At 30.4% G+C, this 47,546-nt stretch carries 43 protein-coding genes and 1 pseudogene; 16 read left to right on the forward strand and 28 right to left on the reverse strand.

The genetic code is table 11. The annotated features are described in order from the left end of the window. Both ACFDSN_RS02500 and ACFDSN_RS02505 read right to left on the reverse strand, forming a co-directional pair. Window positions 1–519: SDR family NAD(P)-dependent oxidoreductase (locus tag ACFDSN_RS02500; RefSeq protein ID WP_375238249.1), on the reverse strand; the 519-nt coding region annotated here is incomplete at its 3' end. A gap of 127 nt (window positions 520–646) precedes the next feature. Further along, window positions 647–1,801, reverse strand: coding sequence for a DegT/DnrJ/EryC1/StrS family aminotransferase (locus ACFDSN_RS02505; RefSeq protein WP_375238250.1), 1,155 nt, complete (start codon window positions 1,799–1,801; stop codon window positions 647–649). A gap of 79 nt (window positions 1,802–1,880) precedes the next feature. Between ACFDSN_RS02505 and ACFDSN_RS02510 the strand changes: the two genes are divergently transcribed. From ACFDSN_RS02510 to rpe, 4 genes are all read left to right on the forward strand, one after another. Beyond that, complete coding sequence (locus ACFDSN_RS02510) at window positions 1,881–3,116, forward strand: 3-deoxy-D-manno-octulosonic acid transferase (RefSeq protein WP_375238251.1); 1,236 nt, start codon at window positions 1,881–1,883, stop codon at window positions 3,114–3,116. A gap of 73 nt (window positions 3,117–3,189) precedes the next feature. Beyond that, entirely contained in the window at window positions 3,190–3,606 is a 417-nt protein-coding gene (locus ACFDSN_RS02515) for a hypothetical protein (protein ID WP_375238252.1), read from the forward strand. 148 nt (window positions 3,607–3,754) lie between these two features. Then, a complete protein-coding gene (locus ACFDSN_RS02520) occupies window positions 3,755–4,618 on the forward strand; it encodes an RNA polymerase sigma factor RpoD/SigA (protein WP_375238253.1) in 864 nt (287 codons plus the stop codon). 90 nt (window positions 4,619–4,708) lie between these two features. Continuing rightward, window positions 4,709–5,371: a ribulose-phosphate 3-epimerase gene (rpe, locus tag ACFDSN_RS02525; protein WP_375238254.1), complete on the forward strand. Its 663-nt coding sequence runs from the start codon at window positions 4,709–4,711 to the stop codon at window positions 5,369–5,371. On the opposite strand, the gene ACFDSN_RS02530 is transcribed toward rpe, so the two are convergent. From ACFDSN_RS02530 to mraZ, 15 genes are all read right to left on the reverse strand, one after another. Continuing rightward, window positions 5,368–6,210 (reverse strand): zinc-dependent peptidase, encoded by an 843-nt coding sequence (locus ACFDSN_RS02530; RefSeq protein WP_375238255.1) that lies wholly within the window; start codon window positions 6,208–6,210, stop codon window positions 5,368–5,370. The two genes, rpe and ACFDSN_RS02530, sit on opposite strands and share 4 nt — an antisense overlap. An 83-nt stretch (window positions 6,211–6,293) precedes the next feature. Next, window positions 6,294–6,743: a GatB/YqeY domain-containing protein gene (locus ACFDSN_RS02535; RefSeq protein WP_375238256.1), complete on the reverse strand. Its 450-nt coding sequence runs from the start codon at window positions 6,741–6,743 to the stop codon at window positions 6,294–6,296. 92 nt (window positions 6,744–6,835) lie between these two features. Next, window positions 6,836–8,863 (reverse strand): cell division protein FtsZ, encoded by a 2,028-nt coding sequence (ftsZ, locus tag ACFDSN_RS02540; protein WP_375238257.1) that lies wholly within the window; start codon window positions 8,861–8,863, stop codon window positions 6,836–6,838. Window positions 8,864–8,937: 74 nt separating this feature from the next. Beyond that, the gene (gene ftsA, locus ACFDSN_RS02545; protein ID WP_375238258.1) at window positions 8,938–10,308 is read right to left on the reverse strand and encodes a cell division protein FtsA; all 1,371 of its coding nucleotides are present in this window, start codon (window positions 10,306–10,308) and stop codon (window positions 8,938–8,940) included. 3 nt (window positions 10,309–10,311) lie between these two features. Next, on the reverse strand, window positions 10,312–10,986 hold the full coding sequence (locus ACFDSN_RS02550; RefSeq protein ID WP_375238259.1) for a cell division protein FtsQ/DivIB: 675 nt from the start codon (window positions 10,984–10,986) through the stop codon (window positions 10,312–10,314). A 37-nt stretch (window positions 10,987–11,023) separates the two neighbouring features. Beyond that, window positions 11,024–12,397: a UDP-N-acetylmuramate--L-alanine ligase gene (gene murC / locus ACFDSN_RS02555; protein WP_375238260.1), complete on the reverse strand. Its 1,374-nt coding sequence runs from the start codon at window positions 12,395–12,397 to the stop codon at window positions 11,024–11,026. Continuing rightward, window positions 12,398–13,501 (reverse strand): undecaprenyldiphospho-muramoylpentapeptide beta-N-acetylglucosaminyltransferase, encoded by a 1,104-nt coding sequence (gene murG, locus ACFDSN_RS02560; protein ID WP_375238261.1) that lies wholly within the window; start codon window positions 13,499–13,501, stop codon window positions 12,398–12,400. Continuing rightward, window positions 13,501–14,712, reverse strand: coding sequence for an FtsW/RodA/SpoVE family cell cycle protein (locus tag ACFDSN_RS02565; protein WP_375238262.1), 1,212 nt, complete (start codon window positions 14,710–14,712; stop codon window positions 13,501–13,503). The genes murG and ACFDSN_RS02565 overlap by 1 nt, the downstream gene beginning before the upstream one ends. A 39-nt stretch (window positions 14,713–14,751) precedes the next feature. Next, the gene (gene murD / locus ACFDSN_RS02570) at window positions 14,752–16,089 is read right to left on the reverse strand and encodes a UDP-N-acetylmuramoyl-L-alanine--D-glutamate ligase (protein WP_375238263.1); all 1,338 of its coding nucleotides are present in this window, start codon (window positions 16,087–16,089) and stop codon (window positions 14,752–14,754) included. A 7-nt stretch (window positions 16,090–16,096) separates the two neighbouring features. Continuing rightward, on the reverse strand, window positions 16,097–17,329 hold the full coding sequence (gene mraY, locus ACFDSN_RS02575; protein WP_375238264.1) for a phospho-N-acetylmuramoyl-pentapeptide-transferase: 1,233 nt from the start codon (window positions 17,327–17,329) through the stop codon (window positions 16,097–16,099). 8 nt (window positions 17,330–17,337) lie between these two features. Then, window positions 17,338–18,801: a UDP-N-acetylmuramoyl-L-alanyl-D-glutamate--2,6-diaminopimelate ligase gene (locus ACFDSN_RS02580; protein ID WP_375238265.1), complete on the reverse strand. Its 1,464-nt coding sequence runs from the start codon at window positions 18,799–18,801 to the stop codon at window positions 17,338–17,340. Next, a complete protein-coding gene (locus tag ACFDSN_RS02585; protein WP_375238290.1) occupies window positions 18,801–20,753 on the reverse strand; it encodes a penicillin-binding protein in 1,953 nt (650 codons plus the stop codon). Before ACFDSN_RS02585 ends, ACFDSN_RS02580 begins: the two co-directional genes overlap by 1 nt. Before the next feature lie 55 nt (window positions 20,754–20,808). After that, complete coding sequence (locus tag ACFDSN_RS02590; protein ID WP_375238266.1) at window positions 20,809–21,132, reverse strand: FtsL-like putative cell division protein; 324 nt, start codon at window positions 21,130–21,132, stop codon at window positions 20,809–20,811. Further along, a complete protein-coding gene (gene rsmH, locus ACFDSN_RS02595) occupies window positions 21,132–22,037 on the reverse strand; it encodes a 16S rRNA (cytosine(1402)-N(4))-methyltransferase RsmH (RefSeq protein WP_375238267.1) in 906 nt (301 codons plus the stop codon). The genes ACFDSN_RS02590 and rsmH overlap by 1 nt, the downstream gene beginning before the upstream one ends. Beyond that, entirely contained in the window at window positions 22,015–22,485 is a 471-nt protein-coding gene (mraZ, locus tag ACFDSN_RS02600; protein WP_375238268.1) for a division/cell wall cluster transcriptional repressor MraZ, read from the reverse strand. Before mraZ ends, rsmH begins: the two co-directional genes overlap by 23 nt. Before the next feature lie 221 nt (window positions 22,486–22,706). On the opposite strand from mraZ, the gene ACFDSN_RS02605 reads away from it, so the two are divergent. After that, entirely contained in the window at window positions 22,707–23,471 is a 765-nt protein-coding gene (locus tag ACFDSN_RS02605) for an alpha/beta fold hydrolase (protein ID WP_375238269.1), read from the forward strand. Window positions 23,472–23,483: 12 nt separating this feature from the next. Then, complete coding sequence (gene yihA, locus ACFDSN_RS02610) at window positions 23,484–24,104, forward strand: ribosome biogenesis GTP-binding protein YihA/YsxC (protein ID WP_375238270.1); 621 nt, start codon at window positions 23,484–23,486, stop codon at window positions 24,102–24,104. A 9-nt stretch (window positions 24,105–24,113) separates the two neighbouring features. On the opposite strand, the gene ACFDSN_RS02615 is transcribed toward yihA, so the two are convergent. The 3 genes from ACFDSN_RS02615 to ACFDSN_RS02625 all read right to left on the reverse strand — a co-directional run bounded on the left by ACFDSN_RS02615 (window position 24,114) and on the right by ACFDSN_RS02625 (window position 28,003). Then, complete coding sequence (locus ACFDSN_RS02615) at window positions 24,114–24,635, reverse strand: hypothetical protein (protein ID WP_375238271.1); 522 nt, start codon at window positions 24,633–24,635, stop codon at window positions 24,114–24,116. Window positions 24,636–24,671: 36 nt separating this feature from the next. After that, window positions 24,672–25,763 carry an ABC transporter permease gene (locus ACFDSN_RS02620; protein ID WP_375238272.1) on the reverse strand — a complete coding sequence of 364 codons (1,092 nt, stop codon included), beginning with the start codon at window positions 25,761–25,763 and terminating at the stop codon, window positions 24,672–24,674. 89 nt (window positions 25,764–25,852) lie between these two features. Continuing rightward, a complete protein-coding gene (locus ACFDSN_RS02625) occupies window positions 25,853–28,003 on the reverse strand; it encodes a carboxy terminal-processing peptidase (RefSeq protein ID WP_375238291.1) in 2,151 nt (716 codons plus the stop codon). A gap of 149 nt (window positions 28,004–28,152) precedes the next feature. Between ACFDSN_RS02625 and surE the strand changes: the two genes are divergently transcribed. The 5 genes from surE to ACFDSN_RS02650 are packed head-to-tail and all read left to right on the forward strand — an operon-like array spanning window position 28,153 to window position 32,896. Next, window positions 28,153–28,932, forward strand: a complete 780-nt coding sequence (gene surE, locus ACFDSN_RS02630; RefSeq protein WP_375238273.1) for a 5'/3'-nucleotidase SurE — start codon at window positions 28,153–28,155, stop codon at window positions 28,930–28,932. Beyond that, complete coding sequence (locus tag ACFDSN_RS02635; RefSeq protein ID WP_375238274.1) at window positions 28,922–29,203, forward strand: hypothetical protein; 282 nt, start codon at window positions 28,922–28,924, stop codon at window positions 29,201–29,203. Before surE ends, ACFDSN_RS02635 begins: the two co-directional genes overlap by 11 nt. Window positions 29,204–29,207: 4 nt before the next feature. Next, window positions 29,208–30,323 carry a lipid-A-disaccharide synthase gene (gene lpxB / locus ACFDSN_RS02640; protein WP_375238275.1) on the forward strand — a complete coding sequence of 372 codons (1,116 nt, stop codon included), beginning with the start codon at window positions 29,208–29,210 and terminating at the stop codon, window positions 30,321–30,323. Beyond that, complete coding sequence (locus ACFDSN_RS02645) at window positions 30,324–30,857, forward strand: C40 family peptidase (RefSeq protein WP_375238276.1); 534 nt, start codon at window positions 30,324–30,326, stop codon at window positions 30,855–30,857. 17 nt (window positions 30,858–30,874) lie between these two features. After that, on the forward strand, window positions 30,875–32,896 hold the full coding sequence (locus tag ACFDSN_RS02650) for a ComEC/Rec2 family competence protein (RefSeq protein WP_375238277.1): 2,022 nt from the start codon (window positions 30,875–30,877) through the stop codon (window positions 32,894–32,896). Between the two features lie 5 nt (window positions 32,897–32,901). Here the strand turns inward: ACFDSN_RS02650 and ACFDSN_RS02655 are convergent, their stop codons facing one another. The 3 genes from ACFDSN_RS02655 to ACFDSN_RS02665 form a co-directional block, all read right to left on the reverse strand. Continuing rightward, entirely contained in the window at window positions 32,902–33,447 is a 546-nt protein-coding gene (locus tag ACFDSN_RS02655; protein ID WP_375238278.1) for a thioredoxin family protein, read from the reverse strand. Between the two features lie 113 nt (window positions 33,448–33,560). Further along, on the reverse strand, window positions 33,561–35,150 hold the full coding sequence (locus ACFDSN_RS02660) for a peptide MFS transporter (RefSeq protein WP_375238279.1): 1,590 nt from the start codon (window positions 35,148–35,150) through the stop codon (window positions 33,561–33,563). A gap of 27 nt (window positions 35,151–35,177) precedes the next feature. Next, window positions 35,178–37,367 carry a S9 family peptidase gene (locus tag ACFDSN_RS02665; RefSeq protein ID WP_375238280.1) on the reverse strand — a complete coding sequence of 730 codons (2,190 nt, stop codon included), beginning with the start codon at window positions 37,365–37,367 and terminating at the stop codon, window positions 35,178–35,180. A gap of 178 nt (window positions 37,368–37,545) precedes the next feature. Between ACFDSN_RS02665 and ACFDSN_RS02670 the strand changes: the two genes are divergently transcribed. Both ACFDSN_RS02670 and ACFDSN_RS02675 read left to right on the forward strand, forming a co-directional pair. Beyond that, entirely contained in the window at window positions 37,546–38,841 is a 1,296-nt protein-coding gene (locus ACFDSN_RS02670; protein WP_375238281.1) for a hydroxymethylglutaryl-CoA reductase, degradative, read from the forward strand. A 24-nt stretch (window positions 38,842–38,865) separates the two neighbouring features. Further along, window positions 38,866–39,777: a GYDIA family GHMP kinase gene (locus ACFDSN_RS02675; protein ID WP_375238282.1), complete on the forward strand. Its 912-nt coding sequence runs from the start codon at window positions 38,866–38,868 to the stop codon at window positions 39,775–39,777. Window positions 39,778–39,788: 11 nt separating this feature from the next. On the opposite strand, the gene ACFDSN_RS02680 is transcribed toward ACFDSN_RS02675, so the two are convergent. The 4 genes from ACFDSN_RS02680 to ACFDSN_RS02695 form a co-directional block, all read right to left on the reverse strand. Then, window positions 39,789–40,307, reverse strand: a complete 519-nt coding sequence (locus ACFDSN_RS02680) for a gamma carbonic anhydrase family protein (protein WP_375238283.1) — start codon at window positions 40,305–40,307, stop codon at window positions 39,789–39,791. A 41-nt stretch (window positions 40,308–40,348) separates the two neighbouring features. Next, window positions 40,349–41,083, reverse strand: coding sequence for a LytR/AlgR family response regulator transcription factor (locus ACFDSN_RS02685; protein ID WP_375238284.1), 735 nt, complete (start codon window positions 41,081–41,083; stop codon window positions 40,349–40,351). Beyond that, window positions 41,080–41,505 carry a hypothetical protein gene (locus ACFDSN_RS02690; RefSeq protein WP_375238285.1) on the reverse strand — a complete coding sequence of 142 codons (426 nt, stop codon included), beginning with the start codon at window positions 41,503–41,505 and terminating at the stop codon, window positions 41,080–41,082. The genes ACFDSN_RS02685 and ACFDSN_RS02690 overlap by 4 nt, the downstream gene beginning before the upstream one ends. A 79-nt stretch (window positions 41,506–41,584) precedes the next feature. Further along, window positions 41,585–43,729: a histidine kinase gene (locus tag ACFDSN_RS02695; RefSeq protein WP_375238286.1), complete on the reverse strand. Its 2,145-nt coding sequence runs from the start codon at window positions 43,727–43,729 to the stop codon at window positions 41,585–41,587. A 205-nt stretch (window positions 43,730–43,934) separates the two neighbouring features. On the opposite strand from ACFDSN_RS02695, the gene ACFDSN_RS02700 reads away from it, so the two are divergent. Then, a complete protein-coding gene (locus tag ACFDSN_RS02700) occupies window positions 43,935–44,966 on the forward strand; it encodes an SIMPL domain-containing protein (RefSeq protein ID WP_375238287.1) in 1,032 nt (343 codons plus the stop codon). A gap of 47 nt (window positions 44,967–45,013) precedes the next feature. On the opposite strand, the gene ACFDSN_RS02705 is transcribed toward ACFDSN_RS02700, so the two are convergent. Continuing rightward, window positions 45,014–46,027, reverse strand: coding sequence for a type IX secretion system membrane protein PorP/SprF (locus ACFDSN_RS02705; protein WP_375238288.1), 1,014 nt, complete (start codon window positions 46,025–46,027; stop codon window positions 45,014–45,016). Window positions 46,028–46,234: 207 nt separating this feature from the next. Here ACFDSN_RS02705 and ACFDSN_RS02710 point away from each other — a divergent pair, with 207 nt between their 5' ends. Together ACFDSN_RS02710 and ACFDSN_RS02715 are read left to right on the forward strand one after the other, a co-directional pair. Beyond that, window positions 46,235–47,137, forward strand: coding sequence for a NifU family protein (locus ACFDSN_RS02710; RefSeq protein ID WP_375238289.1), 903 nt, complete (start codon window positions 46,235–46,237; stop codon window positions 47,135–47,137). Window positions 47,138–47,179: 42 nt separating this feature from the next. Further along, window positions 47,180–47,380, forward strand: a pseudogene (locus tag ACFDSN_RS02715) (dodecin family protein). Window positions 47,381–47,546: the final 166 nt, after the last annotated feature.

Consider the following 47,546-nt stretch of genomic DNA (forward strand, 5'->3'; position numbering starts at 1 on the left):
AGCTTTAAATTTGTTAGATGATCTATAAAAGTCTTCTATTATTTCTTCACCAATTTGCTTGGTATTTCCATAAGGCGATTCTGCTTTTAAAACTGGTGCGGATTCTGTAATGGGTTGCTGCTTAGACTCGCCATAAACAGTACAAGACGAACTAAAAATAAAATTAGACAAATTATAGGTCTTTATATTTTGAAGTAAATTAACTAATGAAAACAAGTTGTTTTCGTAGTACATTAAAGGATTCTTTACACTTTCTCCTACGGCTTTAAAAGCTGCAAAATGTATAACGCCATCTAAATCCTGATTTTCTTTAAAAAATTGATTAACTACTTCTCTATCTGATAAATCTATATTATGAAATTCTGGTTTTACATTAGTAATAGCTTCTATTCCATCTAAAACAGATAATCTTGTATTAGATAAGTTATCTATAACAATTACGTTATAACCCTTGTTTTGAAGCTCTACAACTGTATGAGATCCAATATAACCTAATCCGCCTGTAACTAAAATTTTCATAATTATGTTGAAATGCGTTAAGGGTTGAAATGGCATCCTTTTTTTGTTGCACTTATGCAAAAAAAGATATAATGGAAGACCTGACCAAAAGCCTATTTTTTTCTAGGCTTTTGGTAACGCCATAAAATTATCTATTAATAAATTCCTTAACTGTATCTGTAATAAACTTAATTTGATCGTCTTCTAATTCCGTATGCATTGGTAAAGAAATAACTTCTTTTACAAGTTGATTAGTTACAGTGAAATCTGCTTCATTGTAACGCGCATCTTTATATGCTTTTTGTGAATGTAATGGAATTGGATAATAAACCCCACAAGGAATATTATTAGCATTTAAATGCTGTACTAAAGCGTCTCTATCTACTCCTGAAACTTTTAACGTATATTGATGAAATACGTGACAATCACATACATCGCAAATACCATCACAACCATTTACGGTTTTAGGTGTGGTGATTTTAGTTTCGTTTTTAAACGCTTCGTTATATTTACTTGCTGCTTTTCTACGTGCTTTATTATAACCATCTAAAAGCGGTAATTTAGTATTTAAAACCGCTGCCTGAATAGAATCTAAACGTGAATTTACGCCAACAACATCATGATGATAACGTTCGTACATTCCATGATTTACAATTCCTCTAATAGTATGCGCCAAATCATCATCGTTAGTAAAAATAGCGCCTCCATCTCCATAACAACCTAGATTTTTAGAAGGAAAAAACGATGTAGATGCAACATGGCCAATGGTACCTGCTTTAGCTTTTGTTCCGTCTTTATATGTGTAAGTAGCACCTATTGCTTGAGCATTATCTTCTATTACAAATAAATTATGCTCTTTTGCTATTTCCATTACCGCTTCCATATTTGCATATTGTCCAAATAAATGCACAGGAACTATAGCTTTTGTTTTTGGTGTAATGGCTTTTTTAATAGCTTCTATATTAATATTAAAATCGTCTGGATTAACATCTACCAAAACTGGTGTTAAGTTTAATAGTGCAATAACTTCTACAGTTGCAGCAAAAGTAAAATCGGCAGTAATAACTTCATCACCTGGTTTTAGACCTAAACCCATCATAGCTACTTGTAAAGCATCTGTTCCATTTGCGCACGGAATTACGTGTTTTACACCTAAATAATTCTCTAGATTCTTTTGAAAATCTTTAACCAATGGTCCATTTATGTAACTTGTAGTATCTAAAACTGCTTGAATTTGAGTATTTACAGTTTCTTTTATTTTATTATACTGACCTTTAAGGTCTACCATTTGAATTTTCTTCATAGAAACAAATTTACAAAATTTCGTGTTGTTAAAACAACGAAAAAAAGTTTAAAGATTGGTATTTTAGCTTAAATATTTTATGATGCGTTTTATTTATAATATTTTCCTGTTTAAAGCTTCTATAATTATTCGCTTTTTGAGCCTTTTTAATTCTAAAATTAAAAAAGGTGTCATTGGCAGGTCAGAAACGTTTAATAAAATTCATCAAAATTTAAATTCATCTGACAAAACCATATGGTTTCATTGTGCTTCTTTAGGTGAATACGAACAAGGCCTACCTGTTTTTGAAGCTATTAGATTACATTACCCCAAACATAAAATAATATTAAGTTTTTTTTCGCCGTCTGGTTATGAAATTCGTAAAAACACTAAAATTGCTGATGTTGTTGTCTACCTATCTTTAGACACTTCTAAAAACGCAAAGCAATTTATTAACATATTAAAACCTGAATTATCCATATTTGTTAAATATGATATTTGGCCAAATTATTTAAACGAATTAAATAAATTAAATTTAAAAGCTGTATTAATTTCTGCAGCTTTTAGACCAAATCAAATTTACTTTAAATGGTATGGTGGACTGTTCACAAAAGCATTAAAATCTTTCGATTATATATTTACTCAAAATAACATTAGTAAAAAATTACTTTCTAGTATCAATTATAATAATGTAACAGTTTCTGGAGACACGCGTTTTGATCGCGTAAATAATCAACTAAAAACTGATAATACTTTAAGTTTTATTGAAGAATTTAAAGATAATAAAACAACAATAGTTTTTGGAAGTTCTTGGGAAGAAGATGAAAACGTATTTATCGATTTTATAAACAACTCTAATACTAGTACGAAATTTATAATAGCGCCTCACGAAATAAAAGATGAAACGATTAAAAGACTTCAAAATAACATAAAAAAAGACATCGTATTATTTAGCAATAAAGAGCACAAAAACTTAACTAACCATAAAGTCTTCATAATCGATACTATAGGCTTATTAAGTAAGATATATCGCTATGCAGATATTGCTTATGTTGGCGGAGCAATTGGCAAGACTGGCTTACATAACATCTTAGAACCTGCCACATTTGGAGTTCCGGTTTTATTTGGGAATAATCATAAAAAATTTCCTGAAGCAAAAGCATTAATCGATTTTGGTGGTGGATTCGAAATCTCCTCAAAAAAATCCTTTAACACAGTAATAACTTCTCTTACAGAGGACAAAATACTATTTACAAATAGCTCTAAAGCCAGTAAAGCATTCATAGCATCACAATTAGGTGCTAAACAGGCTATTACCGAATATTTATTCAAATAAATATTTGTTAAAATTGTTAAAATGCATTTTTTGTTGTTTATTTATGCTTTAAATTAATCAAACTACACAAAAAATGAAAAAAGTAATCTTATCTGGTGCATTATTGTTAGCAATGTGTGCATCAATTACATCTTGTAAAGAAGTTAAAGAAAATGCAGAAGCTGCTGGTGATGCTGTTGAAAATGCTGCTGACGCAACTGGTGATGCCGTAAACGATGCTGCTGATGCCGCTGGAGATGCTGTTGATGGTGCTATAGACGCTGCTGGTGACGCTGCTGATGCAACTGGCGATGCTATTGATGGAGCTATAGATGCTGCTGGAGATGCTGCTGATGCGACTGGTGACGCTATTGAAAATGCTACAGACAAAGCTGGAGACATGGTAGATGATGCTGTAGATGCAACAAAAGATGCTGCAAACAAAGTAGCAGAAGATGCTGCTGATAAAGCTGATGAAGCTGCAGATAAATTAAAAGCAAAAATAAACTAATTAAAATAGTTTATTCACACTTACCTAAAAGCTATTCTTAACTGAACAGCTTTTTTTTATGAAAAAAAATAAAATTTTTTGTAACATTTTAAAAAATCTCACGTATAATTATGCAGAAGACCTATTAATTTAAAGCCCAAACTTTTAAATGAGACAACTTAAAATTACCAAACAGGTAACCAATAGAGAGACCGCATCTTTAGATAAATATTTACAAGAAATAGGAAAAGTAGATCTTATTACTGCAGACGAAGAGGTAGAATTAGCCCAACGTATTAAAGCAGGAGATCAAATTGCCTTAGAAAAATTAACTAAAGCTAATTTACGTTTCGTAGTTTCTGTTGCAAAACAATATCAAAATCAAGGATTAACATTACCAGATTTAATAAACGAAGGTAATTTAGGACTTATTAAAGCGGCTCAACGTTTTGATGAAACTCGTGGTTTTAAATTTATATCATATGCTGTATGGTGGATTAGACAATCTATACTACAGGCATTGGCAGAACAATCTCGTATTGTACGTTTACCTCTAAACAAAATTGGTTCTATTAATAAAATTAATAAAACTTTTGCACATTTAGAGCAAGCACATGAACGTCCGCCAAGTGCAGAAGAAATAGCAAAGGAATTAGATATGACTATTAACGATGTTAAGGAGTCAATGAAAAATTCTGGAAGACATGTAAGTATGGATGCACCTTTAGTTGAAGGTGAAGATTCTAACTTATATGATGTTTTAAATTCTGGTGAATCTCCAAATCCAGATAGAGAATTATTACATGAATCTCTACGTACAGAAATTGAACGTGCTTTAGAAACTTTAACGCCTCGTGAAGCAGATGTTATTCGACTTTACTTTGGTTTAGGAAACCAACATCCAATGACTCTTGAAGAAATTGGAGAAACTTTTGACTTAACACGTGAACGTGTAAGACAAATTAAAGAAAAAGCAATTAGAAGATTAAAACATACGTCTAGAAGTAAAATTTTAAAAACGTATTTAGGATAATCTTATCTTAAATAAATAATTTTGAAACCCTTAGTTAACACTAAGGGTTTTTATTTTTAATATATTTGTGAAACTTAAAAACACAGCACTATGTCTTCAAATTTAATTGCACCATCTATGCTTGCAGCAGACTTTGGTAATTTACAACGTGATACCGAAATGGTTAATAATAGCGATGCTGATTGGTTTCACATTGACGTTATGGATGGTCATTTTGTTCCAAACATTTCTTATGGAATGCCAGTAATTCAAGCCATAAAAAAGCACGCTACAAAACCATTAGATGTTCATTTAATGATTGAAAAACCAGAGCGTTATATTGAAGAATTTGCAAGAGTTGGTGCAGATATTATTACAGTTCATTACGAATCTACAGTTCATTTACACCGAACATTAAGGCAAATTAAAGATGCAGGTTGTAAAGCTGGTATTGTTTTAAACTTAACAACTCCAATATCTGTTTTAGAAGACATTTTACCAGAATGTTATATGGTTTTATTAATGTCTATTAACCCAGGTTTTGGTGGACAAAAATTTGAAGAAATCACTTATAACCGAGTTAAGAAATTACGTAAAATGATAAACAAACAAGGCTTAGATACCTTAATCGAAATTGATGGTGGCGTTACAGATAAGAATATTGAGAAACTTGTAGAAGCAGGAGCAAATGTTTTTGTTGCTGGAAGCCACGTTTTTAAAAGTAAGCAGCAAATAGAAACAATTTCTACTTTAAAAAAATTAGCAAATAATTAATATTTTGCAAAATTAAACTTTAAAAGCTGTTTTACTTTCTCATAAAGGTTAGGGAAATGGCTTTTAAAATCTTCAGGTGTCTCTATAAAGTTTTCAATTAAAACTGCCAAAAACTCAAATTGGTTAGTAAACGCATAATCTCTAAAATATTTTGAAGCTATTAACTCTTTTCTTAAAGCTTCATTTTTACTTAAAAAAAGAGTTAAATCATTAAAACTCTTTTTAAAAATCTTAGAACTATAATCGTTTTGACTTAAACTATTAAAATGTATTGCATGTGTAAACTCATGTATTCCCAAGTTTAAATTATCGTTATCAATATCGTAACCTGACACAAAATCTTCCCAAGAAAACACAATAGCTTTTAAACTAGGGTTAAATTCCCCTTTATGATGATCATCATTAATAGTTGAATAAAACACTTTTGGATAAATAATAACACGCTCTAAAGCTTTAATTATATAATTTTTCATTCCAAAGGTAAGCATCACCGCTGTAGCTGAAATCAATAATTTTACTTCTTGTGTTATTTGAAAATCTTGACGAGCTATAAATTCTTTTTTATTCAAAACAACTGTCACACGATGCTCAAAAAAGCGTTGTCGCTTGGGAACTAAATTCTTGTAAAATTTAAAATTAGCTAACAAATACGCTTTATCTGCTTGAGGTAGAGTTTTTTTAAAAGGATAAAAATGAACTATTATAGATTTATTAAACAACCTATAGTAAAGCCTTTGAGAAAGCTTATACATTAAAAACAAAAAAACAAGAAATAGAAAAACATTAAAAAATAAATAAAATGTTTTATTCTCTATCACCAATAATTGGATACTATTCATAGTAAAAATATAGAAATTTATTACACAAAACGAAAGGCAAAAAATAAGACTTATAATAGTCTAATAAATTTCTTTACTTTTAATTAAGATAATTTAGTTTTAACAATATTTGAGATTGTTTTTCCATCTGCCTTACCTGCTAATTCCACACTTACTAAGCCCATAACCTTCCCCATATCTTTCATTCCTTGAGCTCCAATTTTTGCAATAATAGTTCCAACTATGTTTGCTACATCATCTTCAGACATTGCTTCTGGCAGAAACTGAGAAATTACTTTTGCCTCTGCTAATTCTGGTTCTGCTAAATCTTCTCTTCCTTGTTCTAAGTAAACAGCTGCACTATCCTTACGTTGTTTTACTTGTTTCTGAAGTATTTTTAATTCTTGCCCTTCGGTTAATTCTTCTTTCGCTCCACTTTCTGTTTGAGCCAATAAAATTGCAGACTTAACAGCTCTTAATGCTGTTAACGCAACTTTATCTTTATTTTTCATAGCAGTTTTTAATGCTGCCATAATATCTTGTGATAAACTCATTTTATTTGTTTTATTTAATTGCTAATATAAAAAAATAAAACCCAAGATAGAACACATCTATTTTGGGTTTTAGAACATTTCTGTAAACTACACTAATCTACGTTATCGTGTAAAAAAGAGTTATTACTTCTTAACTGAATATCATCATTATCATCTGTACCAAGCATTGTTTTTGATACATTGTTATCTGACGAATGCTGACCTTCTTCTATATTTAAACCTTGACGCTTATAAGCAGGAATTTTTTCTATATCGTCAATTTTTGAATTATTAAATTTATAATTAAATAATTTCATTTTTTGACGACGTTCTTCTGCTCTACTTTTTAATAATTCAGAAATTGGTGTATGTAAAGGATCTATATTTTCTTCAACAATTTCATTTTCAGTTTCTGAAACTAATGCACCAACAACTGTCTTTGTTTCAAAAAGAACTTCCTCTTCTAGATCACCAACTTCATCGACACTATTTATTAAAGACTCTTTAGTTTCATAATTATCTAAAGCGTAACGGATTTCTCCTGAATCAGTTGTTTCTGTTACTGGAATAATTTCTATTTCGTCCTTAACTTCTATTTGCTCTTCATCTTCTGTTAATTGATGAATAACAGGCTGAATTACTTGATTTTCTACAATTTCCTCAACAACATCAACTGTTTCTTCTAAATTAACTTCTGTTTTTACTTCCTCAAACTCCAAATCATTACTAAAAGGCAAATCAAAAGATAAAGTTATTTGCTGTTCTTCATCATCTTCAATTTCATTTACAACAATATCTTCTTGAGTTGAAGTAATAACAAAATCATTCAAATCTTCAGCATTAATAGAAACGTCTTCGTATACAACATCTATATTCTTAATTAATTCCGAAGTTGGAATCATCTCCAATTCTGCTTCTTCTTTAATTTCAGCTTGAGGTTGAACCGAGGTCTTAGAAGATACATTCACAATATCAAAATCCTCATCTAAATCTAATGTATGCTTTATAACTACTTCTGATTTTTTCTCAACAAAGACTGGTGTTTCAGAAACTACTGGAGCTTCTGGTTTTATAACTTCAATTTTAGGGGTTTCGTTTTTACCGTCTAAAGAATGTACAACTTTTTTAGTTTCTGTATTAGTAATTTCGTTTTGTTGTTCTACATCAAAACCTGTAGCAACAATAGTTACAGAAATAGATTCCCCTAAACCGTCTTCTTCTCCAACTCCCATAATAATGTTTGCACCATTACCTGCTTCATCTTGAATATGATCATTAATTTCTCCTATTTCATCAATAGTAATTTCCGAAGAACCTGAAACGATTAGCAACAATACGTTTTTAGCTCCTGTTATCTTATTATCATTTAACAATGGTGAATCTAATGCTTTTGTAATAGCTTCTAACGCTCTATTTGGCCCATCTGAAGTTGCAGATCCCATAATAGCAGTTCCACTATTACTTAGAACAGTTTTAGCATCCCGTAAATCAATATTTTGAGTGTAGTGATGTGTTATAACTTCAGCAATACCTCTAGATGCTGTAGCTAAAACCTCATCGGCTTTAGAGAATCCAGCTTTAAAACCTAAATTACCATAAACTTCTCGCAAATTATTATTGTTTATAACAATTAAGGAATCTACTTCTTTACGCAATTTCTCAATTCCTATTTGTGCTTGTTCATTACGCATTTTACCTTCAAACTTAAATGGAATAGTAACAATACCAACAGTTAAGATATCCATATCTTTAGCCATTTTGGCTATTACCGGCGCAGCACCAGTTCCTGTTCCTCCACCCATTCCTGCTGTGATAAACACCATTTTTGTATTGGCATCTAACATACGTTTTATCTCTTCGTAACTTTCAACAGCAGATTGTTCTCCAACAGTTGGGTTTGCTCCTGCTCCCAACCCTTCTGTTAGGTGAACACCTAATTGTATTTTATTAGGTACACCACTGTTTTGTAAAGCTTGAGAATCTGTATTACATATTACAAAATCTACACCTTTTATTCCTTGTTGAAACATATGGTTAATAGCGTTGCTTCCTCCGCCACCAACACCTATAACTTTAATTACATTTGATTGGTTTTTTGGCAAATCAAATGAAATACTTTCGAATTCGTTGTTGCTGCTCATAAATTCTAATTTCTTTGTTTTCTCTTGTACTTTTAACTATAAACTTTAATATTATTAAGAAGAAATATTCTTAATTACTCTGCGTTATCTAAAAAATCTTTTATTCTTGATGTGAAATTTTCTATAAACGAACGTCTCTCTTTTTTGGGAGTAGTTGGATTTACTTCAATTTCTTGCTCTTCTTCAAGTTGGTTTTCTGAAACTGCTTCTGTAAAATCTGGTGTTTCATTTACTACTTGAGTACTTTGATCAACATCTTCTTCTAAAGCTTCGACTCGTTTACGTTCTTGACGCTCTAAACCATCCATAACCAATCCTACTGCAGTTGCAAATAATGGACTAGTTACAGCATCATCACTATCTCCTGCCAAATGTTCATTTGGATAACCAATTCTCGTATCCATTCCGGTTATATACTCTACTAATTGTTTTAAATGTTTTAACTGACTTCCGCCACCTGTTAAAACAATTCCAGCTATTAATATTTTCTTTTGTTCTTCGTGTCCATAATTTTTTATTTCCACATAAACTTGTTCAATAATTTCCACTACTCTAGCGTGAATTATTTTTGATAAGTTCTTTAAAGTGATTTCTTTTGGATCTCTACCTCTTAAACCTGGTATAGAAACAATTTCATTTTCCTTATTCTCTCCTGGCCAAGCACTACCGAATTTAACCTTTAATAATTCTGCTTGCTTTTCTATTATAGAACAACCTTCTTTTATATCTTCTGTGATTACGTTTCCTCCAAAAGGAATAACAGCTGTGTGACGAATAATACCATCTTTAAAAATAGCTAAATCTGTTGTTCCTCCACCTATATCAATTAATGCAACTCCAGCCTCTCTTTCCTCTTGGCTTAACACTGCATTTGCAGATGCTAATGGTTCTAATGTAATTCCTTCTAATTCAATATCTGCTGTTTGTACACAACGTGCTATATTTCTAATAGAAGTTACTTGACCAACGACAACATGGAAATTAGCCTCTAAGCGACCGCCATACATTCCTATAGGTTCAGTTATTTCTGCTTGCCCATCTATTTTATATTCTTGAGGTAAAACATGAATAATTTCCTCTCCAGGTAACATTACTAATTTATGCACCTGATTAATCAAACGATCAATGTCATCTTCATTTATAACCGTTTCTGCATTAGAACGCGTTATATAATCACTATGCTGTAAACTTCTAATATGTTGTCCGGCAATACCTACAGTAACGCCATCAATTTTTTCAGAGGCTGCAACTTCTGCCTCTTGAATTGCTAATTGAATAGATTGAATTGTCTGTGTTATATTATTTACAACACCACGATGCACACCTAAACTTTTCGACTTACCAATACCTAAAATCTCAACCTTACCATAATCGTTTTTACGACCAATCATAGCCACAATTTTTGTGGTTCCTATGTCTAATCCTACTGAAATATTTTGTTCCATAACTTAAAATTTGGTACAAACAACTTGGTTATCAAATTGCAAATTCACTACTTTATATTTACTTAAAACATTATCATTATTAGCCTTAATAAAAAATGCTTTTAGGTTATTTATTTTTTTCTCTAATTGATTTAAAGTTCCAAGCTGTACTACAAAAGCAGCAGATCTTAACTTTAACTCTATTGTTTTATCATCATTTTGATGAATCTCTACAACTTGTTTCTTTAAAAAGTCATCACTTTTAATATAATTTGCAATAGCAAATACTGTTTGCAAATCAGTTTTAACAACTTTCCCTGTAACTAAAGGCACACGTTCTGTATAATTATTAGATAAAGGCATAAATTCACCATTACTATCTATATAAAACTGTGTTGTACCAAAAACACGTGCTACTGGTTGTTTTTGTTCAACTTTTGCACTTAATTGCCCGAGCACATTAACGTAAACCTCTGCCTTTGAAACCATTGGGTTCTTTGTTAAAGACAACTCTAAACCATTCAAATCTAAAACTTCTTTTGTTACGTTTTGAACACTGCCTTGACTTTGTATTAACAAGTTACTAACAGCTTGAGAGGTGATAAATAGATTAGTATTTGAACCAACAAAAGAAATTTCTGGAACACCAACCTCTCTTTTATTATTTTTTGAAGACGAAAAAGACCAGATTGTTATCAAAAAAATAAACAATCCTGAAAACCTTAAAAATGTATAATTAATCCTCATTAAGCAAAGCTCCTTTTATTGATTTAACTTCTACTCCAATATCTCCTGCACCCAAAGTCAAAATTACTTTAGCTTTTGAGGCTTTTATCTCTTTAATTAAATTTTCTTTTTGAACTAATTTTTTATTCTTATTCTTAATTTTATCAAGCAACCATTTTGAGGTTACACCATTAATAGGCAACTCTCGTGCGGGATAAATATCTAACAACAAAACTTCATCAAAATGTGATAAACTCTCTGCGAATTCTTCGACAAAATCTTGCGTTCTTGAAAATAAATGTGGCTGAAAAGCTACCAAAACCTCTTTATCAGGATACATTTCTCTAACCGCTTGATGCACTGCATTTATCTCTTCTGGATGATGCGCATAATCATCTACGTAAACCAAATCATCTGATTTAATTTGATAAGAAAATCGTCTTTGAACGCCTTTAAAGTTAATTAGTGCAAGTTTAAGTTTATCAACACTACAACCATGCTCTAAAGCCATCGCTAAAGCGACTAATGCATTAGATAAATTATGTCTTCCTGGAAAACTAAAACTAAACCCTTTATGTGTTTCTTTTGGCGTTTTTACATCAAAGAAGTAACTATTATCTTTTATAGCAATATTATTGGCGCAATAGTCAGAATCGTCTTCTATACCATATGTCAAACCTTCAATTGGCAAACCATTTTTAACAAATAATTTCCCATTTGGTTTTATCTTTTTGGTAAAATCTAGAAAAGATTGGTGTAACGCTTCTTTACTTCCATATATATCTAAATGATCTGCATCCATAGACGTAATACAAGCTAAATCTGGTGATAATGTCAAAAATGACCTGTCAAATTCATCAGCCTCTATAACACTTACCTTATCGCCATTCAAAATTAAATTAGAATTATAATTCTCACTAATTCCACCTAAAAAAGCAGTCATTTCTACATTACAAAAACGCAACAAATGACCTAGAATTGTGGATGTCGTTGTTTTACCGTGTGTTCCCGCAACCGCTAAACTATAAGTATTTTCTGTAATTATTCCCAACACCTCAGAACGTTTCATAATTGTATATGGGCTATTTTTAAAATACGCCATTTCTCGGCTATTTTTTGGAATTGCAGGCGTATAAACAATTAATGTACTATCGTAATTTAAAAAAGACATTGGAACATTTGAAACAGAATCTTCATAATGGATTTTAATTCCTAGATCTTCTAATTCTGATGTTAGCTTTGTTTTTGTTTTATCGTATCCCGCAACAATCTTTCCGTTGGCGTGAAAATAACGCGCCAAAGCACTCATACCTATTCCTCCAATTCCTAAGAAATAAATATTAGACCATATAATTTGACTTGTATGTGATTGCTTTTGACTCATTTACTTTAAAAGTTTTTCAACTTCGTTTACAATATCTTTTGTAGCATTTACTAATGCTAATTCTTTTATATTTCTACTTAACAACTGCTGTTTTTCTTCTGAATTAATCAACTCAGAAAACTGTACTTCAAATCGATTATCTAATTCTTTTTGAGAGATAAGAATTGCGGCATTTTTAGTTGAAACAGCCTCCGCATTTTTAGTTTGATGATCTTCCGCTACATAAGGCGATGGAACAAAAACTACTGGCTTACCAACAATACACAATTCTGAGACCGAACTTGCTCCAGCTCTAGAAATTATAATATCAGCAGCAGCATAAGCCAAATCCATTCGATTTAAAAAAGTATGCACTTGCACATCTTCTACTTTACTATATTTTTCAAAACGTTCTTGATATAATTTACCGCACTGCCAAACCACCTGAATATTATTAGATTTAAAATAATCTAATTCTTTTTCTATCAACTCATTTATAGCTTTAGCGCCTAAACTTCCACCAAGTACTAACACTGTTTTTTTATCTTTTTTTAAATTAAAAAACTTTTTAGCTTCATTAACTTTAGAACTAATATCTAATAAATCTTGCCTTACTGGATTTCCTGTAAGTTGAATTTTATTTTTTGGAAAAAAACGTTCTAATCCAGAATAAGCAACACAAATTCTATTCGCTCGTTTTCCTAATAATTTATTTGTAATTCCAGGATACGAATTTTGCTCTTGTATTAAAGTGGGCACGGATTTCAAATTAGCCATTTGCAATAATGGTCCGCTTGCAAATCCACCAGTACCAATAGCAACATCTGGCTTAAACTTTAAAATAATTTTATATGCATTATACAAGCTACTTATTAACTTAAATGGAAACATTAAATTCTTAACACTTAAACTACGTTGCAAACCAGAAATCCAAAGTCCTTTTATAGCGTATCCTGCTTGAGGTACTTTTTCCATTTCCATTCTATCTTTTGCACCAACAAACAAAAATTTAGCTTTTGGAAAACGTAATTTCAACTCGTTAGCAATAGCAACCGCTGGATAAATATGCCCACCAGTTCCTCCGCCGGAAAGAATAATTTTATATGCTTTAGTCCTTTTTTCCATTACAATGCTTCTGATAAAATTTCTAAAGGATTATCCTCTAAATCAGAATCTAATTCCTCGTTTTCTTTTTGTTTTATTTCTTCTCGCTTAGCACTAACACTTAATATAATTCCTATAGCTAAACAAGACATCCAAATACTAGTTCCTCCACTACTTACTAATGGCAAGGTTTGACCTGTAACAGGAAACAACTGCACCGCTACAGCCATATTTATCATTGCTTGAAAAATAATAGGTAATCCAACACCAAGGACTAATAGTTTTCCAAAAACAGAATCGCTTTTTTGCGCCACAATAACTATTCTTAATAGCAACAACATATAGGCTACAAATAAACCTAAACCACCAATTAAACCAAACTCTTCAATTATTATTGCAAAAATAAAATCTGATGATGATTGTGGTAAAAAATTCTTCTGAACACTTTTACCTGGTCCAACACCACTAATTCCACCAGATGCAATAGCTATTTTAGCTTTTTCTATTTGGTAATCTTCTGCTTTATCTTCAACATTTGTAAAACTATCTATTCTACTCATCCAAGTATCTACACGATTTGGCATTGATTCTGGAAAAGCCTTTGCAACCAAAACAAACATTGTTAATCCTATTAAACCTGCACCAATAATTGCTACTAAATACCTTAAAGGATAACCGCCTAAAAAGGTTAACACTAAAACCATAACAAATATAATGGCTGTTGTAGAAAAATTACTTGGTAATATTAAAGCCAAAACAATAAAAACAGGACCCCAAAGCGGCACGATAGAATCTTTAAAAGTAATATTCTCATCTTTAACTTTTGATAAATATCTAGCAACATAAACCATTAAAATAACCATTGCCAAAGTAGATGTTTGAAACGACCAACCTACAATTGGAATCTTAATCCATCTACTTGCATTTGCTCCTTCAATAGTTGTTCCTTGAAACATTGTAACCACCAATAATACAATTACAAATGGCATTGCCATTAAAGATAAACCTCTAAAATAACGGTAAGGAATTTTATGCACTGCAAACATTATAGAAAACCCTAAAACCAGATGTACAAAATGTTTTACTAAAAATGAAATTGTATTTCCATTTCCGTAGGTATATGCTAAGTTACTTGAAGCACTATAAACCGGTAAAAAAGAAAACATAGCCAATAGAGCAACAATAGCCCATATTAACCTATCTCCTTTTATATTTTGAAATATTTGTTTCATTATTTACTTAAAATGAATAACTAAAGGTTCTTTTTTATTCTATAAATTTCTAACAGCTTGTTTAAATTGCCTTCCTCTATCTTCATAATTTTCAAATAAATCAAAACTCGCACAACAAGGCGACAACAATACGTTTTCTCCAGATTCAGCTATTTTATATGCCACCTTTACAGCTTCACTCATAAATTCAGTTTCTACCAAAACGTCAACCATACCACCAAAATCTTCTTTTAATTTTTCATTGTCTTTACCTAAACAAATAATAGCTTTCACTTTTTCGTTTACAAAAGCAAACAATTCAGAATAATCGTTTCCTTTATCTACACCACCAACTATCCAAACCGTAGGCGCATCCATACTTTCTAAAGCATAATATGTTGCATTAACATTTGTTGCCTTAGAATCGTTTATATACTGAACCTTATTTATTTTTAAAACATTTTCTAAACGATGCTCAACACCTTGAAAATTCTCTAAACTCTCACGAATAGTTTGTTTTCGTATTTTAAGTAAGCTTGCTACTGCAGAAGCTGCCATAGCATTTTTAATATTATGTTTTCCGCTTAACGCTAAGTTTCTTGTTGGCATAGTAAAGGTGTTATTATTTATGGTTACTGTTAGGTTGTTATCTTTTAAATAAGCACCATTTTCGAAGGTTTTAGTTAACGAAAAAGGTAGTAATGTTGATTTTATATTATGTGAAGCGATGTAATTAATTAAAATTTCATCGTCTGCATCGTAAATTAAATAGTCCGCTTCTGTATGATTTTGAACAATTCTAAATTTTGAAGCCACATAGTTTACTAATTTATAGTCATATCTATCTAAATGATCTGGCGTTATGTTTGTTATTACTGCTATTTTAGGATTAAACACATAGCAATCATCTAACTGAAAACTACTCACCTCCAAAACATAATTAGGATAATTAAAATCCAAAACTTGCAAAGCAAAACTGTCACCAATATTACCACCCAAACCAACTTCTAATTCTTGTTTTAAAATATGATGCGTTAATTTAGCTGTTGTTGTTTTACCATTACTTCCAGTAATAGCAACACAAGTAGCATCTGTAAATTCTGTTGCGAATTCTATTTCAGATATTACTTTAGCAGTTTCTCTTAATTTCCTTACTAATAGTACTGAATCTGGAATTCCAGGGCTCTTCATTACTACATCTGCATCTAGTATTTTAGATTCAGTATGCTGCTCTTCTTCAAAATCGATATTATTATCTTGAAGTATCTTTTTATATTTCGGTTTTATTTTACCTTTATCAGACACAAAAACGTCGTAACCTTTAGCTTTAGCTAAAAGCGCAGTTCCTGTTCCGCTTTCGCCAGAACCTAATACGACTATTTTTGATTTCTGATTCATATTAATTCTATCTTAGTTTTAATGTAACAATCGAAAGGATTGCTAAGAAAATTCCTACAATCCAAAAACGTGTTACAATTTTACTTTCATGAAAACCACCTTTTTGATAATGATGATGCAAAGGAGACATTTTGAATATGCGTCGTCCTTCACCATATTTTTTACGTGTATATTTAAACCAAGTTACTTGTAGAATAACAGACAAAGATTCCGCAAAGAAAATTCCACACAGTAATGGTATTAAAAGTTCTTTTCTAACAGCAATAGCAATTACAGCTATAATTCCACCAATAGTTAAACTACCCGTATCTCCCATAAAAACTTGAGCCGGAAATGTATTATACCACAGGAAACCAATTAACGCACCTGCAAAAGCCGCTATAAAAACAACAAGCTCGCCTAAACGTGGAATAAACATCACATTTAGATAATCTGAGAAAACAATATTCCCGGAAACAAAAGCAAAAACAGCTAAAGCAAACACTATAATGGCAGAACTTCCAGCTGCCAAACCATCTATTCCATCTGTTAAATTAGCACCATTAGACACTGCGGTTATGATAAATATTACGATGGGAATAAAAATTAGCCAAGCATACTTACCTGTTTCGTCTCCAAACCAAGACGTAATTTTTGCATAATCAAACTCATTATCCTTTACAAAAGGAATAGTTGTTTTTAAAGACTGCTCTTCTGCCTTAAACTCTTTTACTGTATTTTGACTAATTTGTTCTGTTGAAAACTCAGCACTTAAATTCTCTTGCTTTATAGTAACTCCTGGATGGAAATACATAACACAACCTACAAAAACCCCTAACCCAACTTGACCTAAAACCTTAAATTTCCCACTTAAGCCAGCTTTATCTTTCTTAAAGACCTTAATATAATCGTCAGTAAAACCAACTATTCCCATCCAAATTGTGGTAACAATTAGCATTATAACATAAATATTTTCAAGCTTAGCAAATAATAACACAGGAATTAAAGTGGCCAAAATTATTATAATCCCACCCATAGTTGGTGTTCCAGCTTTTTCTACTTGCCCTTCTAAACCTAAATCTCTAACAGATTCTCCAACTTGCATTTTTTGTAGAAGTGAAATAATTTTCTTTCCGAAAATTGTTGAAAACAACAATGAAAATATAATAGCCAAAGCAGCACGAAATGTGATGAATTGAAACACACTTGCTCCTGTTAATTGGTATTCTTTTTCTAAAAATTCGAATAGATAGTATAGCATCTGTAAATTTATTTATCTAGTTGGTTTAATAATTCTGTAACGATTTTCAAATCGTCAAAATCCGACCTTACACCTTTAACATCTTGATAAGTTTCATGACCTTTTCCTGCTATTAAAATAATATCACCCGCATTTGCCATTTGACAAGCTGACTTAATAGCTTGTTTTCTATCTGAAATTGATAGTGTTTTTTTGAAATTTTGAGCATCTACACCTTTTTCAATATCGTCTATAATATCCTGAGGCTCTTCGGTTCTTGGATTATCACTTGTAAAAACGACCTTAGTACTTAAATCTGAAGCAATATGTCCCATTTTAGGCCTTTTCGTTTTATCTCTATCTCCGCCACAACCAACAACTGTAATTAGTTCTTCGTTTTTAGTTCTTATAGAGTTAATCGTTTCTAATACATTTTTTAATGCATCTGGCGTATGTGCATAATCTATAATTGCTGTAATTCCAGTATTAGAAACGATATATTGAAAACGACCGCTTACCGATTCTAGAACTGAAAGCTGTCTTAATATTTCCTGACTTTCTAAGCCTAATAATTCTGCAGTAGCATAAATTGCCAACACGTTATAAGCATTAAAATTACCTATTAGCTTAGTCCAAACTTCTTGATTATTAATTTTTAATAACAATCCACTTAATTGATTTTCTAAAATTTTAGCTTGATAGTCGGCGATACTTTTTAAAGCGTAAGTTTGTTTTTTAGCTGCAGTATTTTGCAGCATAACCATTCCATTTTTATCGTCTGCATTAGTTAATACGAAAGCTGTTTTTGGTAATTGATCAAAAAAACGCTTTTTAACATCGCGATATTCTGCAAACGTATCGTGATAATCTAAATGATCGTGACTTAAATTCGTGAAAATTCCACCTTCAAAACTCAACCCTAAAGTTCTGTTTTGATCAATTCCATGAGAGCTTACTTCCATAAAACAGAAGTCGCAACCAGCAGCATTCATTTCGTCTAAATAATAATTTATTGTAATTGAATCTGGCGTTGTATGTGTAGCTGGGAATTCGACATTATCTATCATTACCTTCACCGTTGATAATAAACCTACCTTATATCCTGCATTTTTAAACAATTGATATAATAATGTAGCAATAGTTGTTTTCCCGTTAGTTCCTGTAACACCAACTAAACGCAATTTAGATGAGGGATTTTCAAAATAATTTGCTGCCATTATTGCTAAAGCCACAGAAGTATCTTTAACCTGAACATAAACAATCTTTTCATTTATTTTACTTGGTAAGACCTCACATACAATAACTTTAGCACCTGATTCAATCGCAGATTCAACATATTTATGTCCATCCACAACACTTCCGTTAATAGCTATAAAAACATCGTTTACCTCTACAGATTTAGAATTAAAACGAAGCGCATTAATTTCTATCACTGGATTACCAACAACACTTTCTATAGACACTTTGTATAGTATATCTTTTAACTGCTTCACTAAACGTTTAATATTATAGTTTGATTTCGTTTTATTTTTACACCTTTTGCTATAGATTGCGTTTTTACTTTTCCAGTTTTAGAAAACTGAACCTTTAACCCCATATTTTCCAAAAGAGCTACTGCATCCATTATTGGCATTCCAATTACACTTGGCATTATAGTTAAATAAGTACTTGACTTGTCGTCATACATATTATAAGATTTATCAACCTGAGCTATATTAATATTTAAAGATGTCAACTCATCTTCAACTGGTGTATCTGTAAATATTTTTTGAGCCACTTTTTTAAATACTGGACCAGAAACATCTGCCCCATAATAACCAACACTTTTATCTGGTTCATGGATTACCACAATACAAGAATATTTAGGATTGTCTGCTGGAAAAAAACCAGCAAAAGAAGATATATAAGCTAACTTATCTTTATTCTTATAATCTTTTTGACACGTACCTGTTTTACCCGCCATAGAAAAATTCTTAGAATATAAACCATGACCTGTTCCGTGTTTTTTCTCTACTACATTTTTAAGTAATTGTTTTACTTTAGCTGTTGTTTCTTTAGAGCAGATTTGCTTGTTTATGACTTCCTTTTCAAAAGGCACAATTACCTCATCAAATCGTTTTACTTCTTTTAAAAATTTTGGTTTTACCATTTCACCACCATTAGCAATTGCATTGTAAAATGTAAGTGTTTGCAATGGCGTAAACGAAACTCCGTAACCGTATGCCATCCATTGTAAAGCAATTCCAGACCAACGTTTATTTTTAATTCTTGGGTCAGGAATTATTGGTTTTGGCTCTCCAATAATTGGTAAATCCAAATCTGTATTTAGATTCATTGCGTAAAGTCTATCAACAAATTCTGATGGTTTTTTTCTATATGCTTTATCTATAGCAGTAACCAATCCTGTATTTGAAGACACTTCAAAAGCCTTAGATAAAGTAATTTTACCATAACCACCATGTTTAGAATCTCTTACTTTTTTACCATAATAGCTTAAAACACCTTTTTTAGTATCTACTACATCACTTGTATCTACTTTTTTATCTTCTAAAGCAGCTGTTAACGCTATTAGCTTAAAAGTAGATCCAGGCTCATGAGATTCTCCAACAGCATAATTTAATCTTTCATAATAATAACCCTTACTATTTCTACCCAAATTAGATATAGCTTTAATTTCTCCTGTTTCAACCTCCATAACAACCACACAACCATGATCTGCCTTATACTTTTCTAGTTGTTCCAAAAGCGCATGATGAGCAATATCTTGAATATTTACATCTATAGTTGTATATACATCTAAACCATCTTTTGGCTCTTTTTGATTAGAATCTGAAATCGGTTTCCATTGTCCTTTTCCAATTTTTTGCTTTAAATGCAGTCCATCTGTACCTTTTAAATAAGTTTCACCATAAGCACCATCTATTCCTGGTCTTGTAATATTTCCATTTGCATCTTTACGCTCATAACCAATAGTCCTTTGAGCAATTCCACCTAACGGATATTCTCTTTTTGTATTTTGCTCTACAATAAGTCCACCTTTATAAGCTCCAAGATTTAGCAATGGCAAGTTTCTAAACCACACATAGTCTGAGTAACCAATATCTCTAGCTAATAAAAAATAACGGTTCTTATTTTTACGCTCTTTCCTTAATTTCTTAGTATAATAAGAAGGTGTATTTCCAAAATAAACAGATAAAGAATCTGACAAATCACCAATATGTTTTTCAAAACGTTTACTTGTTGACGTTAGCAAGTCTAACCTAATGTCATACTTAGGAATTGAAGTGGCTAACAAATCACCATTTGCAGAATACACATTTCCGCGATTTGCTGGAACAACCATAGCCTTACTTGAAATCTTCTCAGCTAAGGCACGATATTTGTCCCCCTGAACAAACTGAATAGACAACAGCTTAAGCACTACAAGTATCCCGAAGAAGAACATACATCCTGCCACAAAATACAATCGATTCAATATGTCTCTCTCGTTTACTGCCAATTTACTCTTCTTGAAATGATTTTACTAGGATCTTTTTTGGTGGAATATCTGAAGGCACAATACCTTTTATTTTCATTTTCTCTACAATTGACGATTCCATTTTCAACTGCATCAATTCGGTTCGCCCATCAGACAAAGCGGATCTTAATTCTTTAACTTGATTTGTTAAGCGTGCAATTTCGTGTACCTTTTTATCAGCACTATGCGAACTTCCAATCATAACCAAAGCCAAAACAGAAATAAACAAAATGACACGCCAATTCTTAAACGAATCATCGCTTACCAAAAACTTACCTCGCAATATGTTATAAAATCCTTGTTTCATTATATTTTTTGAGCCACTCTAAGTTTTGCGCTTCTAGCCCTATTATTAATCTTAATTTCTTCTTTAGACGGAATAACCAAACCACCAACTTTTTTTAAAGGCACTTCAAAGTTTCCAAACATATCACGTTCTGGCTCACCTTCAAATAAACCATTTCTTATAAAACGCTTTACCAATCTATCTTCTAGAGAATGGTACGATATTAAACTTATTCTACCATCTGGTTTCAAAACTTCCGGCATTTGCTTTAAAAATTCTTTTAATACTTCAATTTCCTGATTTACCTCAATTCTAATAGCCTGATAAACCTGTGCTAATATTTTATTCTCATACCTTGGTGACAAAAACTTAGCCAGTGCTTTTTTTAATTGCTCGCTAGTTACAATAGGATTATCTTTTCTTGCTTCAACAATAGTTTTTGCTATTGCTGACGCTGAACGCAACTCTCCATATTGCGCTATTACATTTCTTAATTGATCTTCCTCATATTCGTTAACTACATTATATGCAGACAATTTAGATTTCTGATTCATTCGCATATCTAAATCAGCCTCAAAACGCGTAGAGAAACCCCTTTCAGCTACATCAAATTGATGAGATGACACTCCAAAATCACCCAAAACACCATCAACTTCTTTTACACCATAAAATCTTAAAAAACGCTTTATGTATCTAAAATTCTCCTCAATCAAAGTAAATCTTGGGTCGTCTAACTTATTAGCTACTGCATCTGGATCTTGATCGAATGCAAACAACTTTCCATTTTCACCTAAACGCTTTAAAATCTCTTTTGAATGTCCGCCGCCGCCAAAAGTAACATCAACATATACGCCATCTGGCTTTATATTTAAACCATCAACGGTTTCGTGTAATAAAACAGGATTATGATATTCCATTGTCTTCATCTTCGTTACCCATTACTTCCTCCGCTAAGTCTGCAAAATCTAATGCAGCTTCATCTATAACTTCTTCGTACTTCGTTTTATCCCAAATTTCAACAATATTAACAGCAGAAGACAAAACCACTTCTTTTGATATACCTGCAAAAACCACTAAATCTTTAGGGATAAGTAATCTACCATTTGCATCTACCTCAACCACTTTTACACCAGCAGTGAAACGACGAATAAAATCGTTATTCTTTTTTTTAAAACGATTAAGCTTATTTACTTTCTGCATTAATTGCTCCCATTCTTCCATTGGATACAACTCCAAACAAGACTGAAAAACAGCTCTTTTTAACACAAAACCATTTTGCACAATAGGCGACAACTGTTTTTTTAAAGCCACAGGTATTGCCAACCTTCCTTTGGCATCTGCTTTACATTCGTATGTTCCTATTAATGAGTTCACAAGAAATTTTACAATAATCAGATTTAATGTTCAAATATATTGAAAATAATACCACTTTTTACCACAAAAACCCACATTGTTAATAACTTAATGTTTTATGAACTCTTTTTAACACTTCAAAAAACAGTTTATAAAAAAATTAAAGTGTAATAAATAAGATTAGGTATTGATTTTTAGTGGAATTAACTATATTTGTTTTTCTATGAGACTAGAATAGATTAATGACGCATCAATTAACCACAGAAGGCAAATACACATACCTAGAAGTAGGTAAGGGCACACCTTTACTAGTCCTTCATGGTTTAATGGGCGGATTAAGTAATTTTGATTCTGTAACAGAGCACTTTAGCCAAAAAGGCTACAAAGTAATTGTTCCAATATTACCTTTGTACACAAAATCACTTTTAAAGACTAACGTAAAAGCTTTTTCTAAATATGTTTACGAGTTTATTCAGTTCAAAAAACTAGATCAAGTTATTTTATTAGGAAACTCTTTAGGAGGACATATCGGTCTATATCTTACCAAATTACATCCAGAATGTGTTAAGGCACTAATTATTACAGGTAGCTCTGGTTTGTATGAAAGTGCAATGGGAAGTGGATACACTAAACGTGGCGATTACGAAGTGATTAAAAAGAAAGCACAAGATGTTTTTTACGATCCTGCTATAGCCACTAAAGAAATTGTAGATGAAGTTTACGAGACAGTAAACGACAGAAATAAACTAATCAAAACTTTAGCTATTGCCAAAAGTGCTATTAGACACAATATGGCTAAAGAATTACCTAAAATGACTACAGAAACTTGTATTATTTGGGGTGAAAATGACATAGTAACACCTCCAGAAGTTGCCGAAGAATTTCACAGTTTATTACCAAATTCTGAACTGTTTTGGATTGACAAATGTGGCCATGCTGCAATGATGGAACATCCTGAAGAATTTAACCAAATTTTAGATTCTTGGTTAACCAAACACAAACTATAACACAATTTTATTATGCATATTAAGTCAGCAGAATTTTTAGTAAGTAATTCTGAGGTATCAAAATGCCCAAAAGATTTAATTCCTGAATACGCGTTTATTGGAAGAAGTAACGTTGGAAAATCGTCTTTAATTAATATGCTAACTAATAAAAAAAATTTAGCAAAAACTTCTGGAAGACCAGGAAAAACTCAACTTATTAATCATTTTAAAATTAATAATGAATGGTATTTAGTGGATTTACCTGGCTATGGTTATGCTAGAGTTAGTAAATCTTCTAAAAAAACATTTCAGAAATTTATTACTCAATATTTTAACAAAAGAACACAATTAGTTACTGCTTTTGTTTTAGTAGACATAAGACACTTACCACAACCTATAGATTTAGAATTTATGCAATGGATGGGAGAAAATGGCATTCCATTTTCTATAATTTTCACTAAAGCAGACAAATTAAAACCCAACGCAATAACTAAGCACGTTGAGGATTACAAAAATATAATGCTTGAAACCTGGGAAGAGATGCCAAACTATTTCATAACATCTTCCTCAAAGTTTATAGGCCAAGAAGACGTTTTAGGATATATTGGAGAACTTAATGATAATATGGAAAATCAAGGTTTTTTGAAGGATTAAATATAAAAGTTAAAGTAAGAAAACCAACTCTTTTTTAAAGTAATTTTCAATTAATGTTTTAGTAAAAGTGTCTGCTATTGATTTTTCAAAAAAAGCACTATATGTATTATTAATCTTTTGATGAAGACTAACTTCTTCATAAGGCTTAATTACTGAATTAAACAGCTCACCTAAAGCTTTATCATTAAATGAAATAACAGTAACACTACAAGAATCATCTATTATAACTCTTGATTTCTTATCTACTGATTCTAAATATAGATAATCAAAACTAGCAAGAAAAGGAAAACCTTCAACATCTAGATCATCAAAAAAAGCAAACAACTCTCTTGATGTCATCTCCTTAGACATTCGCAATTCCTCCATTGGATTATAATCAATTACAAATGGCAACATACAACAATCAGCTATTTCAAATTTTGATTCATGTACATCCGTAAAAAAATTCATCACCTTTTCAAATTCACCATCAACAAGAAAACTCCTCGTACTAGGTTTAAAAATTAATTCTGGTAATCTTTTATATTTCATACAATAGTAAAGTCTTATTGATTAAACACAACAACTTCAATTCTTCACATCTAAAGCATCGCGTAAAGCATTTCCAATTAACATAAACGCCATTACCAAAACCATAATACATAAGCCTGGCACTAAAGCTAAATATGGTTTCCCAAGAATAATATAATTATAATGATCTTTAATCATTGCGCCCCAACTTGCCATTGGCGGCTGAGCTCCAATTCCTAAAAAGCTTAAACCACTTTCTATTAAAATAGCAGCAGCAAAATTAGCTGCACAAATAACAATTACTGGCGCCATTATATTGGGCAATATATGTTTTGAAATTATTCTATAATTATTAAATCCTAAAGCTTTAGCTGCAGTAACATATTGTAATTCTTTAGCACTAATTATTTGTCCTCGAACTACTCTTGCCACTTCTACCCACATAGTTAATCCTACTGCAATAAACACTTGCCAAAAGCCTTTCCCTAAAGCTAAAGTTATAGCTATAACTAATAACAAGGTAGGAATAGACCACGTAATATTTATAATCCACATTATAAAAGCATCTATTTTTCCTCCAAAATACCCCGCTATACTCCCTAAAGTGATTCCTATTAATAAAGATATTAAAACCGCTATAAACCCTATAGAAAATGAAATACGCGAACCTATCAATACTCGACTTAACAAATCTCTACCGTATTTATCTGTTCCTAAATAAAAGGTTTTAGTCACAATTAAATCTTTTGGGTTTTTAGTGATTTTAGAAACATCTATTTGTTTCTTCTGACCTATTAACCCATCTGAAGCATATTCTGTGTAACTAATACTATTTCCTTCGATTTCATAAGATGATACAGGAATTTCTGTATTCGGATTTTTATTACCTAAAAACCATTTGCTAAGTGCACTTTGTGTTTTCTTTTGAGGTGAAGGCAACTCTATACAAGTCACTTTAAATCCGGGTGACTTACTATGAATACTCAATTGTATTTGATTAGCATTTTCAGAATTATCTGGCGCTAAAACATAAGCAAATAACGCAAAAAACCCTACAACAGCAACAACAACAAAACTGAAAACGCCCCAGAAATTCTTTTTGAATTTCTGGAGCGCAATACCTGTTAATGACGTTGATGTGTGTGTCAATTATTTAATATTTAACTATTCAATAAAACATTTAAAAGCAACTATTATAATAAAATAGTTCTTGACTACGCTCGAACAAAGAGCAAAGATTATCCTTTAATAGTCTCTGTTTTTTTTATTTCGTAAGTAGTTTTTAAATCTTGTAATACATGAATTGCTTCTTCCACATATACATCTTGATTTAAGGCTTTATGCCAGCGGTCACGTTTTTCTTTTAAGACTGTGTCTTGCTTAAATAAAGCTTCTTCATATGGTAAAGAATTAAACACTAAATCCGTTTTATACTCAGAAATTGAATCAAATTGTTTTGCTTCATTTTCGTTTTGATCTAACTCTGCTTTGTAAGCATTATAGTTTAAAGAATATTCTTTTTTATCCATTTTAGATTTTACCCATTTAGCGTTAGCTTCAATTAATCGCAATTGCTGATTAATCTTCATACGCTTTTTACTACTCTCTATAGTTTTATCATAATCAAAATAACGATTCCATTCTTCATACTTAGCTGGTTCTATTTTGTCCCAAGCAAGTGGGTTTTCTTGATCTCTTTCGCCTATATCAATAAAACTATAACGATCCGGAACAACAACATCACTGGTTACACCTTTTAACTGTGTAGAGCCACCATTAATTCTATAAAACTTTTGACGTGTTAACTTTAATGCTCCTAAATCTGTATGAGAGCTATTTCTAACCATGCGATTTAAATCTAACACATTTTGAACTGTTCCTTTTCCATAGGTTTGTTGACTTCCAATAATAATAGCGCGCTTGTAATCTTGCATTGCAGCTGCTAAAATTTCACTAGCAGAAGCAGATAATTCATTTACCATAATTACTAATGGCCCATCCCAAACTATAGATTTGTCTGTATCTTCTAAAACTTCTTGAGTTTCTCCTGCAGAACGAACCTGCACAATTGGTCCATCTTTAATAAAAAGACCAGCCATATCTACTACAGTTTTTAGAGATCCACCACCATTATTTCTTAGATCCAAAACCAAACCTTCTATGTTTTGCTCTTTAAGACGTTCAATTTCTTGACGAATATCTGAAGCTGCATTTCGCTCGTCGTAATCATTAAAATCTACATAAAAACGAGGTAAATTTATAATTCCAAATTTCTTATTTTCTTTTTCTACAATAGATGACTTTGCATAGGTCTCTTCCAACTCAACAATATCTCTAGTAATTGCAATATCCTCGATAGTTCCGTCTACTTTTCTAACCGTTAAAATAACCTTAGAACCTTTTGGACCTTTAATTAGCTTAATAGCATCGTCTATTCGCATCCCAACAATACTAACTGATTGTTTTTCTTTTTCTTGACGTACTTTTAAAATAACATCTTCAACCTCTAATTCTTCACCTCTCCAAGCTGGTCCACCAGAAATAAGCTCAACAATTTTAATATTATCTAATTTTTTTTGAAGTCTAGCACCAATTCCTTCTAATTTACCAGACATTTGCTGGTCAAATTTCTCTTTGTCTTTTGGCGCCAAATAAGACGTATGAGGATCAAACTCTTCTACTATAACATTTACATAAACGGAAAACCAATCTTCGCGCTCCATATCTTCTAAGTAGTCTGTGTAGTAAGAATCTAAAGAACTCAAAGTTTCTTTTCTTCCTTTAGCCTCTAATTCTTTAGATGACATTGTTTTAACATCTGTAGCATTTTCTAATTTAAAATCAGGTTTGTTTTCTGCTTCTTTTTGATCTAACAAATCGTCATAATTAGACAAAACTGTATATTTCAATTGTTTTCTCCAACGTTCTTTTAAAGCTTTCTTATTTTTAGTGAATTCTAAATTTTCAAAATCGGCATTATATAATTCTTGTTTTGAAAAATCAAAAGGCTTTTCTAAGATTTCTTTGTAATATTTCTTTGCTTCTTGTTGACGCTTTAACATTTTTTCGTTTACCAAATTGAAAAATGAAATATCGTACGCTTTAAGTTGATCATCTATCTGAGTTTCAAAAGCTTTAAATTCTTTTATATCTGCCTCAATAAAATAACGCTTAAATGGATCTACAGCTTGTAAATAATCGGAATAGATTTCTTTAGAAAAATCGTCGTTAAGATCTTTTGGCTCAAAGTGCAATTGCTCTAAAGCCATAGTTATAATCTGAATTAATAATTTATCTTTATTAGGATCGTTATCTACTTTAGACGTAAAGCTACAAGAGCCAAAAGCAAACAAAACTAAAAGTACTAAAACACTATAATTCCTCTTCATATAATAATCTGTATTTGGGTAATAATTCACTAATGTAAAGAAAAAACTATGCCAATAAAATGAATTAACTCTAATTTTTTGTTAAACTAGCCTAAATGTTATAAAACTAACTAAAATATGTATTTTTGTAATAAATAATTCAGCTTTAAATGTCTAAAAAACCTTTAATTTTAATAACAAATGATGATGGCGTAACTGCACCAGGAATAAAAGCATTGATAGATGTTATGCTAACTTTAGGAGATGTTTTGGTTGTAGCTCCAGATAGTCCACAAAGTGGAATGGGTCATGCTATTACATTAAACTCTGTGTTGCATTTAGATAATTTAACTCAAAAAAACGATAGCTACAAAACTTATAGTTGCTCCGGAACACCAGCAGATTGTGTTAAAATTGCTATAAACGAAGTTTTAGACCGAAAACCAGATCTTTGTGTTTCTGGAATCAATCACGGCTCTAACTCTTCTATAAATGTAATTTATTCCGGAACAATGAGTGCAGCTATTGAGGCTGGTATTGAAAGTGTTCCAGCTATTGGGTTTTCTTTATTAGATCATAATTGGAATGCAAACTTTGAACATAGTAAACCTTTTATTAAACAAATTGCAAAACAGGTTTTAGACAACAAACTACCTGAAGGCGTTGTTTTAAACGTAAACATCCCTAATTCGGACAACAAAAAGATTAAAGGTATTAAGGTTTGCCGACAAGCAAAAGCAAATTGGAAAGAAAAGTTCGACAAAAGAAAAACACCTCAGGGCAAAGATTACTATTGGCTTACAGGTGAATTTGAAAATTTAGATAAAGGAAAAGATACAGATGAATTTGCTCTAGAAAAACATTATATCTCTGTAGTTCCTGTTCAATTTGATTTAACAGCACATCACTTTTTACAACAACTTAATACATGGAATTTAAATGAAGAATAAAGATATAATCATAGGAATTGTAACAGGTATTATTACCACCATTATTGGAAGCATACTTTACCTTACGTTTTTTTCAAAATTTGACCTTGTAACATCTATTAAACAAGTTATGAGATTTAATTCTTTTAACAAACTTGTAAACCTAGGTGCTTTATTAAACTTAGCCGCTTTCTATTTCTTCCTTCATAAAGACCAAGAACTACGTGCAAAAGGTGTTTTAATTATCACGATTATTTTAGCATTTGTCTTTTTAATACAAAAACTATTTTAACTTAATGAAATACTACATTATAGCAGGAGAAGCCTCGGGAGATTTACACGGAAGTAATCTTATGAAATCGCTTTTATTACAAGATTCAAATGCAGAGTTTAGGTTTTGGGGTGGAGATTTAATGCAGAATGTTGGCGGTACTTTAGTTAAGCATTACCGAGATTTGGCATTTATGGGCTTTTTAGAAGTTATAATGAACCTTAGAACCATAACTAAAAACTTATCTTTTTGTAAAACTGACATTGAAGCTTACCAACCGGATACTATTATATTTATTGACTATCCTGGTTTTAATTTACGAATTGCTAAATGGGCGAAAGCTAAAAACATAACTACAGATTATTATATCTCGCCACAAATTTGGGCTTGGAAAGAAAGTAGAATTACTGCCATTAAGCGAGACGTAGATAATATGTATGTTATTTTACCTTTTGAGAAACCTTTTTATGAAGACAAACACAACTATTCTGTCAATTTTGTTGGTCATCCATTAATTGATGCTATCTTTAATAAAACAGACATTAATGAAACTGATTTTAGAACAACGCATAAGTTAAGTAGCAAACCTATTATTGCGCTATTACCAGGAAGCAGAAAACAAGAAATCTCTAAAATGCTTAGTATTATGCTTAGCATTACTGAAGAGTTCAAAGATTATCAATTTGTAATTGCTGGTGCTCCAAGTCAAGATTTTAGCTTCTATCAGACTTTTATAAACCAAGACAACATTACATTTATTAGCAATAAAACCTACGACTTACTAAGCATTAGTACTGCAGCATTAGTAACTTCTGGAACTGCCACTTTAGAAACTGGTTTGTTTAAAGTGCCACAAGTTGTTTGCTACAAAGGTAGTTGGATTTCTTATCAAATAGGAAAACGATTAATTAATTTAAAATATATCTCTTTAGTTAATTTAATACTTGACAAAGAAGCTATAACAGAACTAATACAAGATGAATTTAATACAAAACGTCTTAAAAAAGAATTAACTGCTATTTTAACTGACCCCAAACGTGGCACAATTTTTAATTACTATAACGAATTAGAAACCAAACTTGGCGGAAAAGGCGCAAGCCAAAAAACGGCAGAATTAATTATAAAAAACAAGTCTTTATAGATGAAAAAAATAACATTAATACTTACGTTGCTTATTATACTATCTTCTTGTGGCTCGAGAAAAAGTAAGCACGTAAACACACGTAAGTCTAGCAAAACAACAACTAAGCACAACACAAAACCAAAGTCTACCTCAACTAATTATAGTTCTAAAACTGTGAATAACATTGTTAGTAATGCTAAAGTATATTTAGGTGTTAACTATAAAACTGGAGGAACCACAAAAAAGGGAATGGACTGTTCTGGTTTAATTTACACAGCTTTTGGCGAAGAAAATATACCTATACCTCGTGTTTCTAGAGATATGGCAAAAAAAGGAACTTGGATAGATGTAAAAGCAATTAAAAAAGGGGATCTAATATTCTTTGCAACAAGTAAAAATAGTAGAAATATTAACCACGTAGGTTTGGTTACAGAATCTAGAACTGGCTATGTTAAATTTATACATTCTAGTTCTAGTAAAGGTGTTATGGAATCAATGCTATCAGAAAGATATTGGTATTTAGCATACGTACAAGCCAGACGTGTATTATAAAATCACTATATTTAAGTGTGAAACTATTTAATTTTACACTTTTTAAACTCACTTTATCTTTAGTAATTGGAATTTTAATTGCCTATTATTTTAGCATATCACTTTATATATCAGCAGTTGTTTTTGTAGTTTTATTACTATTTACAGCTGTTTTTTTATTTTTGTATAAATCGAAGGTAAAAGAACAAACATCATTATTCAGTATTATTACACTATTCGCTTTTGTGAGTTTAGGCTCACTAAGCTATAATATCAATTCCCCTAAAAACAACACTTTACATTATTCACATTTTATAACTAATGCTTCAACCAAAACTATAATCTATAAAATTAAAAAGCGCTTAAAATCCAACAATTATTATTCTAAATATTATGTTGAGATTTTAAACGTAAATAATAAAACCACGAAAGGAATCGCATTACTTCAACTTAAAAAAGACAGTTTATTCTCATTTAAAGTAGATGCTATTTACAAAACCTCAACGGAATTTATCCCTATTAAAACTTCCCCAAATCCAAACCAATTTAACTATAAGAGTTATTTAGAAAAACAAGGTGTTTATCATCAATTTTATAGCTCCAATAACAATTCTGTTTTATTAGATAATTCTCCCCATACCATAAATGGATATGCCGCGGAACTCAGAAATACTATTAACGAAAGACTTAAGAAACATAATTTCTCTAAAGATGAACTAGCAATTATAAACGCTTTACTTTTAGGTCAGCGACAAGACATTACAAAATCTGTTTACGACAGCTATACTAATGCAGGTGCTATACATATACTTGCTGTTTCTGGATTACATATTGGAATTATACTTTTAATATTGAATTTCCTCTTTAAACCTATAGAAAACATAAAATACGGAAAAACAGTTAAGACAGCTTTAATTGTACTTCTCTTATGGAGTTATGCTTTTATTGCTGGAGCATCTGCGTCTATAATAAGAGCCACAACAATGTTTAGTATAGTTACAATTGCGTGGAATTTAAAGCGAATAACTAATATTTACAACACATTAATAAGTTCGATTTTTATTATACTCTTAGTTAAACCCTTATTTTTATTTGATGTTGGATTTCAATTAAGTTATTCTGCAGTTTTCGCAATTGTAGCGTTTCAACCATTGATAGCCAAACTTTGGATTCCAAAAAATAAATTTGTTAACTTTTTCTGGCAAACATTTTCGGTTACTCTAGCTGCACAATTTGGTGTTTTACCAGTTAGTTTGTATTATTTTCATCAGTTTCCTAGCTTGTTTTGGCTTTCAAACTTAGTTATTATTCCTGCTTTAGGATTTATACTTGGTTTTGGCATATTAGTTATTCTCTTAGCTTTATTGAATTATTTACCAAGTTGGCTTGCAGATACTTTTAGCTACGTGATTAGAAGGCTAACTGAATTCCTAAATTGGGTTTCAAGTTTTGAAGAATTTCTTATTAGAGATATTTCGTTTAGCATATATAACCTTATCACAAGTATTGTTTTAGTAATTACTATTTATATAACTTGGAACAAATTCAAAGCTAAAAATATTATCTTTTTATTAATCACTATAATTGTGCTTCAGTCGAGTTTAATTTACACAAATCAGAAGAATAAAAACAATAGCTTAGTTATATTTCACAAAACGAAACAAACTTTAATTAGTCTTAAAACTAATAATAATTTACATCTATATAATTCTGATAGCATTAAAACAAATCCTATTACAACGAGTTATAAAGTAGCTAATTTTATTAAATCAACTCGAGTAGATTCTATCCCTAACCTTATTAACTTCAAAGACAAATCACTTTTAATAATTGACAGCTTAAATGTTTACAAACACCTTAATTTTAAACCAGACTACATATTGTTAAGGCAATCGCCAAAAATAAATTTAGACAGATTAATTAAAACTTTACAACCGAAAAAAATTATAGCAGATGGCAGTAATTACAAAAGTTATATTAGTAGATGGAAAGAAAGTTGCAAGTATAAAAAAAGCCTTTTCCATACTACTGAAAAAGGCGCTTTTATATTAAACTATTAAGACGATTATTTCTTAAACTCGTATTTAAAAGCTTCGTAATACTTATTGAATGCATCTTGAGATGTTAATTCTTTATGCTCATCTTTTTTAAACATTTTTAAGTATAACTCTAATTGTTGTGGTGTTTTATAGCCAATAATTGGAGAAATAACATTAGCTGATTCATCTAAAAATAAAATAGTTGGGTAAGATCTTACACCAAATGCTCCTGCTAATTGATGCTGAGAATTACGTCTTTTTGCTTTTGCGGGATCGTAACTTGGGTTAGAATAGGTTTTCCCTTGAAAAGTAACTGTGTCATTTCCTTCTGCATCAAACTTTACAGCGTAATAGTTTTTATTTACATAATCTACTACATCTGCGTTATGGAATGTATTTTTATCTAACATTTTACAAGGTCCACACCAAGATGTATAAACATCTATCATTATTTTTTTAGGTGCTTTTTTCTGCATTTCTACAGCTTGCTCAATAGTTACCCAATTAATTTCTTTTTGTGCACTTACTAATGTTGTTACTACTAAAGCTAATACTAAAAATATGTTTTTCATTATATCTGTTTGTTTTATTTATTTGTTCTGTCGCAAATAGCATTCCAAAGTTACAAAAAAATAAAACGCCTCAAAAAATGAAGCGTTTATATTTATTTTAAAATGTTTTGATATTATTTAATACCATGCATCATTCTTAATAATGTTTTGTTTAAAATTATCATAGTTACACCTGCTACAAAAGGAATAATTGTAAATATTAAAAAGAATGTTGTCATTCCATAATCCTCAACTATTGGGTCAATATAACTACCTGTAATACCAGCAAAAGTATTAGCTATAAAATTAGCTACGAACCAAACCCCAAACATTAATCCTACTAATTTTGCAGGAGCTAGTTTACTTACATAACTTAAACCTACCGGAGAAACACACAACTCTCCAAGTGTATGGAATAAATAAGCCAATATTAAAAATATCATACTAACAGATGCTGTTTTAGCTCCTAAAGGAATTCCCATAGATCCAAATGCTAAAATCCCAAACCCTAATCCTAATAAAATTAATCCAATTGCAAATTTAACAGGACCAGTTGGATTATACTTACTCTGCCATATTTTAGAAAACAATGGCGCAAAAGCAATTATAAAAAATGAATTTAAAATTCCAAACCAAGATGCTGCAACTTCTGTTTCATTTGATTGAAATTCTCTTACTAACATCCAAATAACAATAGCCCAAATTATAACAAAACTAATTCCTAATAATATATTAGACAAAGCGTATTTCTTAAACGTCTGTTTAAACAACATTGCTAAAACATATGTTATTATTAACATTGGCACTATAGTTAAAATAGTATTGAAAATTTTAAATGTAGAAGCTCCGCTACCAGTTAATGTTCTATCTGTATAATCTGCTGCAAAAATCGTCATAGATCCACCAGCTTGCTCAAAAGCCCACCAAAAGAATATTGTAAAGAATGCTAAAACTCCAATTACAATTAATCTATCCTTTGTTACCTTAGAACTTTTAGCTTCGTCTATAACTTCCTCAATATTATCTTCTACATTATCAACTGAATCCTCAATTACATCATCAAAATCTTGAGTTTGTTTTGGAGATAATCCAATTTTCGCAAAAATAGATTGAGCAAAATAAAACTGCAACATCCCGAAGAACATAAAAATTCCAGCTAATCCAAATCCATAATGCCATCCAACTTTTTCTCCTATATATCCACAAAGTAAAATACCTAAAAATGCACCAGCATTAATTCCCATATAGAAAATTGTATAACCTGCGTCTTTTTCTTTTCCTTGAGTTAAATATAATTGACCAACCATTGACGAAATATTTGGCTTAAATAATCCATTCCCAATTATAAGGAAAAACAGACCAAGATAAAAGAACATATCTGTTATTCCTTCTAATGCCATAGACGCATGTCCTAGTGTCATTATTAAAGCACCAAGAACAATTGCGTTTCTATAACCCATAAACTTATCGGCTATAAATCCACCTAAAATTGGAGTAATATATACTAAACCTGTATACCATCCATAAAGCATTAAAGCGTCTCCTCTATCCCAACCCCAACCTTGATCGATTATTGATGACACTAAAAAAAGTACTAACAAAGCACGCATTCCATAGTAAGAAAAACGTTCCCACATTTCAGTAAAAAACAAAACAAATAATCCAGACGGATGACCTAAAACGGTCTTTTGATTTGTTTCTGAACCTCCAAATTTAAATTCCATATTATATAAATATATTAATTAGTAAAATTATTTATTTTCTCCTAAAGTACGATTAATAAAATTCGTCATTTTAGTGTATAAGTGTAAACGTGTGTTTCCACCGTAAATACCATGATTCTTGTCTGGATAAACCATCCATTCAAATTGTTTATTAGCTTGAATTAGAGCCTCAACCATTCGCATAGTATTTTGAACATGTACATTATCATCTCCAGAACCATGAATTAATAAAAAATCACCTTTTAATTTATCTACGTGATTAATTGGAGAATTATCGTCGTAACCAGAAGCATTTTCTTGTGGCGTAGTCATATAACGTTCTGTATAAATAGAGTCATAGAATCTCCAGCTTGTAACTGGTGCTACTGCAATTGCCATAGAAAACGTATCGTTTCCTTTAAACAAAGCATTAGAACTCATAAATCCACCATAAGACCAACCCCAAATTCCTATTTCATCTTTATTTACGTATTCTCGAGCACCTAATAGTTTAGCTGCTGCTATTTGATCTTCAACTTCAAACTTACCTAATTCGTTTTGAGTTACTTTTTTAAACTCAGCACCTTTAAAACCAGTTCCTCTTGCATCTATACATGCAATAATATAACCTTGCTCTGCTAACATATAATACCAGTAATCGTTTGCAGAGTTCCATTTATTAGCTACTTGTTGCGAACCTGGACCAGAATACTGATACATTAAAACTGGATATTGTTTTTTAGCATCAAAATTAGATGGCTTAATCATCCACATATTTAAATCGTTTCCATTTACATTAATTATAGAAAACTCTTTTTTAGACATTTTATATCCTGCAACAACGGTTCTTGTATTAGAATTATCTTTTATCATTTTTAAAATTTCACCTTTTTTAGATGTATTTAACGTATATAATGGTGGCGTACTTACAGAGGAAAAAGTATTAATAAAGTAAGAGAAATCTGCACTAAAATCTGCGTTATTGGTTCCTGTGTTTTGACTTAAACGTTGTTTTTTACGGCCATCTAATTTTATAGCATAAACATCTCTATTAATAGCACCATTTTCTACAGACTGATAAAAAATACGCTTAGACTTAGCATCGTATCCATAATAAGATGTTACTTCCCAATTACCTTTTGTTACTTGATTGATTAATTTTCCGTTTTTATCGTAATGATAGATATGATTAAAACCATCTTTTTCGCTGGTCCAAATAAAACTATCATCTTCTAAAAAAGTTAAGTTATCAGTAACATCTACATAGGCTTTGTCTTTTTCTGCTACTGCTAAATTAGTTGTATTCGATTTTGTGTTAATCATCCATAAATCCAATTCATTTTGATGTCTATTTGTAAATTGTGCACTTAAAACATCTGGATTGTTTGTCCAATTAATTCTTGGGATATAAAAATCCTCATAAGCTTTATCAACCTTAACTTCTTTCAAAGTTTTAGTAGCCAAGTCAAATGTATGTAGAGACACTAAAGAGTTTGCCTCACCGGCTTTAGGGTATTTAAAAACTGTTTGTGTTTGGTAAAGTTTTGTGCCATAAACGTCCATAGAAAATTCTGGAACGTTAGTTTCGTCAAAACGAATAAAAGCAATTTTAGTTCCGTTTGCATTCCAATCAAAAGCTCTTACAAAAGCAAATTCTTCTTCGTAAACCCAATCCGTAATTCCGTTAATAATTTTATTCTTTTCGCCATCTGTTGTTAATTGAGATGTTGCACCGGTAACTAAATCATTTACATATAAATTATTGTTATACCCAAAGGCAATTTTAGAACCATCTGGAGAAAATGTTGGCTCCTGTATTTTGTTTTCTGAAACCTTAGTTAAACTTTTTGAAGCAATATCGTACACAAAATAAATAGCTAAAGTAGAACGTCTAAATATTGATTCTTGTTTAGTTGCCAATAAAATTTTACTTTCATCTTCACTAAAGCTATAATCTGTAAAATACTGAATCGCTTCTAAATCGGAGGAACTCACTAATGTTTTTGTTTTTTCTAAAGTACTATAATCGTATACATCTACGGTTGTACTTCCTGTAGCTCTATCATAATCTAAAACTGAATATTGCTTTCCATTATTCATAGAATGCAATGCATCTAAACGTTCAGTTCTAAAGGTTCCTTTAGACCAAATATCCTCTAATGTAATTTCTTTTGTTTGGGCAAAGATTATAGTGGTTACTAAAAAGCAACAAACTGTAAATAGCTTATTAAGCGTCATATATATTATTTTTTTGATAACAAGAGTCCAAGTTTACTAAAAATTACGCAAAAAACCTTATTAATTAGCACTTATTTACGATTGGTTTTATAGTTAAAAAACCTTTACAATTAGCTTAAATGCTTCATTTTGAATTAAGATAAGAATGTTATCTTTACCGCATTATAATTCGATGCAAATGACAAAATTAGTTTCAGGTTTTTCCAAACTATCTAAAAACGAAAAAATAGATTGGTTGACATCAACCTATTTAAATGGAAATGAAGCTTCAAAAAACACCATTACTCAGTATTGGAATAGTGATGAAAAACTACAGCAGCTTCACGACGATTTTATAGAAAACACCATTTCTAATTTCTATTTACCACTTGGTGTTGCTCCTAATTTTGATATTAACGGAACTATTTACACCATTCCAATGGTTATTGAAGAGAGTTCTGTTGTTGCTGCTGCAAGTAAAGCTGCCAAATTTTGGGAATCTCGTGGTGGATTTAAAACCGAAGTAATTTCTACCGAAAAAATAGGGCAAGTTCATTTCACTTATTCTGGTGCTTTTGAAGAACTAGAAGCTTTTTTCAATACCATAAAACCTCAAATATTAAGCGATGCTAAATCCATAACCAAAAATATGGAAAAACGTGGCGGCGGAATTTTAGATCTTATTTTAGTTAACAAAAACAAAGATTTAAAAGACTACTATCAATTACACGCTACATTTGAAACGCTTGATGCTATGGGCGCAAATTTTATAAACTCATGTTTAGAACAGTTTGCTACTACTTTAAAAAACGAAGCAACTAAACTAAAAGATGAGCTAAATGTAGTAATGAGTATTTTATCTAATTACGTACCAAATTGCTTAGTAAAAGCAAGCGTAAGTTGTAAGGTTGAAGAATTAACTGACAAAGGCATTAATGCTGAAGAATTTGCAACCAAATTTGTACAAGCCGTTAATATTGCTAAAATTGAACCTTATCGTGCAGTAACGCATAACAAAGGTATTATGAATGGTATTGATGCTGTGGTTTTAGCAACAGGAAATGATTTTAGAGCTGTTGAAGCTGGTGTACACGCATATGCAAGTAAAGATGGAAAATATACTAGTTTAACTCACGCAGAAGTTGAAAATGGCATTTTTACATTTTGGATAGAATTACCTTTAGCACTTGGGACTGTTGGCGGATTAACTAAATTACATCCATTGGTTAAATTAGCTTTGGATATTTTAGGTAATCCTAATGCTAAAGAATTAATGCAAATTGTTGCTGTTGCTGGTTTAGCACAAAATTTTGGCGCATTAAGATCTTTAACAACAACAGGAATACAAGAAGGACATATGAAAATGCACCTTATGAATATTCTTAACCAGTTTGAAGCTACAAAGGAAGAGAAAACTATAATTGTAGAAAAATTTAAAACTGAAACAGTTACACATAGTGCAGTTGTTGATGCGATTGAGAAACTGAGAAGTTAATTGTTAGAAATCTAAATTTTAAAATTGAAAGAAACCTTTTACAGTCAAGGAAAATTATTACTTACCGCAGAATATGTGGTTCTAGATAACGCTTTGGCTTTAGCGGTTCCTACAAAATTTGGACAATTTTTAAATGTTGAAAAAAATGATACTAATTCTATAGTTTGGAAAAGTTACACTAACACAAATACCATTTGGTTTGAAGCTGAATTTAAACTAGAAAACAACTTAATTTCTTGTTCTATTGAAAACGATATTTCTAAAAATTTAATTAAAATTCTTAAAGCTGCTAAATCTCTTAATCCTGAATTTTTAAATTCGGAATTTGGCTTTAATGTGACTTCTAAATTAGAGTTTCCTCAAAATTGGGGTTTAGGCTCATCATCAACACTACTTAATAATATTGCTAATTGGGCTAAAATTGATGCTTTTAAATTATCAAACTTAACTTTTGGTGGTTCAGGTTACGATATTGCTTGCGCTCAAAATAGTTCGCCTATTTTTTATAATTTAGAAAATACTATTCCAACCATAAAACCAATCACTTTTAATCCTGAATTTAAAAACCACTTGTATTTTGTGCATCTAAATCAAAAACAAAATAGTCGTGATGGAATTAAACATTACAAAGCACAACAGTTTGATTTAAAAGATACTATTATAGAAATTTCAGGTATTACAAAACAAATTAGCGGTACAACCAATTTTAATACATTCTGTAATTTAATTACTAAACACGAAACTCTTATTTCAAACATAACCAAACAAGAAACTGTAAAAAATAGATTGTTCAAAGATTTTAATGGTAGTATAAAAAGTCTTGGCGCTTGGGGCGGAGATTTTGTATTGATTACTTCTAAAGAAAATCCTAAACCTTATTTTGAGTCTAAAGGTTTTGATACTGTTTTGAGTTGGGATGAAATGATTTTGTCTTAATTAACAAAAATCTATTCCTCAGAATACCAACCAGAATACTTCAAGTAATTATCTGCAATTCTATTAATTTCTCCATTAATTAATTCTTCGGAAATATCTTTTACTTTTACAGCAGGAACTCCTGCATAAATACTACCAGATTCTACACGTGTGTTTTGAGTAACCACTGCGCCAGCTGCAATAATACTATTACTTTCTACCACACAATTATCCATTACAATACTTCCCATACCAATTAACACATTATCGTGAATTGTACAACCATGAACAATTGCGTTATGACCAACAGAAACGTTATTTCCAATAGTTGTTGCAAATTTTTGAAATGTGCAATGCACAATGGCGCCATCTTGAATATTAACTTTATTACCTAAAACAATAGAATTTACATCACCACGCAACACTGCGTTAAACCAAATACTACATTGTTTTCCTATGGTTACGTTTCCTAAAATAGTTGCGTTTTCTGAGATGTAACAATCGTCTTCAATTTTTGGTGAATGTCCGTTTACTTTTTTTATTAGTGGCATAATTCTTCTATTAATAATTAGTCTTCGTTTTTTAGTTAATTTTATTTAAAATAAGCCAATAGATTAGCTTTTCTTGATGCTGAAACACTTAGTTCTTTTCCGTTAGATAAAACAACGCTTCCGCCTTTTCCTTTTACATATTTAGTAATTTCGTTTACGTTTACTAAATAACTTTTATGGATTCTTGCAAAACCAGATTCCTGTAAAGCTTCATCAAAATACTTCAACGTTTTACTTACTAGTTTCTTTTTATTTGTATTTAAATAAATTTCTGTGTAATTATCGTCTGCTTTACAAAACATAATGTCTTTGGTTTCTATAACTTCAAATCCATCTTGTAAAGGAATGGTTATTTTACCTTGAACTGTATTAATTTTTGGCACTAATATTTGCTCTTGTAATGCATTTTCTTTCGTTTTTATATCGGTAACATAATCTACAGCTTTTATAAGCTCGTCTATCTCTATTGGTTTCATTAAATAATAAGATGCATGCGCGTTTAAAGCATCTACAGCATAATTATTATAAGCAGTTACAAAAATGGTTTCAAAGGTTTTGTTTTCAACTTTATCTAATAAGTCAAAAGCATTTCCGTAAGGCATTTCTACATCTAAAAAAACGACATCTAAATTGTTAGTTTGGATTAACTCTAAACCTTGTTGTATATTTTCTGCTTGAGCTATTAGATTAATATTTGGACAATATTTAGCTAAATAATTACTTAAAATATCACGACTTATTTTTTCGTCTTCTACTAAAATGGCGTTTAATTTCATAAGATTTGGTTGATGTTAATTATATTAACCTTTTCATTATTTTCAAGATAAATCCCGGTTAATAAATAACTTATTCTTGTTTTATTTTTTCTTTGAATCTTTTTAAAATATTTTAGAGAAACCTCTTTTGAATCTACAAGACAAATCATCCTTACACCATATTCTTTCTCATAATCTTTGGTTCTATAAAACACAATACCATCATTTGCTCTTTCCCCATATAAATTAATAAAATAATTTGAATTAGAGTTTACTATGGATTTATTACCTTCCGAAACATATAAAGTGTCATAAGTTTTTACATTTACTTCATTTAATAATCCTTCAACTCTACCGTCTCTAACTATTAATGGATTTGATTTAAAGTTCCCTGATTTTATATTTCGTTGGATAATAGAACTTAATGTAAAGTTTAATCTCATACAAGGATCCATTGAAGTATAACTTCTACAACAACTTATAGATATGAATAAAACTATTATAATAAATAACCTCATAGTATTATTCTTTTCTTAAAGTTAAAATCACAAGCGTTCCAGTTTCTATTGGATTATCTAAAACACTTACAGAAATCTTATCCTTATACATATTATTTAAAATCTCTACACGTTTTGAAATATTACCTAGACCTTTACTATTATGCTTTTTCTGATTATTGGTTTTTAAAGCTTTAGATTGCTCTCTGCCTATTCCATTATCTGTTATGGTTATTTTTATAGAACTAACTTTTACTAAAGAAATATTAATATCTAAAACTCCTTTTTCTTCTTTATAACGTAAGCCATGCCAAACCGCGTTTTCTATGTACGGCTGTAATAGCATTGGTGGAATTTTATAATCTGAAATTGTAATTTTTTCGTCTACTGAAATTGTGTAATCAAACTTATCTTGAAATCTAAAATGTTCTAATTTTGTATAGCGTCTAATTAAATCTATTTCGTTTTCTAATGGAATAAAATCTTCTTCACTATTCTCTAAAACAGATCGCATTAACTTAGAGAAATCCGATAAATATTTATTTGCTGTTCGTTCATCATTAACAGCTATAAAACTGTTAACAGAATTTAGTGCATTGAATATAAAATGAGGATTCATTTGACTTCTTAACGACTTTAAGGCTAATAAATTATTTGCTAGGCGTTGTTGCTTGATAAATTTAAACATTAAATATGCTAATAGTAAGACTAAAAACAAACCACCAATTAAAGAGTAAATTACTAATTGTTGACGCTTGGTTTTTTCCGAAGTTAATTCTACCTGACTTAACGCTAATTGTCTATCGGTTTCTAGAGAAGTAATTCTATTCTGTTTTTCTGCTAAACGTTTAGAAAACCGAATTGCTTGAGATATTTCTTGTTCTTTTTTGATATAAAGCGCTTCAACTAAATTGGTATATTCCTTATAGGTTTCTAGGGCTTTATCATATTTTTTTGATGCACTATAAACTTCACTTAATTTTTTAGTCGCATCTTTTTCAACTATTAAATCTTCTTTATCCGATGCTATTTTTATACTCTTTTCTAAATAAGGAACCGCTTGGTTATATTCTTTTTTTAAATAAAATGCATTACCAATTTTATAATTTTGCTTCTGAAGTGTTAAAGCACTTTCGTTTGGAAAAGACATTTTTGGAGATTCAATTATAACGTCTTTAATTATAGATTCTCTAGCTTCTATCTCATCATCATATTTATTAATTTCGTTTTTAAAATCTGCAACTTTTACTTTTTCTTCTATTAAACGTTTTTTACTTTCTTTTCCAGCAAGATTTAAAGCTTTATTATAGTAGTTTTCGGCTTCGGAATAAGCTCGCATTTTTTTATAAACTTCAGCAATCTTAGAGTTTAATTCTATTTGCTTTAACTTAATTTTTGTCTCACTTGCTTTAACTAGTGCTTTTTTATATAAGTTTAATGCTTCCTTTATTTTATTAGATTTAAAGTAAACATCTGCAACACCTTCATTTTTAGAAATTAAATCCCAATTAGAAAGTTCTTCAGATTTAACATTGTTATAAACATCCAAACTTTTAACTAGATTGTTATTTAAAAAATAAGCTTGGGCTAATTTTAGTTTAACTGAATTTGAATTAGTGTTATTTAAACTAATTCGGTAATTAGTAATAGCTAAATCATATTGTTTCCAATACATATAAGTTTCTGCAAGTATTTCGAAAGCTCTTGCGTTATCGTTAACAGATTTACTATAACTTATACCTTCAACAACAAATTGCGCACTTTTTTCTGCAGAGATAGTTTTATAAAACTTAGCAGAGTCTAAAGCTTTTGTATATGGTGTTTCTACAATTTCAACTTGCTGAATCGTTTCACTAAAAGACTCTACAACTATTAAAATATCTTCTTTTGATTCAACGTTATAATCAACAGTATTAAAATCTTGGTGGGTTATTGTTACTACATCTCCTATCTTTACTTGTAACGAAAATTCGCCTAAGTTATTTGTTTTGGCGTAAAAACCTCCATTAACTTTTATAACTACATTGTTAATTGGGTTATTCTTATTTTCTTGAACAAGTCCTTTTAATGTAAATAGATTATCTAACTCATTATTATAAAGAGCATTGTCATTTTGTGCAAAAGCAGAAGCAGAAAATAAAATTAAAATATATAGCAGTAAGTGTTTCATTCTTTTTTTAAACTTTTATAAACATACATACTTTATTACAGTTAATAAAATACTGTTTTTAAATAATTGCTTAAAATTCTATAAAACTGCTTCGTTTACGAAATGAACTTAAACTTTTACTCGTCAATACATATCGTTTACTCATTATTGTTTTTTTTATATTTAAGTTGAATATAAGTTTAGCCAAAATTAAACCTATATAATTATGAAAAACAGTATTTTATTTACAGCCTTTTGTTTGTTTCAAGTAATTTTGATACAAGCACAACACAAAGGGAATTTTAATCATTTAGAAAGCGGAACAATTTCTAGGCAAAATATAGCAACATCTGGAAACGCTACTATTTATAATCCTACAGAGCGACAACATTATCAAAAAACACTTACTCCAAGTTCTACTTTAACTATAGACGTAAAGGCATTACAGAATGTTACTGCTGCAAGTTACACTGCTGTTTTTAACTTATCTCAAATTGGTAGCACTGCAGATTCAACAAATCTATTAATGGATAATAGAATAAATAGTGTAAAAAACATTTTAAAACTAAAAGGTGTTTTAGAAAAAGATATTTCTATAGATGTAATTTCTTTTGTCCCAAAGTTTGAACTAGAAGTTGTTAAAAAAATATTTAGTAAAACGTACAACGAAGTCCCAATTGGATTTGAACTTCAAAAAAATCTTCTCATTAAATTTCAAGATACTAAAACATTTGAAACCATTTTAAAAGCTTGTGCTAGTAACGAAATCTACAATCTAGTAAAAGTAGATTATTTTATTGAAGACGTTAATTATGTCTATAAAAACCTACAAAAAAAACTATTAATATTAATAAATGAAAAAAAAGCATATTATGAAGCTTTAGGTTTCAATATAGAAAACTATACACCAACTGTTGCAGATGATAGTTATTGCTATTTTCCGAAGAATTTTTACCGAAGTTATCAAGCTTTTAATAGTATTTCTTTTGAGGCTATAAAAAAAAGAAACGGAATTAACAAAGTAGCAAAACAAACATCATACTACTATCAACCTTTAACTTATGAAACTTTTGATATTGTAATTAATCCTTCAATTCTAGAACCAGTAGTGCAAGTAGGCATGAACATTAAGTTACAATTAACCCTAAAACCTATAGAAAAAAAGGCAACACCAAAAATTAAAACCGAAACTAAATATAAATATTATTTGGTCTCGCCAGATGGAAATGTAAACTACAAAGAGCTACCTACTCAATAAAAAAAAGCTTCGCTAATTGCGAAGCTTTTTTATTTTAATATTAAATATTAGTTAATTGCAGGACAATTACACTTATACTTTTCTCTTCTACAGTTAAAATTATAACCTATAGTAAATTGGTGAAAACCACCTTTATTAAATACAACATCATTCATTTGATAACTATATGTATAAGCAAAAACATATTGTTTATAATCTGCTCCAAAAACTGGAGTAATGTATTGTAGTTTTTGAGACTCTACAGTAGTACTTTCAGGACCAATATACTCAGCTCCATCTAAACTTCTTCTGTAAGATAATCCACCCCAAAGTTTACCAAAATCCATTGGCTTATATACTTTAGCATTTATATCAAATGTTGTTTCTTTAGTAGCATCTCTATGAAAAATCATAAAAGATGGCTCTACTAATAAATCATCTCCAACAGAGAATGTATTACCCATAGAAAAGATATAAGTTCTTAAATTGTCATAACTTAAACCTTGCTCATTAAAATTAATACCGTCATTCTTTAATAAATTCTTTACAGTTGCATGAGCAGAAAAATTATACAAACTATAAGAAAAACCTAAATCTACATTGAAATTTGTTGCAGATTGCTCTACACCAGCAATAATTGGATCGTATCCGTCTTGCAAAAACTTAGTCTCATCTAACTTATATTGAATTGCTCCAACACTTAATCCAAAAGATAATTGATTTAAGTCAACCTCACTTCTAGAAAAAAGTAAATGATGCGCATAGGTTAAGTAAGCTCCAGTTTGAGAATGAAAACCATTTTTATCTGAATATGCAATTCCTCCAACTCCAGATTGAGACTCACCAATACGTCCATTAGCACTAACACTTAACAAAGCTGGCGCATCTTCATCTCCAAACCACTGTTGTCTTCCTGTTAATCTAATTTTAGCACAATTAGCTGCACCTGCCATAGATGGATGTATTAAATACAGATTATCTGTTAAATAATCTGAATATATAGGCATTCCTTCTTGAGAAAAAGATACGTTTGAAAAAAATAATGTTGCAAACGCTAAAAATAATACTTTGTCAAATTTCATAGTTTCTAATTTAGATGAAACAGATTTGGGTATGTTCCACTTAATAAACTTATTATTATAAAAAATATAAATAATAGCCAAATATATAAATTTAGTTTTATTAATTATAATGGTTTCCTTATAGATTTTAGCTAAAAATAACTATTCTGTGTTAAATAAAAAGAAAATTAGGGTTAAGTTTTATTATTTTTGCATTAAAAAAAGAGAATGTCTGCATTTACAGTTAGTATAATACCTACTTCAAACGATACTATTTTAAAGTTTGAAACCAATAAATTTATAACAAAACATCAAAGTTTTGAATACAATAATATAGATGAAGCAAATGATTCTCCATTAGCACAACAACTATTCTATTTACCTTTTGTAAAAAAAGTATACATATCAAGTAATTTTGTTGCAATTGAAAGATATAATATAATTGGCTGGAATCAAGTTCAAGACGAAGTTGCAGAACAAATCACAAATTACCTTAATGAAGGGAAACCTGTAATAAATGAAGAGCTTCAAAACAAAAAAATAGCTGTTACAGTTTATGCAGAAAGCACTCCTAATCCTTCTGTTTTAAAATTTGTAGCTAATAAAAAATTAGTTACTTCTAGTTTTGAATTCACATCTATTGATACTGCAAAATCATCAGAACTAGCTACAAAATTATTTAATTTCCCTTTTGTTAAGTCTATTTTTATAGATGAAAATTTTATCTCAATTACAAAGTTTGATATTACAGAATGGGATGATATCACTTTTGAGTTAAGAGAATTTATTAGAGCATATATTGAGACAGGTAAAGAACTTGTTAACCCAGAGGCTAAAATTGCAAAAGAAAAATCTGCCGAAATTTTAGATATCAAATATGAATCTTATGATGATACTTCTAAAGAAATTATAAATATACTTGAAGAATATGTAAAACCTGCGGTTGCAAGTGATGGAGGAAATATTCAATTTGAATCCTATAATTCTGAAACCAAAGTCGTAAAAGTTATTTTACAAGGAGCCTGTAGTGGTTGTCCATCTTCTACCTATACACTTAAAAGTGGGATTGAAAACATGTTAAAAGAAATGATGAAAGGTAAAATTAATAGTGTTGAAGCTATTAATGGTTAAATATTTTATTAACTTTAAAACTTAACATTAAAAAACAATAAAATGGCAGTATTAAAAGTAATTGAAGTATTATCAAATTCAGATAAAAGTTGGGAAGATGCAACAAAAAAAGCTGTATGACAGGCTTCTAAAAGTGTGAAAAACATTAAATCTGTATTCGTACAAGACCAAAGCGCTGTAGTTAAAGACAATGAAGTAACAGAATTTAGAGTAAGTTTAAAATTAACTTTTGAAGTAAAATAAACCTTATTTACAAAAAAATAAAAACAGCCAAAATACATTTGTATTTTGGCTGTTTTTATTTTTCTTAATATTAATTATCGTTTTAATGTAAAGTGCGCTTGGAATTGTTTTTTATCATTAGATCCAGAGTTTGGTTCTCTGTATTCTACTGTAAACCAATAGTCAC

It is taken from the genome of Aurantibacter sp., assembly GCF_042094015.1.
GTDB lineage: Bacteria > Bacteroidota > Bacteroidia > Flavobacteriales > Flavobacteriaceae > Aurantibacter.

What these genes read in the sequence shown, in the direction of transcription:
- ACFDSN_RS02505 (WP_375238250.1), bottom strand. Translation starts at nt 1,801, where the DNA reads ATGAAGAAAATTCAAATGGTAGACCTTAAAGGTCAGTATAATAAAATA.
- ACFDSN_RS02510 (WP_375238251.1), top strand. Translation starts at nt 1,881, where the DNA reads ATGATGCGTTTTATTTATAATATTTTCCTGTTTAAAGCTTCTATAATT.
- ACFDSN_RS02515 (WP_375238252.1), top strand. Translation starts at nt 3,190, where the DNA reads ATGAAAAAAGTAATCTTATCTGGTGCATTATTGTTAGCAATGTGTGCA.
- ACFDSN_RS02520 (WP_375238253.1), top strand. Translation starts at nt 3,755, where the DNA reads ATGAGACAACTTAAAATTACCAAACAGGTAACCAATAGAGAGACCGCA.
- rpe (WP_375238254.1), top strand. Translation starts at nt 4,709, where the DNA reads ATGTCTTCAAATTTAATTGCACCATCTATGCTTGCAGCAGACTTTGGT.
- ACFDSN_RS02530 (WP_375238255.1), bottom strand. Translation starts at nt 6,210, where the DNA reads ATGAATAGTATCCAATTATTGGTGATAGAGAATAAAACATTTTATTTA.
- ACFDSN_RS02535 (WP_375238256.1), bottom strand. Translation starts at nt 6,743, where the DNA reads ATGAGTTTATCACAAGATATTATGGCAGCATTAAAAACTGCTATGAAA.
- ftsZ (WP_375238257.1), bottom strand. Translation starts at nt 8,863, where the DNA reads ATGAGCAGCAACAACGAATTCGAAAGTATTTCATTTGATTTGCCAAAA.
- ftsA (WP_375238258.1), bottom strand. Translation starts at nt 10,308, where the DNA reads ATGGAACAAAATATTTCAGTAGGATTAGACATAGGAACCACAAAAATT.
- murC (WP_375238260.1), bottom strand. Translation starts at nt 12,397, where the DNA reads ATGAGTCAAAAGCAATCACATACAAGTCAAATTATATGGTCTAATATT.
- murG (WP_375238261.1), bottom strand. Translation starts at nt 13,501, where the DNA reads ATGGAAAAAAGGACTAAAGCATATAAAATTATTCTTTCCGGCGGAGGA.
- ACFDSN_RS02565 (WP_375238262.1), bottom strand. Translation starts at nt 14,712, where the DNA reads ATGAAACAAATATTTCAAAATATAAAAGGAGATAGGTTAATATGGGCT.
- murD (WP_375238263.1), bottom strand. Translation starts at nt 16,089, where the DNA reads ATGAATCAGAAATCAAAAATAGTCGTATTAGGTTCTGGCGAAAGCGGA.
- mraY (WP_375238264.1), bottom strand. Translation starts at nt 17,329, where the DNA reads ATGCTATACTATCTATTCGAATTTTTAGAAAAAGAATACCAATTAACA.
- ACFDSN_RS02585 (WP_375238290.1), bottom strand. Translation starts at nt 20,753, where the DNA reads ATGTTCTTCTTCGGGATACTTGTAGTGCTTAAGCTGTTGTCTATTCAG.
- ACFDSN_RS02590 (WP_375238266.1), bottom strand. Translation starts at nt 21,132, where the DNA reads ATGAAACAAGGATTTTATAACATATTGCGAGGTAAGTTTTTGGTAAGC.
- rsmH (WP_375238267.1), bottom strand. Translation starts at nt 22,037, where the DNA reads ATGAAGACAATGGAATATCATAATCCTGTTTTATTACACGAAACCGTT.
- ACFDSN_RS02605 (WP_375238269.1), top strand. Translation starts at nt 22,707, where the DNA reads ATGACGCATCAATTAACCACAGAAGGCAAATACACATACCTAGAAGTA.
- yihA (WP_375238270.1), top strand. Translation starts at nt 23,484, where the DNA reads ATGCATATTAAGTCAGCAGAATTTTTAGTAAGTAATTCTGAGGTATCA.
- ACFDSN_RS02615 (WP_375238271.1), bottom strand. Translation starts at nt 24,635, where the DNA reads ATGAAATATAAAAGATTACCAGAATTAATTTTTAAACCTAGTACGAGG.
- ACFDSN_RS02625 (WP_375238291.1), bottom strand. Translation starts at nt 28,003, where the DNA reads ATGAAGAGGAATTATAGTGTTTTAGTACTTTTAGTTTTGTTTGCTTTT.
- surE (WP_375238273.1), top strand. Translation starts at nt 28,153, where the DNA reads ATGTCTAAAAAACCTTTAATTTTAATAACAAATGATGATGGCGTAACT.
- ACFDSN_RS02635 (WP_375238274.1), top strand. Translation starts at nt 28,922, where the DNA reads ATGAAGAATAAAGATATAATCATAGGAATTGTAACAGGTATTATTACC.
- lpxB (WP_375238275.1), top strand. Translation starts at nt 29,208, where the DNA reads ATGAAATACTACATTATAGCAGGAGAAGCCTCGGGAGATTTACACGGA.
- ACFDSN_RS02645 (WP_375238276.1), top strand. Translation starts at nt 30,324, where the DNA reads ATGAAAAAAATAACATTAATACTTACGTTGCTTATTATACTATCTTCT.
- ACFDSN_RS02655 (WP_375238278.1), bottom strand. Translation starts at nt 33,447, where the DNA reads ATGAAAAACATATTTTTAGTATTAGCTTTAGTAGTAACAACATTAGTA.
- ACFDSN_RS02660 (WP_375238279.1), bottom strand. Translation starts at nt 35,150, where the DNA reads ATGGAATTTAAATTTGGAGGTTCAGAAACAAATCAAAAGACCGTTTTA.
- ACFDSN_RS02665 (WP_375238280.1), bottom strand. Translation starts at nt 37,367, where the DNA reads ATGACGCTTAATAAGCTATTTACAGTTTGTTGCTTTTTAGTAACCACT.
- ACFDSN_RS02670 (WP_375238281.1), top strand. Translation starts at nt 37,546, where the DNA reads ATGACAAAATTAGTTTCAGGTTTTTCCAAACTATCTAAAAACGAAAAA.
- ACFDSN_RS02680 (WP_375238283.1), bottom strand. Translation starts at nt 40,307, where the DNA reads ATGCCACTAATAAAAAAAGTAAACGGACATTCACCAAAAATTGAAGAC.
- ACFDSN_RS02685 (WP_375238284.1), bottom strand. Translation starts at nt 41,083, where the DNA reads ATGAAATTAAACGCCATTTTAGTAGAAGACGAAAAAATAAGTCGTGAT.
- ACFDSN_RS02690 (WP_375238285.1), bottom strand. Translation starts at nt 41,505, where the DNA reads ATGAGATTAAACTTTACATTAAGTTCTATTATCCAACGAAATATAAAA.
- ACFDSN_RS02695 (WP_375238286.1), bottom strand. Translation starts at nt 43,729, where the DNA reads ATGAAACACTTACTGCTATATATTTTAATTTTATTTTCTGCTTCTGCT.
- ACFDSN_RS02700 (WP_375238287.1), top strand. Translation starts at nt 43,935, where the DNA reads ATGAAAAACAGTATTTTATTTACAGCCTTTTGTTTGTTTCAAGTAATT.
- ACFDSN_RS02705 (WP_375238288.1), bottom strand. Translation starts at nt 46,027, where the DNA reads ATGAAATTTGACAAAGTATTATTTTTAGCGTTTGCAACATTATTTTTT.
- ACFDSN_RS02710 (WP_375238289.1), top strand. Translation starts at nt 46,235, where the DNA reads ATGTCTGCATTTACAGTTAGTATAATACCTACTTCAAACGATACTATT.